53 protein-coding genes and 1 pseudogene (2 of these 54 running past the window's edge) are annotated in these 57,671 nt (G+C 54.6%); 18 read left to right on the forward strand and 36 right to left on the reverse strand.

The genetic code is table 11. From position 1 onward, the window contains the following. Window positions 1-1,141 carry the 5' portion of a sensor domain-containing diguanylate cyclase gene (locus Q5705_11935; GenBank protein ID WLI75310.1) on the reverse strand. 260 nt of this gene lie to the left of the window's left edge, so the window shows 1,141 of its 1,401 coding nt (coding positions 1-1,141); it begins with the start codon at window positions 1,139-1,141; its stop codon lies off the left edge, out of view. Window positions 1,142-1,654: 513 nt separating this feature from the next. Between Q5705_11935 and Q5705_11940 the strand changes: the two genes are divergently transcribed. Beyond that, window positions 1,655-1,936 carry a YjcB family protein gene (locus Q5705_11940; GenBank protein ID WLI75311.1) on the forward strand — a complete coding sequence of 94 codons (282 nt, stop codon included), beginning with the start codon at window positions 1,655-1,657 and terminating at the stop codon, window positions 1,934-1,936. A gap of 37 nt (window positions 1,937-1,973) precedes the next feature. Here Q5705_11940 and Q5705_11945 read toward each other — a convergent pair whose 3' ends face one another. The 4 genes from Q5705_11945 to Q5705_11960 form a co-directional block, all read right to left on the reverse strand. Continuing rightward, window positions 1,974-2,795: an ABC transporter permease subunit gene (locus tag Q5705_11945; GenBank protein WLI75312.1), complete on the reverse strand. Its 822-nt coding sequence runs from the start codon at window positions 2,793-2,795 to the stop codon at window positions 1,974-1,976. Then, on the reverse strand, window positions 2,792-3,625 hold the full coding sequence (locus Q5705_11950; GenBank protein WLI75313.1) for a sugar ABC transporter permease: 834 nt from the start codon (window positions 3,623-3,625) through the stop codon (window positions 2,792-2,794). Before Q5705_11950 ends, Q5705_11945 begins: the two co-directional genes overlap by 4 nt. Before the next feature lie 60 nt (window positions 3,626-3,685). Beyond that, window positions 3,686-4,780, reverse strand: a complete 1,095-nt coding sequence (locus Q5705_11955; protein WLI79021.1) for an extracellular solute-binding protein — start codon at window positions 4,778-4,780, stop codon at window positions 3,686-3,688. An 87-nt stretch (window positions 4,781-4,867) separates the two neighbouring features. Further along, the gene (locus Q5705_11960) at window positions 4,868-5,854 is read right to left on the reverse strand and encodes an ABC transporter ATP-binding protein (protein WLI75314.1); all 987 of its coding nucleotides are present in this window, start codon (window positions 5,852-5,854) and stop codon (window positions 4,868-4,870) included. Window positions 5,855-6,007: 153 nt separating this feature from the next. Here Q5705_11960 and Q5705_11965 point away from each other — a divergent pair. The 3 genes and pseudogenes from Q5705_11965 to Q5705_11975 all read left to right on the forward strand — a co-directional run bounded on the left by Q5705_11965 (window position 6,008) and on the right by Q5705_11975 (window position 8,094). Further along, window positions 6,008-6,223 (forward strand): annotated as a pseudogene (locus Q5705_11965) (MBL fold metallo-hydrolase). An 88-nt stretch (window positions 6,224-6,311) separates the two neighbouring features. Beyond that, the gene (locus tag Q5705_11970; GenBank protein WLI75315.1) at window positions 6,312-7,313 is read left to right on the forward strand and encodes a LacI family DNA-binding transcriptional regulator; all 1,002 of its coding nucleotides are present in this window, start codon (window positions 6,312-6,314) and stop codon (window positions 7,311-7,313) included. A 10-nt stretch (window positions 7,314-7,323) separates the two neighbouring features. Continuing rightward, complete coding sequence (locus tag Q5705_11975) at window positions 7,324-8,094, forward strand: inositol monophosphatase (GenBank protein WLI75316.1); 771 nt, start codon at window positions 7,324-7,326, stop codon at window positions 8,092-8,094. Window positions 8,095-8,141: 47 nt separating this feature from the next. On the opposite strand, the gene Q5705_11980 is transcribed toward Q5705_11975, so the two are convergent. The 7 genes from Q5705_11980 to Q5705_12010 form a co-directional block, all read right to left on the reverse strand. Beyond that, on the reverse strand, window positions 8,142-9,734 hold the full coding sequence (locus Q5705_11980) for a glycosyl hydrolase family 18 protein (protein WLI75317.1): 1,593 nt from the start codon (window positions 9,732-9,734) through the stop codon (window positions 8,142-8,144). Window positions 9,735-10,033: 299 nt separating this feature from the next. Further along, the gene (locus Q5705_11985) at window positions 10,034-10,663 is read right to left on the reverse strand and encodes an aspartate/glutamate racemase family protein (protein ID WLI75318.1); all 630 of its coding nucleotides are present in this window, start codon (window positions 10,661-10,663) and stop codon (window positions 10,034-10,036) included. Window positions 10,664-10,669: 6 nt separating this feature from the next. Further along, window positions 10,670-11,362 carry a dipeptidase PepE gene (gene pepE / locus Q5705_11990; GenBank protein WLI75319.1) on the reverse strand — a complete coding sequence of 231 codons (693 nt, stop codon included), beginning with the start codon at window positions 11,360-11,362 and terminating at the stop codon, window positions 10,670-10,672. Between the two features lie 12 nt (window positions 11,363-11,374). Next, window positions 11,375-12,055: an AroM family protein gene (locus Q5705_11995; protein ID WLI75320.1), complete on the reverse strand. Its 681-nt coding sequence runs from the start codon at window positions 12,053-12,055 to the stop codon at window positions 11,375-11,377. A 1-nt stretch (window position 12,056) separates the two neighbouring features. Next, a complete protein-coding gene (locus tag Q5705_12000) occupies window positions 12,057-12,995 on the reverse strand; it encodes a DUF1177 domain-containing protein (GenBank protein ID WLI75321.1) in 939 nt (312 codons plus the stop codon). Window positions 12,996-13,019: 24 nt separating this feature from the next. After that, on the reverse strand, window positions 13,020-14,561 hold the full coding sequence (locus Q5705_12005) for an OPT/YSL family transporter (GenBank protein WLI79022.1): 1,542 nt from the start codon (window positions 14,559-14,561) through the stop codon (window positions 13,020-13,022). A gap of 115 nt (window positions 14,562-14,676) precedes the next feature. Continuing rightward, entirely contained in the window at window positions 14,677-15,441 is a 765-nt protein-coding gene (locus Q5705_12010; GenBank protein ID WLI75322.1) for an IclR family transcriptional regulator, read from the reverse strand. 376 nt (window positions 15,442-15,817) lie between these two features. Here Q5705_12010 and Q5705_12015 point away from each other — a divergent pair, with 376 nt between their 5' ends. From Q5705_12015 to Q5705_12030, 4 genes are all read left to right on the forward strand, one after another. Continuing rightward, complete coding sequence (locus tag Q5705_12015) at window positions 15,818-16,513, forward strand: amino acid ABC transporter permease (GenBank protein ID WLI75323.1); 696 nt, start codon at window positions 15,818-15,820, stop codon at window positions 16,511-16,513. Continuing rightward, window positions 16,491-17,261 carry an amino acid ABC transporter ATP-binding protein gene (locus Q5705_12020; GenBank protein WLI75324.1) on the forward strand — a complete coding sequence of 257 codons (771 nt, stop codon included), beginning with the start codon at window positions 16,491-16,493 and terminating at the stop codon, window positions 17,259-17,261. Before Q5705_12015 ends, Q5705_12020 begins: the two co-directional genes overlap by 23 nt. Before the next feature lie 22 nt (window positions 17,262-17,283). Continuing rightward, window positions 17,284-18,057, forward strand: a complete 774-nt coding sequence (locus tag Q5705_12025) for an amino acid ABC transporter substrate-binding protein (GenBank protein WLI75325.1) — start codon at window positions 17,284-17,286, stop codon at window positions 18,055-18,057. Window positions 18,058-18,237: 180 nt separating this feature from the next. After that, a complete protein-coding gene (locus Q5705_12030) occupies window positions 18,238-18,780 on the forward strand; it encodes a chorismate mutase (protein WLI75326.1) in 543 nt (180 codons plus the stop codon). A 49-nt stretch (window positions 18,781-18,829) separates the two neighbouring features. On the opposite strand, the gene ssb1 is transcribed toward Q5705_12030, so the two are convergent. After that, on the reverse strand, window positions 18,830-19,360 hold the full coding sequence (gene ssb1, locus Q5705_12035; GenBank protein WLI75327.1) for a single-stranded DNA-binding protein SSB1: 531 nt from the start codon (window positions 19,358-19,360) through the stop codon (window positions 18,830-18,832). A gap of 257 nt (window positions 19,361-19,617) precedes the next feature. On the opposite strand from ssb1, the gene uvrA reads away from it, so the two are divergent. Further along, a complete protein-coding gene (gene uvrA, locus Q5705_12040) occupies window positions 19,618-22,443 on the forward strand; it encodes an excinuclease ABC subunit UvrA (GenBank protein ID WLI75328.1) in 2,826 nt (941 codons plus the stop codon). Here the strand turns inward: uvrA and Q5705_12045 are convergent, their stop codons facing one another. The 6 genes from Q5705_12045 to dnaB form a co-directional block, all read right to left on the reverse strand. Beyond that, window positions 22,444-22,797 (reverse strand): MmcQ/YjbR family DNA-binding protein, encoded by a 354-nt coding sequence (locus Q5705_12045; protein ID WLI75329.1) that lies wholly within the window; start codon window positions 22,795-22,797, stop codon window positions 22,444-22,446. 3 nt (window positions 22,798-22,800) lie between these two features. Further along, on the reverse strand, window positions 22,801-23,217 hold the full coding sequence (locus tag Q5705_12050; GenBank protein ID WLI75330.1) for a secondary thiamine-phosphate synthase enzyme YjbQ: 417 nt from the start codon (window positions 23,215-23,217) through the stop codon (window positions 22,801-22,803). A gap of 99 nt (window positions 23,218-23,316) precedes the next feature. Next, window positions 23,317-24,027 carry an acid phosphatase AphA gene (gene aphA / locus Q5705_12055; protein ID WLI75331.1) on the reverse strand — a complete coding sequence of 237 codons (711 nt, stop codon included), beginning with the start codon at window positions 24,025-24,027 and terminating at the stop codon, window positions 23,317-23,319. Window positions 24,028-24,224: 197 nt separating this feature from the next. Next, window positions 24,225-25,418, reverse strand: coding sequence for an aromatic amino acid transaminase (gene tyrB, locus Q5705_12060; protein WLI75332.1), 1,194 nt, complete (start codon window positions 25,416-25,418; stop codon window positions 24,225-24,227). A gap of 104 nt (window positions 25,419-25,522) precedes the next feature. Then, a complete protein-coding gene (alr, locus tag Q5705_12065) occupies window positions 25,523-26,602 on the reverse strand; it encodes an alanine racemase (protein WLI75333.1) in 1,080 nt (359 codons plus the stop codon). A 145-nt stretch (window positions 26,603-26,747) separates the two neighbouring features. Then, the gene (gene dnaB, locus Q5705_12070) at window positions 26,748-28,154 is read right to left on the reverse strand and encodes a replicative DNA helicase (GenBank protein WLI75334.1); all 1,407 of its coding nucleotides are present in this window, start codon (window positions 28,152-28,154) and stop codon (window positions 26,748-26,750) included. Between the two features lie 63 nt (window positions 28,155-28,217). On the opposite strand from dnaB, the gene Q5705_12075 reads away from it, so the two are divergent. Continuing rightward, window positions 28,218-29,201 (forward strand): quinone oxidoreductase, encoded by a 984-nt coding sequence (locus Q5705_12075; protein ID WLI75335.1) that lies wholly within the window; start codon window positions 28,218-28,220, stop codon window positions 29,199-29,201. Between the two features lie 228 nt (window positions 29,202-29,429). On the opposite strand, the gene dusA is transcribed toward Q5705_12075, so the two are convergent. Together dusA and traF are read right to left on the reverse strand one after the other, a co-directional pair. Further along, the gene (gene dusA, locus Q5705_12080; protein WLI75336.1) at window positions 29,430-30,428 is read right to left on the reverse strand and encodes a tRNA dihydrouridine(20/20a) synthase DusA; all 999 of its coding nucleotides are present in this window, start codon (window positions 30,426-30,428) and stop codon (window positions 29,430-29,432) included. Window positions 30,429-30,510: 82 nt separating this feature from the next. Beyond that, entirely contained in the window at window positions 30,511-31,827 is a 1,317-nt protein-coding gene (gene traF, locus Q5705_12085; protein ID WLI75337.1) for a conjugal transfer protein TraF, read from the reverse strand. 282 nt (window positions 31,828-32,109) lie between these two features. Between traF and zur the strand changes: the two genes are divergently transcribed. Further along, window positions 32,110-32,625 (forward strand): zinc uptake transcriptional repressor Zur, encoded by a 516-nt coding sequence (gene zur, locus Q5705_12090; protein WLI75338.1) that lies wholly within the window; start codon window positions 32,110-32,112, stop codon window positions 32,623-32,625. A gap of 590 nt (window positions 32,626-33,215) precedes the next feature. Here the strand turns inward: zur and Q5705_12095 are convergent. The 4 genes from Q5705_12095 to Q5705_12110 form a co-directional block, all read right to left on the reverse strand. After that, entirely contained in the window at window positions 33,216-33,425 is a 210-nt protein-coding gene (locus Q5705_12095) for a CsbD family protein (protein WLI75339.1), read from the reverse strand. Window positions 33,426-33,568: 143 nt separating this feature from the next. After that, window positions 33,569-34,903 carry an MATE family efflux transporter DinF gene (gene dinF / locus Q5705_12100; protein WLI75340.1) on the reverse strand — a complete coding sequence of 445 codons (1,335 nt, stop codon included), beginning with the start codon at window positions 34,901-34,903 and terminating at the stop codon, window positions 33,569-33,571. Window positions 34,904-34,978: 75 nt separating this feature from the next. Then, window positions 34,979-35,593, reverse strand: a complete 615-nt coding sequence (lexA, locus tag Q5705_12105) for a transcriptional repressor LexA (GenBank protein ID WLI75341.1) — start codon at window positions 35,591-35,593, stop codon at window positions 34,979-34,981. A gap of 108 nt (window positions 35,594-35,701) precedes the next feature. Then, window positions 35,702-36,070: a diacylglycerol kinase gene (locus Q5705_12110; GenBank protein ID WLI75342.1), complete on the reverse strand. Its 369-nt coding sequence runs from the start codon at window positions 36,068-36,070 to the stop codon at window positions 35,702-35,704. 129 nt (window positions 36,071-36,199) lie between these two features. Between Q5705_12110 and plsB the strand changes: the two genes are divergently transcribed. Then, entirely contained in the window at window positions 36,200-38,623 is a 2,424-nt protein-coding gene (gene plsB / locus Q5705_12115) for a glycerol-3-phosphate 1-O-acyltransferase PlsB (protein WLI75343.1), read from the forward strand. A 47-nt stretch (window positions 38,624-38,670) separates the two neighbouring features. Here plsB and ubiA read toward each other — a convergent pair whose 3' ends face one another. The 5 genes from ubiA to malK all read right to left on the reverse strand — a co-directional run bounded on the left by ubiA (window position 38,671) and on the right by malK (window position 43,812). After that, on the reverse strand, window positions 38,671-39,540 hold the full coding sequence (gene ubiA / locus Q5705_12120) for a 4-hydroxybenzoate octaprenyltransferase (GenBank protein ID WLI75344.1): 870 nt from the start codon (window positions 39,538-39,540) through the stop codon (window positions 38,671-38,673). Between the two features lie 12 nt (window positions 39,541-39,552). After that, on the reverse strand, window positions 39,553-40,050 hold the full coding sequence (gene ubiC / locus Q5705_12125; protein ID WLI75345.1) for a chorismate lyase: 498 nt from the start codon (window positions 40,048-40,050) through the stop codon (window positions 39,553-39,555). Window positions 40,051-40,232: 182 nt separating this feature from the next. Beyond that, window positions 40,233-41,171, reverse strand: coding sequence for a maltose operon protein MalM (gene malM, locus Q5705_12130; GenBank protein WLI75346.1), 939 nt, complete (start codon window positions 41,169-41,171; stop codon window positions 40,233-40,235). A 105-nt stretch (window positions 41,172-41,276) separates the two neighbouring features. Then, the gene (locus Q5705_12135; GenBank protein WLI75347.1) at window positions 41,277-42,620 is read right to left on the reverse strand and encodes a maltoporin; all 1,344 of its coding nucleotides are present in this window, start codon (window positions 42,618-42,620) and stop codon (window positions 41,277-41,279) included. Between the two features lie 82 nt (window positions 42,621-42,702). Beyond that, window positions 42,703-43,812 carry a maltose/maltodextrin ABC transporter ATP-binding protein MalK gene (gene malK, locus Q5705_12140; protein WLI75348.1) on the reverse strand — a complete coding sequence of 370 codons (1,110 nt, stop codon included), beginning with the start codon at window positions 43,810-43,812 and terminating at the stop codon, window positions 42,703-42,705. A 369-nt stretch (window positions 43,813-44,181) separates the two neighbouring features. On the opposite strand from malK, the gene malE reads away from it, so the two are divergent. The 3 genes from malE (at window position 44,182) to malG (ending at window position 48,011) form a co-directional block, all read left to right on the forward strand. Continuing rightward, complete coding sequence (gene malE / locus Q5705_12145; GenBank protein WLI75349.1) at window positions 44,182-45,372, forward strand: maltose/maltodextrin ABC transporter substrate-binding protein MalE; 1,191 nt, start codon at window positions 44,182-44,184, stop codon at window positions 45,370-45,372. 189 nt (window positions 45,373-45,561) lie between these two features. Then, complete coding sequence (malF, locus tag Q5705_12150; protein WLI75350.1) at window positions 45,562-47,106, forward strand: maltose ABC transporter permease MalF; 1,545 nt, start codon at window positions 45,562-45,564, stop codon at window positions 47,104-47,106. A 14-nt stretch (window positions 47,107-47,120) separates the two neighbouring features. Next, window positions 47,121-48,011: a maltose ABC transporter permease MalG gene (malG, locus tag Q5705_12155; GenBank protein WLI75351.1), complete on the forward strand. Its 891-nt coding sequence runs from the start codon at window positions 47,121-47,123 to the stop codon at window positions 48,009-48,011. Window positions 48,012-48,226: 215 nt separating this feature from the next. Here the strand turns inward: malG and psiE are convergent, their stop codons facing one another. From psiE to pgi, 6 genes are all read right to left on the reverse strand, one after another. After that, window positions 48,227-48,637: a phosphate-starvation-inducible protein PsiE gene (gene psiE, locus Q5705_12160; protein WLI75352.1), complete on the reverse strand. Its 411-nt coding sequence runs from the start codon at window positions 48,635-48,637 to the stop codon at window positions 48,227-48,229. Between the two features lie 168 nt (window positions 48,638-48,805). Continuing rightward, window positions 48,806-50,902 carry a YjbH domain-containing protein gene (locus Q5705_12165; protein ID WLI75353.1) on the reverse strand — a complete coding sequence of 699 codons (2,097 nt, stop codon included), beginning with the start codon at window positions 50,900-50,902 and terminating at the stop codon, window positions 48,806-48,808. A gap of 2 nt (window positions 50,903-50,904) precedes the next feature. Beyond that, the gene (locus Q5705_12170) at window positions 50,905-51,642 is read right to left on the reverse strand and encodes a capsule biosynthesis GfcC family protein (GenBank protein WLI75354.1); all 738 of its coding nucleotides are present in this window, start codon (window positions 51,640-51,642) and stop codon (window positions 50,905-50,907) included. Continuing rightward, window positions 51,639-52,277 carry a YjbF family lipoprotein gene (locus Q5705_12175; protein ID WLI75355.1) on the reverse strand — a complete coding sequence of 213 codons (639 nt, stop codon included), beginning with the start codon at window positions 52,275-52,277 and terminating at the stop codon, window positions 51,639-51,641. Before Q5705_12175 ends, Q5705_12170 begins: the two co-directional genes overlap by 4 nt. A 64-nt stretch (window positions 52,278-52,341) precedes the next feature. Further along, entirely contained in the window at window positions 52,342-52,584 is a 243-nt protein-coding gene (yjbE, locus tag Q5705_12180; protein ID WLI75356.1) for an exopolysaccharide production protein YjbE, read from the reverse strand. 444 nt (window positions 52,585-53,028) lie between these two features. Continuing rightward, complete coding sequence (gene pgi, locus Q5705_12185; GenBank protein ID WLI75357.1) at window positions 53,029-54,678, reverse strand: glucose-6-phosphate isomerase; 1,650 nt, start codon at window positions 54,676-54,678, stop codon at window positions 53,029-53,031. 313 nt (window positions 54,679-54,991) lie between these two features. Between pgi and lysC the strand changes: the two genes are divergently transcribed. From lysC to Q5705_12200, 3 genes are all read left to right on the forward strand, one after another. Further along, on the forward strand, window positions 54,992-56,341 hold the full coding sequence (gene lysC, locus Q5705_12190) for a lysine-sensitive aspartokinase 3 (GenBank protein WLI75358.1): 1,350 nt from the start codon (window positions 54,992-54,994) through the stop codon (window positions 56,339-56,341). A gap of 102 nt (window positions 56,342-56,443) precedes the next feature. Further along, complete coding sequence (panS, locus tag Q5705_12195) at window positions 56,444-57,385, forward strand: ketopantoate/pantoate/pantothenate transporter PanS (GenBank protein WLI75359.1); 942 nt, start codon at window positions 56,444-56,446, stop codon at window positions 57,383-57,385. 149 nt (window positions 57,386-57,534) lie between these two features. Beyond that, window positions 57,535-57,671 carry the 5' portion of a DUF3811 domain-containing protein gene (locus Q5705_12200; protein WLI75360.1) on the forward strand. It continues 136 nt past the right edge of the window, so 137 of the gene's 273 nt are visible here — the first part of the coding sequence; it begins with the start codon at window positions 57,535-57,537; the stop codon falls past the right edge of the window.

A 57,671-nucleotide genomic window follows, 5' to 3' on the forward strand; every position in this document is an offset into this window, starting at 1 on the left:
CGAGACGACCAAAAATCCATGACGGATCGCTGTGTTCACGGATCTGTTCGCAAAAATGAATAAGCGCGGCGTCACCGGTTAAATGACCCCAGCGGTCATTGATACTTTTAAAGTGATCGAGATCCAGCATCAGCAGGCTGAAGTGGCTGCGCGGATCGTCGGGCTGACACGCCACCAGCGCCTCTTTTAATTTACGCAGCAAAGAGAAGCGGTTATAGCAGCCGGTAAGATCGTCAATGGTGGCCTTCATTTCCAGTTGCCGCTCGACCTTTTTACGCTCGGTGATATCCAGGCCAATACTGAGAACCGAGTGGTCAGGCAGCAGAATATTTGACCACAGCACCGTCAATGTTTGTCCATCACGGCGTATCGGATGCCATTCATGCATATCGACGGCAGGCGACGTATTCACCGCAGCACGCACTTTCTGCCGCACTTCCGGGTCGGGGAAAAACAGCGCTAAGGGATCGGCCTGCTGGTTAAGCTCTTTCATACTCCAGCCAAATAAACGCTCGCATTCGCCATTCCATAAAACACAGCGGTTAGACTTATCGAAACAATTCATTAATACCGGAGCGCGATCGAACAGTGCTTTATATTGCGAGACAATGCGCTGCATCTCTTTTGCTGTGCGCTCACTGGCAATAATTTCTGCGAGATAATCTTTTAATTTTTCCACCAGAATAATGGTCACACGCTTAATTATTGATAAAGATGGCAGCGTTTGTGAAAAAGCCAAAAAGAAATAACCGTCAAGGCTGGGATCTTTATAATTCAGCTTGCACAAAATACCGCTTTGTAGTTTATGCGCGGCAATTTCATTATCCGGGAATAATAGCGTCCCCACGTGTCGCCGCCAGCAGATAACGCGCCAGGCACGATGATGGCGGCGAAGCTGTGAGTGTTCAAGCAGGGTTTGCACTTCCTGAAGTGTGCAGCCAGGCGCACCGGCGCTGGCTATCTGCCATTCGCCGTTCTGCCTGACCACCACCCATGCGAGGCGTGCCCCGAGCGCGGTAATGACCGTATGCAATATCTCTTCTGTTGAACGCTGCGCCGTGAGCCACGGCATCAGTTTGGCCAGAAGAGTGAGCGCCACTGCGCCGTCACCCGGAGGTACGGCTGAATGTTGTTTTTTCATTTTTTTTCATTCGCAGGTTAAAAAACGCCAGACCGACCCGCAATGATAAAGTCAGGAAGAAATAAGCAGTCGCCAGAAATGCATTAATCGCAAAGGTACTCGGATAAATCATCGCGTGTACAACAAACGTTACGCGAAAAATATATCGATTAAGATCAGAACCCTGAGTCATCATTCACAGGTTTATTAATTTGTCTTAATCAGCATAATATATGATATGAAAACTGTAAATGTTGTGGCAATTAGGATGCTAAATATCACCCGAATTTATTACCCCATTCAGATTTCACTTAAGTGCAAATATAAAATATATCCTTAATAAATTATGGCTATATCTGGCAGGCGATAAGGTCTGTTTTTGTACTGGTGAATAAAACAACAAATGTGATACAGTTCACAAATTCCGAACACGCGGAACACTTTTCCCTTGTAGTGCTAACCCTGCGGACATCCGCGTCAACGCTTTGCGCACGCCTCTGTTCGCCCGGTTTCGATTCTTTTGAGGATAGTTTCATGGCAACCCTTACCACCAGCGTCGTGCTGTTTCGCTGGCAGTTATTGAGCGCATTATTGATGTTTATGGCCAGTACGCTGAACATTCGCTTTCGTCGTGCTGATTATATCGGCCTTGCGGTGATCAGCAGCGGCATGGGATTAGTCGCGGCATGCTGGTTTGCCACCGGTCTGCTGGGCATTACGGTGATGGATTTCTCCCACATCTGGCAAAACATGGTTGCCGTGATGGAAGAAATTTCCCGCAAAGCACCGCCGGAATGGCCGGTGGTAATTACCTGATAAATAACGCGCTCGGGTTGTTTGCAACATCAAAGGCTTATTTTCCCAACTTTGCCAGCATCTCCGGGCGCATGAATTTCTGAATCACCAGCATAAACAACACAGATGGCACCAGCAGAATCAGCGTGGTAATCGATGACACCTGATAATTCCCCGACATGCTGGCGGTATAAAGCAAAATGGGCAATGTTGTGATGTCCGGCGCGCCGACAAAAAAGGTGGCGGTAAACTCATCCAGCGATTCCAGAAACACAAAGATGCTGGCGGCAATCAACCCCGGTGCGGCCTGCGGCAGGATGATATGAAAAAAGGTGTAGACCGGCCCGGCGCCAAGATTGCGCGACGCTCTTGCCAGCAGCGGATCGAGTGAAGAAAACGCCGCAACGCTTATCCAGACTGAATACATCAAGCCATGCACGCTGTGCACCAGCACCACACCGGCAACCGTACCGTTTAATCCCCACTGATAAAATAGCCGCGCGACATTCATATATATCGTCAGGTTGGGAAACGCCTGCGGGATCAAAAAAAGCAGCATAAAGAACGTACGCCACGGCATAGAACGCTGCGCGAGCGCGTAACCTGCCGGCACCGAAATCAGCAAGCAGACCAGCACCGACAGCAGCGCAATCACCACGCTTATCGACAATGATCCTGAAATATCGCTGTACGGGCTAAATACCTGGCCCCAGTATTTCAGTCCCCACTGGCTCGGCAACGTATGCGGAAAAAACCAGCTTTCCGCTACCGTCCAGAGCAGCAAATTAAGCAGCGGGCCAAACAGCGCCAGCATAAGAAAAGTCAGCAATAGCGTTTGCAAAATAAAGCTGCCGCGCACTTTTTGTCGCCACCTGTTCATCCCTGCGCTCCTTTCGCCTGCAAACTGTGGCGCAAATAGAACCACGACAACAGCGCGCAAATCAGGTACGAAATCACCCCCATCGCGTTTGCTACTGGGTAATCACCGTAGGAATTGACGCGAAACGCCATATCCACGGTCATCATCGTCGGCGTGCCAGTACCAATCATCAGCGGCACAGAGAGCACGGACATCATGGTCACGGTTGAGAGCACCATCGCCACGCCAATGGTGGGCAGTACCTGCGGCAAAATAATGTCGAACAGAATGCGCAGGCGCGACGCACCGAGGTTTTTCGCCGCCAGAATATGCGCCCTTTCCACCGCCGACATCGCACCGCAAATCAACAGGGTTGAGAACGCCATCTGTTTCCAGACAAAAGTAATAATGATCCCGCTCCAGCCGAGGAATGACGTGGTTTCCGTCGGCGTAAAAATCCCGGCGGCCACCAGCACATTATTCATCAGGCCATTTTTAGCCAGGAAGGTGCGCATCATCTGCGCGGTGACAATAAAGGGAATAAATAGCGGCAAACGGTATAAAAACGCAAGCGCCCTGACGATGCCTTGCCAGGGCGAGAGCACAATAATGGCCGAAATACTTATCGACAGCAGCGCGAGAATCACTAGCGAAACCAGCACAATAATCAGCGTGAACACCATGTCGTTGGAATAGAGCGCGAACACTTTCGCAAAGTGCGTCAGCGTCAAAGTGTGCGTGTCGCGGGTAAACGCCGAGACCAGCGAAAAGCCCAGCGGCCAGAGGAAAAACAGCGCTATCATCAGCGTCGCCGGGCCAACCAGCAGAAGGGATTTTATCGTGTGTCGCATGGGAAACCTGAGTTATCACAACGAAAAAGCCCGGAGCAACACCCCGGGCGCGGGCGTCAGTCAGTTCGATACCTGGCTTTCATAGCCCTCTTTGATATCGGTAAAGTATTGATTAATCGGGAAGCTTTTGCCGTTCTTCGCTAAATCCTCCGGCGAGATTTCAGCAAACAATTTCTGCCAGGTGGCCTGATCCAGCTTGTCTTTGACGTATTTCGCGTCGATGCCCGGATACCAGTTAAATTGCTTCACAATGCCCTGTGCCTGCACCTCCGGGCTGGTCGCCAGCGTGATAAATTCCTTCGCCAGTTTGGCCTGCGCCGCGTGGGCTGGCACGACGTAGTACATCGGTTGCCCCGGCATCCCCGGCGAAATTAACGCCAGCTTGATTGATGGCGGCAATTTGCCCTGATCTTTCCAGCTATAGAACATATCAACCCACACCGGCCCCATGGTGATTTCACCCCGGCTTAGCATATCGAGCGTGCCGGCATTGCCTGGCGTAAACGTGACATTCTGGTTGAACGCTTTCAGTTTGGCGTACACCTGATCCCACCCTTTCTCGACGCTTTTATCGTACGGCAATGCTGACAAACGCTCTGCGTCCGTGCCGTAGGCGTACATCCAGCCGACAACAAAACTGACGCCGGACATGCCGTTTTTAATGCCGTTATAGCCAAATGCTTTCGGGTTTTTCGCCGACCATTGCACCAGCTCGTCGTAGGATTTCGGCGGCGTTTTAATAAGATCGCTGTTATACGCGATGGCCGTCTGGCTTAAAAACATCGGCATCACGTAACCCTCAACGTTGACGCCAAGGGCGTTTTTCGCGTTATCGGCGCTGACCATTGAACCGGTAGTGATCCCCTGGCGATACGTCTCCAGCAGCCCTTTTTCCACCAGTTGGCCGCCTGCGGCCTGGTGCACCACCGCAACGTCGATATCCCAGCTTTTCGCACCACTTTCCTGCTGTGCGGTGAGCTTTTCGAGGATTTTATTCGACCCGGCATCGCCCGGCCCAGTCCCGACTACCTGTACTTTTACCCCCGGGTGCGCGGCTTCAAACTTCGGTCCCAGCCAGGTTTTGACGTAATCCACCATGTTCTGATCGCCCGCCGTCGCGACATTGAGTACCGTTTCGGCGTGCGCAGTTTGCATCCCATAACCCACCGTGAAGGCGGCTATTACAGCGAGTTTCGTTTTTACGGACATGTTCTATCCCCTGTAAAAATAACGTTGGTTGGCTTACAAAGTTGTCTCAAACACATGCAGCGCAGGTTCAGGCACGTGCAGTTTCACCGGCGTTCGGGCAGGCCAGAACTGGGGTGAATCCGCAAGCAGGAGCTGCCCGGCGCAACGCACGCTATGGCGATAGTGATGACCAAGAAATGCGCTCTCTTCGACAATCCCTTCCAGCACCAAACCCTGCGGTTCCGGTTGTGCCAGCAGGCGGTGTATGCGCACATCCGAACTGCGAAAATAGAGCGTTTTGCCACCGTCATCCGTACGCGTAATGCAGTTATCCGCGCCCATAAAATCGGCGACAAAGGGGGTGGCCGGGCGGTGATAAATATCCTCCGGTGTGCCGATTTGCTCGATACGGCCGTTATTGAGCACCGCCACGCGATCCGCCATCACCAGCGCTTCTTGCTGATCGTGGGTCACAATCAGCGAGGTAAAGCCGAGCTTTTTTTGCAGCGCTTTGATTTCATGGCGCACGTTCAGGCGCACTTTGGCATCCAGGTTCGACAGCGGCTCATCCAGCACCAACACATCGGGTTCAATCGCCAGCGCACGTGCCAGCGCGACACGTTGCCGCTGGCCGCCGGAAAGCGCGGTGACTTTTATATCCCCATAACTTTCAAGGTTGACGATTTTTAATAATTCCTGCACTCGTTGTTGAATCGCCTCTTTTTTCCAGCGACGTACTTTTAAGCCGTAACCGATATTTTGTGCGACGGTAAAATGCGGCCAGAGAGCATAACTCTGGAATACCATGGTAATATTTCGCTGTTCCGGCGTGCTGTGAGTAATATCCCGACCCGCGATCGCAATCGTGCCGGATCGCACTGGAATAAAACCGCATAATGCGTTGAGTAATGTGGTTTTTCCGCAGCCAGACGGCCCCAGCAGCGCAATCATTTCGCCCTTTTCGACCGCGATTTGAATATCGTGCAGCACGATATTATCGCCATAGCCAATTTTCAGCTTTTCAATATGCAAATAACTCACGTGCGATCCTTTCTTCGGCATTTATTTACAGGGATGAACACGTGTTCATTTATTTGTAAAAAATTTGCAACTTTGTACCGACATGATGTGAGCCTACTTTGTCGCCTGTTTGTGACAATTTAATTAAGTCAGCATGTTTTTTGGTGAGGCGAAATGAAAATAGATGTTCTGGGTTGCGGCAGCGCCTTCTCGTTGCAGCAAAATACCTCGGCTATCCGCATTATCGACGCTGAAAATCGCCAGTGGCTGATTGACTGCGGCCCGACAATCCCACGCGCGCTGTGGCAGCGCGGCCTCGACGTTAATGACATTGATGCGATCTACTTCAGCCATGTTCACCCGGATCACTGCACCGGGCTTACGGCACTGGCGCAGGCTTGCGCTCTGTATCCGGGGCTGTTTCTTAGCCAGGATGGACGTTTTTTTGATCTGCGAAAGAGCGAGATTGCCCCCAACCATGCCTAAACAGACAGTCACCGCCGAAGACGTGGCGAAACGGGCGGGCGTCTCCCGCGCCGTGGTGTCACGGGCGTTGAGCAACAACGGGAGTATCTCGCCAACAACCAAAGAGAAAGTACTGCGTGCCGCGCAGGAACTGGGCTACCAGGTCAATTTTCTCGCCCAGGGGCTAAACCGCCAGCGCAGCCATTTGATTGGCGTGATTGTGGCGCGGATTGGCGATCCGTTTCGCAGTAGCCTGCTCGAAGGCTTGCTGCATGAAATTCAACGGCGCGGCTACCAGGCGCTGGTGACGGAAATTACCGGCGAGCAGGATCTGGTGACCACGCTGCGCCGTTTTACCCAGTTTCGCGTTTCCGGGGTGGTCGTCACCTCCGGCAAACCGCCGGAAGCCATTGTTAACGAATGCGTCAGCCAGCAAATTCCGGTGGTTGGCATTAACCGGGATCCGGATATTCCGCGGGTAGATTTTGTCTGCTCCGATAACAGTGCCGGTGCCCACCTTGCCGCCGACCAGCTTTTTCGCGCTGGCTGTCGCCACTTCGGCTGGCTTAATAATTGTGATTCCACCTGGGCGGGCAGAATGCGCGGCGATGCTTTTTATCAGGCGTTACGGGCGTACGGCGTCACGGCTGTCAGGGCGTTCATGGCAAATGAAGAGGGTTACACCGGCGGTTTTCAGACCGCGCTCGCCTGCGAAGGCGATCTACCCGATGGAATTTTTTGCGCCAACGCGCAGCTGGCCTGCGGCTTTCTCGACGGCATGCGCCAGCGCGGCAAATTCGCGCCGCAAGACTTCCAGTTGATTGGCTTTGATAACACGCCGCAAAGCGGTCAGTTCAGCTACCAGCTCACCACGCTGCATCAGGATGTGGCGGAAATCTCACGCCGGGCGCTGACGCGCCTGCTGGAGCGGGCCAAAAATCCGTTACAGCCTTCCCGCGTCGAGTGGGTTAAGGTTGATCTTATTCACCGACAAACATCGCCACGTATTGGCTAAGAGTTCATCTATGACAGAAGCGTTTACCCAGGCACTTTGCACATTGATTCGTCGTCTTGGTCAGGAGGCGAAACAGCTTCGTGATAACGGGCTGACCATTGAACAGAAAGGCCGCCAGGATTTCGTCTCACAGGCAGATGTGTATGTAGAAACCCAGTTGCGCGAATGGTTGAAGGCGCAGCGTCCACAGGATGGCCTGCTCGGCGAAGAACGTGGCCTGGAACCCGGCAGTGATGGCGTCTGGGTGATTGACCCGATTGATGGCACCACCAATTTTATTCTTGGAATGGATTACTGGTGCATTTCGGTTGCGTATGTCAGTGGCAACGTCATTCAGATGGGGATTATCTACGCACCGGACAGGAACGAGTTTTTCTTTGCCGAAGCGGGCAAAGGGGCATTCTTAAACGATCGCCGCTTAATGATTGCTGACCCGTCCCCAGACGCCATTGTGCTTGGCGTTGGCCGCTCAAGTCGCAGCGCACCGCGCGAATACACCCAGGCGATTGAAACCTTGCTGGAGCATGGCGTTGAACACCGCCGTTTCGGTGCGGGCGCGCTAATGCTGGCCCATGTTGCCGCAGGGCTGGTGCACGGCTATTTCGAAGCGCACCTGCACAGTTGGGATGCGCTGGCCGGTCTGGTGTTGATCAAAGAAGCGGGTGGCTTGCACAACGATTTTCTCGCCAACGACGGCTTAACGCGCGGCAATACCGCCTGGGCAGCCAGCCCGGCGGTGTGGCGGCAGTTGCAACCGCTGTTATTGCCTGAAGATCGGTAATCAATGCCCCCGGCAAGCGGGGGCAATAATCAGATATATCACGTGGTTTATTTAACGACTTTATCCCAGGCCATCTGCCAGGCGCTGCCGGTTGCCGGTGCATACGCGCTGGCAAGGCCGCCACACCAGGCGGTGTAAGGATGTGGCTTACACTGGTACAGCTTGCCATCGGTCGCCACCACAATATCGCCCGCTTTATAGGCAAAACCTGCCTGATATTTCGGCCAGCTCTGCTCATCTTCTTCGTCGCTATGGTCCGTGGTGGTAACGTTCAGCACCGCCGATAAAGCCGATTTGTTCCCTGCTCCATCCACCGCATTTACGCTGTAAGCGTATTTGGTGTTGGCGGTCAGATCTTCATCGGTAAAGGTATTTCCGCTGGCATCGGCAATTTTTTGCTGGTTACGGAACACTTCATAATTTTTCACGCCGGAGGCGGCATCGGTAGAGGCTTTCCAGGTGAGATGCACGCTGGTCGCCGTAGCCTTGCCATGTAAATCCGCCGGTACGCTCGGCGCGGTGGTGTCTTTTTCCGGTGTTTCGATCACGCTGCCATCGTGAATCAGTTTGGTGTAGGCCTTACGGAACTGGCCGGCAAACGGAACATGATTCACGTTTTCACCTTCATCCCAGTTAATAGACCAGGTCATTAACCCTCTGAGCGGTAATCCCTCTTTTTCCATATCCGCAAAGACGCGGTACACATCTTCTGGCGTTTTCACAAACCCGGTTGCGGCGGCCGCACCGTTACTCGGCAGGCCAATCACCAGTTTGCTGGACGGAATTTTCACCGCAACAAGACCATGCTTATCAGTAATAATTTCCTTACTGAAATGGTAAAGGAACTCATATTTTTTGCTGTCATCATTCTGCGCGTAATTCACCCACCAGCCGTCTTTGCTGGTGTCATCCGGCTGGAAGCCAATACCAAATGCGCCCTGGTTATAAAATTGCGGGGCGATAAAATCGTAATAACCGGTAAGGTTATTAATATAATTTTGATATTGCGGATTCGCTTTGGTCAGATAAGGAATTTCAGGGGCCATACTGATAATAAAATGCTTACCCTGCTGCTGATAATGATCGCGAACCATTTTCAGTGCCGCAGGAATAACCTTTTCATTATCGGCTTTTTTAATCGCACTCTGTTCAAGATCGATATCCAGACCGTCAAAACCATATAAATCAACCAGTCGGATAATTTCGTCGGCAAAATGCTGGGTATCGCCGTTCGCTTCATGCAGCTCAATATGCGCATCCGCACCGCCGAGGGATAACAATACCGCCTGCCCGCGCTCATTCAGCGCAGCGATTTCCGCACGGAAGCTTTGATCGGTGCCGTAATAGGGCACAAATGTGGGCATACTTTTGCCATCAGCCGATTTCATAAACGATGCCATGACAACGTTATACTCTTTTGGCGTATCTTTTAATGCCAGTTTTAAAGGGTAACCTTGTTCATAATCGCCGGAGAAACCCTGATCCCAGTTATGCCAATAACCGACCAGTAATTTTTTACCTTCAATGGATGGCATTGTATCCGCATAATCGGTGTTTGCAAAAACATGGCTACTCAAACTCATCATGCCGATTAACGCCAGCGAAGAGCAGATCTTATTCATTTTAAATAGGCTTTTCATTATAATCCCTTAATTACGATGCAATGAGACGTGAACGATAAATATCGTTTGCAGAGTACAAACGTCGGAAAATATATTACCGTTTATTGCATCAATTTCATTAGCCAAATGCTAAGAATAATCTTTTCTTAATGAAGGCAATTGGTAAGCAATAAAGAAACGTCCTGATTACAACGGCTTTAAATTAGTTCTCTTTAAAGCGCGTACTTTATTAAATCAGGTAATTTTTCTTTATCTATTTTTATAAAATAGCGGGTTAATTGCAGAATAATTACGGCCCGCAAGCGGGCCGGGCAGTATTATGCCAACTGACTGGCAAACAAACCGGCGGCACTGACGGCATCAATGGCGGTTTTGCCTAATTTTGTGCGAATGGCATCGGCCAGGGCGATAGTAGAAAGGCCGGTGCAGGAGAACGCAATGATTTCCGCCCCCTCCCGGTAAAGCATATCGGCGCAGGCCAGCGCGCTGGCTCGTCCCTCTGGCGTGAGGAGATCGGTCGTTTTCGTCACCCCTTCCGGTCGCGCGTAGCGGACATCTTCGCCGAGCAACGCGCGAAACGGTGCAGGCGCGGCGGCGCCAATGCCCATCACCGCCACCGGGCGTTTGAGCATCGCGGCAATGCTGGCGGATGCGCTTCCCGCACTGACGACCGGCACCGAAACCGCAGCACGCAGTTGCGCCAGGCCAGGATCGGCAGCGCAGCTCAGAAACAGCATGCTACAGCCCTGCTCTTGCAACGCTTTGCCCAGCGCCACGATTTTAGGTATCGCCAGCGCTTCGCTTTGCGCATCAAAAATGCCGTTACGCTGATCCTCAATGCAGCGGCTGATTGACGCAATGCCGTACTCTTGCTGGATCAGCCGCCCGTGCTCTTGCACAAAATGCGCATCGTCATGGGTTAATACACGAATAATGCCTAACATCATGCCCCCTCAGTAAAAGCGGTGGTCGGCAGCCAGCGGGATCGCCGCTTCATTGGCTTTAAACAGCAATGCCGTTTTCTTGCCGCCCAACTGCGCGTGGCCGTTTTGCACGGAAATCCAGCTCCCTTCCGGTAAGCCGATGACTTCAAGCTTCGGATCGACCACCAGCAGTTCGCGGATCCGCTGCTCGCGGGTTTCGCCCTGATGCCCGGCAGGCAGCGCGTTGGTAAAGTGCGGGTTGATTTGTAACGGCACCAGATTGAGTGCATCCAGCCCACCCGGATCGACAATCGGCATGTCATTGGTGGTACGAATGGTTGGGCAGGCCAGGTTCGCCCCGGCGCTCCAGCCAACGTACAGTGCACCATTACTCACCGCCTGGCGGATCGGTTCGATCAAGCCGCGTTCACGGCAGCTCTTCAGCAGATGAAAGGTATTGCCACCGCCGATCATCACACTATCCGCAGCGGCAATCGCGGCTGCTGCATCATCAACGGTGTGAATACCGGTGATCGAAAGATCCAGCTCCGCCAGCGCCCGCCGGACTTTATCGGTGTAGGCATCATAGCTTTGCGTGACGCCCGCAAAAGGGATAAATACCACCTTGCGACGCCCGCCGAGCTGCGCTTTCAGCAGCGGCAGCGCATAGTGCAGATAATCGCTGCCCGGCAGCACCGAATTACTCAGCAACAACAGGTTCATGTTCGTCTCCTTCTAGAGCAGATTGCGCAGCAGATCGGCCAGCAGCTTATTCGACAGCACCACCGGCAGCGCGACATGGCGCGCACAGATCGCCTGATGCCAGCCGGTGTAACCCATACAGTCGGTCAGGATCACTTCTGCGCCCTGCGCCTCCAGCGAACGGGCCGCAGCGGCGATTTCTGCTTCGCTGGCCGTGTAAGGCGAGGCCACGGCAAAAACCGGGGTCTGTTTTGCGCCGCGCCATTTTTCCAGTTCGCTGGCGATTTGGGATTCCAGCGGCACGAGGATCCCGGCGCGGCGCTTGCCGACCAGCGCATTCAGCGTCGGCGGCAGGATCTGATCCGGCTCAAGAAGCCAGGCTTTCTGGCTGCGTAAGCCGTGAAACTCACCGGTGCACAGAATGGCGATGATCTCGCAGCCTTGCGCTTCCAGCCAGTCGATTTTCTGCTGGAGCGCTTCGCCCACGGCCGGTTTGCCCATGACCACGGCGCGGCCATCGAGCAAACGCGAAGTGAGCAGCGCATCGCCCGGCTGCGGGGCAAAACGCGCCGCGATTTCTGCATCATCCAGCCCGTCGAGTACCCCGGCATGCAGGCAGCTCACCTGCGCCGGTAATGCCGCCTCAAGGATCGGCGTGATGTCGCTGCGCGGTGCCTGGCCGATGGTCAGCGTACCGATTTTGCGGATTGCCATTTCACACCCCCGGCTGGCGTTTTTGCAGATGCGCCAGCGAGCCATACAGAGAGAGCAAACGCTGGTACTCCGCGTTATCAAAGAACTGGCAGGTACCGCGAGTGAACTCTTTCGCCACTTCTACCGCAAATTTGCAGGCCAGCGCGATATCCGTTTCGTGGCTCGCGCCGGTGCCACAGCCCGGCACGACGCTGACGGCGGTGATCGCCACACCGACTACCGGAGCCGCAGTGGCAATCGACGGTTGCAGGATGCTGTTGAGATGGTAAACCCCGTTGCCATAAGGCGTAATGTCCTGGGTGGTAATCGGGAAAGTCACCGGCAATTGACCGGTAGTCATTTCCATTACCCGCAACAGATCGTCTGCAACACGCAGGATATAGCCCTCTTTTACCGTCGGCGAAATGGCAAACCCCTTGTGGTTGATGATGCGGTTGCCTTTGGTGGTATCGATTGAGAGCACCGCATCCATCTCGTCGGAGACTTCCTGCTCGTTCATATCTTCGGTTTCCACCGGCGAATCCATAAAATCGACCGGCTCATGCGGGCGGGTTGGCGCATCCGGGCAGATATGGGTGGTGACAATCACATCGCCTGGCAACGTGTCGCCCTGGCGCTGCATTTCAGCCAGTTTAAGCGCGCTGGCAACGGCCGCAACGGCACCGTCAGCATCGGATACCAGGCCAATACGCCCCAGTCGCGCGCCAATACCGCCCAGTCGCCCGACGATGCCAAGCGTCGGCGCTGTGCCACCACTGCGTTTCCCTTCCGTACCCGGAATCACGATTTTCACGAAGTCGGTGCTGCCTTTCGGGCCGCTTACCGCTTTCACGCTTACCTCAATGTTGCGATAGCCCGCCAGCAGGGTTTTCACCTTTTCGCCGCTGGCATACGCGCTGTCGAGTAACTCAAAGACCTGTAGTGTTTGTTGTAAGCTCATAATATTTTCTCTGATGTTGCGTGATTACTTTTTGCCGCCCGGCAGGACGGAATTAAAGAAGCTGAACAGGGCGTCCCCGGCGATCAGACCCGCCGCCAGCACCTCGATTTTGTTACGCATCGGCTCGCCGCCCGCCCGCAGGACAACGGCGCGAATGGTGATACCAATCATCACCGCCCAGCCTGCAAGCGGGTTATTAATTAACAGCCCCGTTGCCACCATCACCCCCATCTGGCGACCCGGCCCGCCAAGCAACTGGATGATGGCACCCGGAATGGCCCACATCAGCAGGGATTTAGCGATATCAAGCGAAACCCCGGCGTTGATGGCGGCGACATAGACTTTCGCCACCGGCGGCACCAGCCCCTGCGAGAAGTAGTCGCGGAAGATAAACAGCACCACCGGCATGGCAACGACAAAGGCCAGCATGGCGGCAATCAGCTGTTGGCGGCGGCCTTCCAGTTCGAAACGGCTATGTTCGCCTTTACCGCGCAGGATCCAGCCAGCTTTCAGGTCGTACCCCATATCGGCAAACGCCGGGCCGGTGGCGGCGGAAAAGCCACACAGCATCGCCAGCGCTTCCGGCGGGAAGCCAATCAAAATACCGATAAGTAACGTGATGAGCGCCACGGCGAACGCCGGGAACCAGCCAGAGTGCATCGCGGCGAGGCCGACAATCATTTCGTGCAGGAAAGCGGCAAACGCGGCATACAGCATAAAAGCAATCAGCCACGGTAAAGAGAGATGGGCATACAGGCCGCTGCCAAGGGCGATGAGCGCGGAAAGCACAACAAAGCCGAGCGCACCTAAGCGAATGGTTTTGCCAATCTGCTCATTTTGCGCCAGCGGCAGTGCGTCACCGTCGGCGGAAGGTTGTGCTGTCGCTTCAGGCGCCTTTTTGCCAATCAGGCGCGCAATCTGGAATAAGGCAACGACGCCCGCGCCCGCCATCACGCCGTGGGGTATATAGAGTTTGTTGATATCAATGCCGAACAGCGATTCGGAATAGCCGCGCAGCAGGAAACCGATGCCAAGCATACCGAGCGCCCAGATATTGCCGATAAACGCCGTACCCAGCGCGGCCATCGGAAATTTAAACCATGAGCCTACCGCGCCAATCACAATGCCGGTGCCGAGCAGCGCCGCCTGTTTGCCGCCCTGATCCCCGGCTTTAATCGACTCCGCCGCCGCAATGCCCGGCGGCCATGCGCCTTCTGCCGGAAAAATGCGGGTGTTGAACAAACGATAGAGCAACCAGGCATCAAGCAGCATCGCCAGCGACACGCCGATAAACATCGGCATCACCATTTCGTTATGACCAAATAACCACGGAATGGAGATCGGCAGCAGCAGCGAGTTCGCCGCGCCAAAGGTGGCGGCAGACGTCGCGCTCTGCGCCAGGTTCTGGATATGAATCGATCGAAAACGGGCAAAACACTGAAGCGGAATGCGGGCGATGATCATCGCCGCCATTGCGCCAATGATCGCCGTGTTCGGCGTCACGCCAAGGGTGGTGAGGAGCTGTACGCCAATAACAGCGCCAAAGATGCTTAATACCAATAGCATTAACAAAGTGGCCGGTGCAAAAGCACGTGGATGGCTCTCGTGCTTTTCCGGCTGCGTTTCACAAGGGACGGTCTGACTCACGGTTATTCTCCTGGTATTGGCAAAAGGAAAAAAATCAAAGTGGACTGCTCACCTGCGTGTCGCCGGTTTTCCCGGCGATGGCGATGGCGGCCTCTTTCAGTAATGTCGCTATCCGTTGCAACTCTTCAGGGGTGGCAAGCTGTTGTGGGAAAGAGAGGCAGAACGCCACGGCTTCATGGGTGGCCGGGTCGCCGACCGCGCAGCTCACGGAAGCCGTATCGGCGACGGATTCGTTAACCGCTGTCGCATAACCCGCGTCCCGGGTTCGCGCAACAGCGGCAACAAGTTGGCTGACATCCTGTGGGCTACCAGTGAGTTGTGAAACCACCAGCGGGCTGGCGAAGAAATCATGCAATTGGGTATCGGTAAAACGCGCCAGCAGCGCCCGGCCAGTGGAGGTTCCCCAGGCGGGAGAGCGCGAGCCAGGCCAGGTGACGACCGGTAACGCCTGGCGGCCGTGGATCACCCGCAGCACCAGGATCTCCTGGTTATCCAGCATCGAGATATAGCCGGTATAACCGGTGCGTTCGCAAAGGCTGCGCAGCGCGGCATCGACGTGGTCGTTAAGCGTGAGCTGGCGGTTCACCAGGTGCGAGGCCGACATAATTAACGGGCCTGGCAAAAAGGTGCCGTGCACATTGTCTTTTTCGAGATAGCCGTAAGATTCAAGCTGGCTCATCACACGTGAAGCGGTGCTTTTTGGCATACCAAGCTGCTGAATAACATCGCTGATGCGGATCGCCCCCTGGCGCTCCACCATCAATTTCAGGATGCTGGCGGTGGTTTCTAATATGGACATAGCAAGTCTCATTTAATGGGACTACGGTTTCACTAAATGGAACTGCAAGAAAAATGCCAATACGTAATTGACTGAATTGTCTGAATTCGCATCAAAGCGATCATTTTTTACGCACTTTATTGGTGCCCACATTTGGTGCAGTAAAGATTAAAAAACACCCAAATGGTGCAAAGAGGGGGAATTCGCAGCGTGTGACTTGTAGCGAAAAGGCATGCCTTAGTACATTTCGGCCTAACGTTATGCGGATATATTCGTTTTCGCGTTGAGCGCAAAGCATATAATCCGCGTTAATACAGCATCAGAATTATTAACTGAGCTAATAATTTTTTCATTCTGCCAGCGCTTTCTGGCAGCATGTTTTCCCGGAAGGTGCGTAGTGCCAACATGGTTACCCTTAGCGATTGATTCGTTCTGGCCGATGCTATCCGCAGGGCTAAAATTCACCATCCCATTAACGCTTATCTCCTTTATTCTCGGGCTGTCGCTCGGGTTTATTGTCGCGCTGTTGCGGTTGTATGGGCCGGCGTTTTTAAAACCGGTCGTCCGGTTTTATGTCTGGCTGATTCGTGGCACACCTCTGCTGGTACAGTTGTTTTTAATCTTTTACGCGCTGCCCAGCGCCGGGATTACGATTGATGCGTTTCCGGCGGCGGTGATTGGTTTTACGGTCAATATTGGCGCGTATACCTCGGAAGTGATTCGCGCCACGCTGCTCGCCGTGCCGAAAAGCCAGTGGGAAGCAGCACATTCCATCAGCATGACCTGGGCGCAGGCGCTGCGCCGGATAATCCTGCCGCAGGCCGCGCGCATCGCCGTGCCGCCGTTATCCAATACCTTTATCTCACTGGTGAAAGATACCTCGCTGGCCTCGGTCATTACCGTGCCGGAGATGTTTCTCGCCGCGCAACAAATTGCGGCCACGACTTACGAACCGTTAATTTTGTATAGCGAAGCTGCGGTGATTTATCTGTTCTTCAGTTCTGTCTTATCTCACTTGCAGGAGAAGCTGGAACGGAAATTTGCGGGCACGACAAGTAAGGAGAAGGTCAGTGATAACGCTCTCCAGCATTGATAAACGTTTTGACGACAACCGTGTCCTGCGGGATATCAATTTAACAATTGAAGAAGGCACGGTGACCACGTTAATCGGCCCTTCCGGCAGCGGTAAAAGCACGCTATTGCGCTGTATTAACCTGCTGGAAATTCCGCAATCGGGTGAATTAACTATCGGTACTGAGCGCATCACGTTTACGCCGAATGGGCGCATTAAGGGCCATGATATCCGCCGCATTAGCCGCCAGACGGGGATGGTGTTTCAAAACTTTGCGCTGTTTCCGCATATGACCGCTCTCGACAACATCACTGAAGGGCTTGTGACGGTGCATAAATGGGATCGCAACCACGCCCGCAAGCGCGGTGAAGCGCTGCTGGAGAAAGTCGGCATGTTGCACAAGCGCCATGCGCTGCCCAATACGCTTTCTGGCGGCCAGCAACAGCGTGTGGCGATTGCCCGCGCGCTTGCGCCCTCTCCCGCCGTGTTGTTGTGTGATGAGCCAACCTCGGCCCTCGACCCGGAGTTGTCCGGCGAAGTGGTGGCGGTCCTGCGCCAACTCGCGCAGGAAGGGACCACCATGATTATGGCCACGCACGATTTGCGCTTAGCGGCGAATATTGCCAGCCAGGTGGTGTTCCTCGAAGCCGGGGAAATCGTCGAAGCCGGGAGCGCCAGACAACTTTTTTTGGATGCGAAGAAACCCCGGACCGCGGAGTTTATCGCCTCTTTAAGCACTGCGCTCCCGGATATCGGGGCGAATCAATAACACTCATTACGGGGTAACACACATGAAGGCACTCGCAACACTCATTATTGCCGGGGTTATGCAGCTTGGTTTTGCTCACGCGGCGCTGGCACAGGATGACCTGGCAAAAATTCAGTCCGCAGGCGTGCTGAAAATCGGCACCGAAGGCACTTATCCGCCGTTCACCTTCCATAACGCCTCCGGCAAACTGGAAGGGTTTGATGTCGAAATCGGCCAGGAGGTTGCTAAGCGTTTGAAAGTCAACGCACAGTTCGTTGAAGGCAAATGGGATGGGCTAATTGCGGGTATCGATGCGAAGCGTTATGACGCGGTGATTAACCAGGTCGGCATTACGCCGGAACGCCAGAAGAAATATGACTTCTCCGAGCCGTACATCGCATCAAAAGCGGTGCTGATTGTGAACAGCAAAAACAGCGACATTACGCGTTTCGAAGATTTGAAAGGCAAGAAATCTGCCCATTCGCTGACCAGTAACTTTGCGCAGATCGCCCGTAATTACGGCGCGGAGATCGTGCCGACCGACGGCTTCAATCAGTCTGTAGATTTGGTGGTCCAGGGGCGTGCTGACGCGACCATCAACGACAACCTGTCGTTCCTCGATTTCAAAAAACACAAGCCTGACGCACCGGTGAAAATTGTCGCGACGCAGTCCGATGCAGATAAATCCGGCGTGCTTATCCGCAAAGGCAACCCGGAACTGAAAGCAGCGATTGATAAAGCGCTGGAAGAGATCAAAGCTGACGGCACTTACGAACGCATTTCACAGAAATACTTCGGGGCAGATGTGTCGAAATAAGATGTTAATGATGTAACAAAACGAAACCGTAATTTCACTTCGGAATTACGGTTTTTTCGTATAATCACGCGGCTGTAAGATTAGATGTGCACTCTTTTCGCGTACTTACGTGCTTTGATGGTTCGGACATGCCAGAGAAGCATGAGGTGACTTGCCACATTTAACGTCTTCGGAGTGATTATGGATTACAAGCTTTATACCGCCGTGTTGATTCTCGCTGCTGCGAGTGTGTCCGCCACGGCGGCTGCAACAGCCGATAATTCCCCTGGAAAGCTGGTGAATGAACGTTTGTCCTGGATGAAAGATGTCGCCGGGTATAAAGCACAGCATCACCAGGCCATTGAGGATCTGAACCAAGAAAAGAAGGTGCTGGAGAGCGCGACTGCGGATGCTGAGTCGCTGGGGTTAAAAGGCGAGAGCGTAAAGCCCTTTATCCAGGCGCAAATGGACGCCGCAAAGGCTATTCAGTACCGATATCGTGCCGACTGGCTGGCCGCGCCGGAACCCGACTGGCAGCCTCGCCCGCTTCCTGAAGCGCGGGCGCAAATCGGCCAACTCAGCGACCGTATTCTGCAAAGTGTGGCGGCACGGTTAACGTCCGGGCAGCCTCTGACGGAACAAGACCGAGAGACGTTTATGAAAGCCGTGCAGCAGAAGAATTTACATGAGCAGGATAAGCAGCGGATCTGGGAGACGATGAAAGGGATTGCGTTGAAGGATTAAGTAAAAACCCCGCCGGAAAGCGGGGTTTTACGTTTTCTGTTAGCGAAACTCAGAACGGGATATCGTCGTCGAAGTCCATCGGCGGTTCGTTAGACGGTGCCGGTGCGGATTGCTGCTGCGGACGAGACTGCGCGCCGCCGCTGAACTGGTTGTTATTGCCGCCCTGCGGCTGCTGAGGCTGACCCCAACCGCCCTGTTGCTGGCCGCCGCCAGCCGGTGCGCCGCCGCCCTGGCGACCGCCCAACATCTGCATGGTACCGCCAACGTTCACCACCACTTCGGTGGTGTATTTTTCCTGACCGGACTGATCGGTCCATTTGCGGGTACGCAACTGGCCTTCGATATAAACCTGAGAGCCCTTACGCAGATATTCACCGGCCACTTCGGCCAGCTTGCCAAACAGCACAACGCGGTGCCATTCAGTCTGCTCTTTTGTCTCACCGGTCTGCTTATCACGCCAGGATTCGGAAGTAGCCAGCGTAATGTTGGCAACTGCGCCACCACTCGGCATATAGCGTACTTCCGGGTCCTGGCCCAGATTACCGACGAGAATCACCTTGTTTACGCCTCTGCTGGCCATGATCGTGTCTCCTGAAAACGTTTCTTAGTAGTGTAAACACGCGAGTGTACCATTTCCATGTAGCATTTTGATAGCTGCGAAGCGTGTTCCAAAGATCTCTCGCGGACTGCGCATTTTGACATACCTGCGCGGAAGATGCATTCAGATACTGTATATTCATTCAGGTTAAATTGTGTCATAATTAGCCGTTTGTGACCGCCGGTTGTCCTTCAAACACACCAGGCAAAACGTGTTCCTCCGGGTAAAAGGTGAATGGATTGGATAAGATAGAAGTACGGGGCGCGCGCACCCATAATCTCAAAAACATCAACCTCGTCATCCCTCGCGACAAACTGATTGTTGTCACCGGGCTGTCGGGATCGGGCAAATCCTCGTTGGCTTTCGATACGCTCTATGCTGAAGGGCAGCGTCGCTACGTGGAGTCCCTCTCTGCTTATGCCCGTCAGTTTCTGTCGCTGATGGAAAAACCGGACGTTGACCATATTGAAGGTCTGTCGCCCGCTATCTCCATTGAGCAAAAGTCGACCTCGCACAACCCGCGTTCAACCGTTGGCACCATAACCGAGATCCATGATTACCTGCGTCTGCTGTATGCGCGCGTGGGTGAACCGCGTTGCCCGGATCACGGCGTTCCACTGGCGGCACAAACTGTCAGCCAGATGGTGGATAACGTGCTGTCGCAGCCGGAAGGCAAGCGCCTGATGCTGCTGGCACCGGTCATCAAAGAGCGTAAAGGCGAACATACTAAAACCCTGGAAAACCTGGCAAGCCAGGGGTATATCCGCGCTCGTATCGATGGCGAAGTTTGCGATCTGTCCGATCCGCCAAGTCTCGAACTGCAAAAGAAACACACCATTGAAGTGGTGATTGACCGCTTCAAAGTCCGTAACGATCTGGCCCAGCGGCTGGCGGAATCTTTTGAAACCGCGCTGGAACTCTCCGGCGGTACGGCGATCGTTGCCGATATGGACGAGCCTGACACCGAAGAGCTGCTATTCTCGGCGAACTTTGCCTGCCCGATTTGCGGCTACAGCATGCGCGAGCTGGAACCGCGCCTGTTCTCGTTTAACAACCCGGCGGGCGCATGCCCGACCTGTGATGGTCTGGGCGTACAGCAATATTTCGATCCCGATCGCGTCATCCAGAACCCGGAGCTGTCGCTGGCCGGTGGCGCAATCCGCGGCTGGGATCGCCGTAACTTCTACTATTTCCAGATGCTGAAATCGCTGGCCGATCACTACAAATTTGACGTCGAAGCGCCGTGGGAAAGCCTCAACGCTAACGTGCAGAAAGTGATCCTGTTCGGCTCAGGAAAAGAGTCTATTGAGTTCAAATATATGAACGATCGCGGCGACACTTCCGTGCGCCGTCACCCGTTCGAAGGCGTGCTGCACAATATGGAGCGCCGCTACAAAGAGACAGAATCGAGCGCCGTGCGCGAAGAGCTGGCGAAGTTCATCAGCAACCGTCCATGCGCGACCTGTGAAGGAACGCGCCTGCGTCGCGAAGCGCGCCATGTTTTTGTAGAAGATACGCCGCTGCCGACCATTTCCGATATGAGCATCGGCCATGCGATGGACTTCTTCAACAACCTGAAACTTTCCGGTCAGCGCGCAAAAATCGCTGAAAAGGTGCTCAAAGAGATTGGCGATCGTCTGAAATTCCTCGTCAATGTCGGTCTGAACTACCTGACGCTTTCCCGCTCGGCAGAAACCCTTTCCGGCGGCGAAGCGCAGCGTATTCGCCTGGCAAGCCAGATTGGCGCAGGCCTGGTGGGCGTGATGTACGTGCTGGATGAGCCGTCCATCGGTCTGCATCAGCGCGACAACGAGCGCCTGCTGGGTACGCTTGTCCATCTGCGCAATCTCGGTAACACGGTGATTGTCGTTGAGCACGACGAAGATGCCATTCGCGCGGCAGACCACGTGATCGATATCGGCCCTGGCGCGGGCGTGCACGGCGGCCAGGTGGTAGCAGAAGGCCCGCTGGAGGCGATCATGGCGGTGCCGGAATCCCTTACCGGCCAGTACATGAGCGGCAAGCGTAAAATCGAGGTGCCGAAAGCGCGCGTAAAAGCCGATCCGCAAAAAGTGCTGAAACTGACTGGCGCGCGCGGCAACAACCTGAAAGACGTGACGCTGACGCTGCCGGTGGGTCTGTTCACCTGCATCACCGGCGTTTCCGGTTCCGGGAAATCGACGCTGATCAACGACACGCTGTTCCCTATCGCCCAGCGTCAGTTGAACGGTGCGACCATCGCTGAACCTGCGCCATACCGTGAGGTTCACGGGCTGGAGCATTTCGATAAAGTGATTGATATCGACCAAAGCCCGATCGGCCGTACGCCGCGCTCCAACCCGGCAACCTACACCGGCGTCTTTACACCGGTGCGCGAGCTGTTCGCGGGCGTGCCGGAATCCCGTTCACGCGGCTACACGCCGGGGCGTTTTAGCTTTAACGTGCGCGGCGGGCGCTGTGAAGCCTGCCAGGGCGACGGCGTTATCAAAGTCGAAATGCACTTTCTGCCGGACATTTATGTGCCGTGCGACCAGTGCAAAGGCAAGCGCTATAACCGCGAAACGCTGGAGATCAAATACAAAGGCAAGACCATCCACGAAGTGCTGGATATGACTATCGAAGAAGCGCGTGAGTTCTTTGATGCCGTCCCGGCGCTGGCGCGTAAGCTGCAAACGCTGATGGATGTCGGTCTGACCTATATTCGTCTCGGCCAGTCGGCGACGACGCTTTCCGGTGGTGAAGCCCAGCGCGTGAAGCTGGCGCGCGAGCTGTCGAAACGCGGCACCGGGCAGACGCTCTATATTCTCGACGAACCGACCACCGGCCTGCACTTTGCCGATATTCAGCAGTTGCTGGATGTGCTGCATCAGTTGCGGGATCAGGGCAACACTATTGTGGTGATTGAGCACAACCTGGACGTGATTAAAACCGCGGACTGGATTGTCGATCTCGGCCCGGAAGGTGGCAGCGGCGGTGGGGAAATTCTGGTCTCTGGTACGCCGGAAACCGTCGCCGAATGCGAAGCGTCGCACACGGCGCGATTCCTGAAACCGATGCTGAAATAGTCAAACTGAAAGCTGTTGCCGGACATTCTCCGGCAACAGCTCAATTGCCTGCTGGTATGAGACATCGACCAGAGAGTAGATCTGCGAATCCAGCAACGAACCGTCAAGGTAAACCGTGCTCCAGTGCGCTTTGTTTAAATGGCGACTGGGGCGCACATCTTTATGCTGCTCACGCAAAAGCTCCGCCAGCTCCGGGCTGGTTTTCAGCGACGCCGCCGGGCGGCCTTCCACCTCTTTCACCATCGCGAACAGTACATCCGCAACTTTTATTTGCGTGGCTTTCCAGTCGCTGTGAACGCTCTGTTCAGCGCCAGGTTTCGCCATGCAATACTGTAACAACTCCGAAATTGTCATCGTTTATTCCCCTTGTAGTGTCGCGATAATCCTCCGCGAACCGCCGTGGATGCGATGCTCTCCCAGCCAAATCCCCTGCCATGTGCCAAGCAACACGCGCCCGTTCTGCACAGGTAACAGCAGTGAAACGCCAAGGGTTGAGGATTTGATATGCGACGGCATATCATCCGGCCCTTCATAATCATGCTCATACGGTGCGTTGTCCGGCACGGCGTTTAAAAAGTGGCGCTCCATATCGTGGCGCACGGTGGGATCGCAATTTTCATTCAGGGTGAGAGAAGCGGAAGTGTGCTGAAGCAGCAGGTGTAACAAACCGGTTTTTACGCCCGACAGCGCGTGAATTTGCCCGAGAACCTCATCTGTGACCAGATGAAACCCGCGCGATTTTTCGCTAAGCGTAAGCGTTTGTTGATGCCACATTTGCTGCTCCTTTTGGAAAATGAATCCCTGTAAGTGTGCAGCATGTCGCCAAAAGGGGAAACCCGACCGCCCGATTTAGTTTAAAAAAGCGGCAAAACATTAATACTCTGAATCGACAATCACTTCTTCACCCAGCGCGCCCGCCTGCGGCAAAGGCCGGTAAGTCGAATTGGAGGCGCGCAGCACGCGAACAGGCCGGGCTTCGCTTTCGCGAGCGGCGGAGATGTCGCTGTCTGAATCACCGTAAAAAACGCGGATCTGCTTCGCCTTCAGCCATTGGGTTTTCGTGTTCTGGCCTGGCTTGACGCCAGCGAAAATAACCGGGGTCATATTGACGGCAGGAATAAGGAAATCATCCTGGAGGGTTTTCGTTACGGTTTCTGTTTTGGTCGGGCTTCGCCCGGTGATGAAAAACAGCGTATCGCCACGCTTCACGTGCATAGCTATTAACTGGCGTGCCACCTCTTTCGGGATACTGAATTCATCCCAGCCGTTATTCATTTTTTCCCAGAACGCCGGGTTGTGCAGGTAATCGTCACTGTCGGGAGACCAGGTTTTCTTCCCACGCCAGAAGCCGGGGCTGGAGAAAAGCACCGTGTCGTCGATATCAAATCCCACCGCCATTGGCGGGCGCTCAAGCAGTGAGCGTTCGATTTGTGCCACGGAAACCCAGTGAATCGGTGCCTGTTCGGCCAGTTTTGCAACGTTAGTTCCATCAGAGACGGGGCCAGGCGCAGAGGCATACACAGCAACACTACTAATGGCCATCCATAAGCAGGCAGCGCCAAAGGCGCGCGTGAGCTTTCGCATATTTATCCCTAAATTATCAGTTTGTTATATTTTATAAATGGTGCGAATGGTCAAAATCTTACCAGACCATAACCCCAGCGGCGGGTTAAAAAAAGGGATTTCTGTGGAATATCCATAGATTAAGAGAATACAGAGGAAGGTGATCCCCTGCAAAAGCGCAGAGGATCGGGTAATCAATGAACAAGATAAGTAAGTACTTACATAACAGCGGCGAATGCTTGCGCCACACGATGCACGTTACGGCTATTCAGCCCAGCCACGCACATGCGGCCGCTTGAAAGCAGATAAATGCCAAACTCTTCGCGTAAACGATCAACCTGGGCCGCACTCAGGCCGGTGTAGCTAAACATGCCGCGCTGCCTGATCAGGTAATCAAAATTACCACCCGGAATTGCCTCTTTCAGCACGGTGACAAGCTCCTGACGCATCGCCAGAATACGCGTACGCATGGCTTCCACTTCCGCCAGCCACGAGGCTTTTAAACCCGCATCACTCAACACTGCTGCTACCAGTTGCGCACCATAACTCGGCGGGCTGGAGTAGTTGCGGCGCACGGTCGCTTTTAACTGCCCCAGCACGCGGCCTGCGGCTTCGGTATCTTCACAGACCACAGAAAGCCCGCCGATGCGCTCGCCATACAGGGAGAAAATTTTAGAGAACGAGTTGCTGACCAGCGCGGGCAGCCCGGCGTGCGCAACCGCGCGGATGGCGTAAGCATCTTCTTCCATGCCCGCACCGAAACCTTGATACGCAATGTCGAGGAACGGGATCAGGTTACGCGCTTTCAGCACTTCCACCACCTGGTCCCACTGGTCGTTGGTCAGATCCGCGCCGGTCGGGTTATGACAGCAAGGATGCAACAGCACAATGCTCTGCTCCGCGAGGGTGTTCAGTTTTTCCAGAAACGCCGCGAAACGCACGCCGTTGGTGGTGGCGTCGTACCACGGGTAAGTGTTTACTTCGAAACCCGCGCCTTCAAAAATGGCGACATGGTTTTCCCAAGTGGGATCGCTTACCCAGACGCCGGAGTTGGGAAAGTAACGTTTCAGAAAATCGGCGCCGATTTTCAGTGCGCCTGAGCCGCCAAGCGTCTGGATGGTGGCCACGCGTTTTTGCGCCAGCACCGGGTGATCGGCACCAAACAGCAGCGGCGCGATGGTGTGAAGATAGCTGTTCAGCCCTTCCATTGGCAGATAGACCGATGCGCCGTGCTGCTGCGCATTAAGACGCGCTTCGGCTTCGGCAACCGCTTGCAGACGCGGAATAATCCCCTCTTCGTCGTAATAGAGCCCGATACTGAGGTTCACTTTGTCGCTGCGCGGATCTTCTTTGAAGCGCTCCATTAATGAGAGGATCGGGTCGCCGGCATAGGCGTCAACTTTCTGAAACACGCTTGTCTTCTCCAGGTTTACAGTAGGCAGGACCTCCACAATAAACTGGAAGCCGGGGAAGATCGAGAGGAGCAGCGCTTTCCCGCTCAGGAAAGCGCTAAGCATTAATCGATATAGCGAAGCGTCGCCCTTGATGTCAGGCGCGTAATAAGTTCGTAAGCACTCACATTTGTGGCTTGCGCGATGCGCTCGACGGGCAAACCTTCGCCCCACAGCACAACTTCATCGCCCGCTTTGTCCTGCGCATCGGGGCCGAGATCGACACAAATCATGTCCATGGCAACACGACCGACAATCGGCACTTCACGCCCGTTGACCAGCACCGGCGTACCGGACGGCGCAGCGCGCGGGTAGCCATCGCCATAGCCCATCGCCACCACGCCCAAACGAGTGTCGCGCGCGCTTTCCCACGTGCCGCCGTAACCCACCGGATCGCCCGCTTTATGCTCGCGTACGGCAATCAGTTGTGAGGTCAAAGTCATCACCGGCTGGAAGCCAAAATCCGTCCCCCAAGGTTTACTCTCGAGCGGCGAAACGCCGTACAAAATAATGCCGGGACGCACCCAGTCGAAATGGGATTGCGGCCACAGCAGTATTCCGCCCGACGCGGCAATCGACCGCAAGCCAGGCTTGCCATCGGTAAAGGTAGTGAAGAGATCGAGCTGGCGTTCTGTTGCGCCGCATTCCGGCTCATCAGCGCGGGCAAAGTGGCTGGCGATGTTCACCGGCTGGCGCACGTTTTTGCACTGTGACAAGCGGGTATAAAACGCTTGCGCTTCATGAGGATGCACGCCGAGGCGGTGCATGCCGGTGTCGAGTTTCATCCACACATTGACCGGCTCTGTTAGCGTGGCTGTTTCCAGTGCTTCGAGCTGTTCAATGCTGTGAATAACAGTATGGAGCCGGTGTTCAGCGACCAGGGGCAGATCGCTGGCGGCGAAGAAACCTTCCAGTAACAGGATCGGCTGCGTAATGCCGCCTGCGCGCAGTTGCAGGGCTTCTTCAAGACGGGAGACACCGAAAGCATCGGCATCGGGGAGCGTTCGCGCGGTCTCGAGAAGACCGTGTCCATAGGCGTTCGCTTTCACGACCGCAACCAGGCGGCTGGCGGGAGCCAGTTCGCGCAGGCGTTGCAGATTGTGTCGCAGAGCGCGGCGGTTAACTACTACGGTTGCCGCTTGCATTTAAATTCCTTTGTAAATCTGGCTTCAAAATCATTCGTGTTGCAGGAAGGCGACAAGCTCGTGAATCCCCGTGAGCTTAGTAAACTAAGTGACCGGGGTGAGCGAGCGCAGTCAACGCACCTGTAGCGCGAAGGATGAAGAAGATTTATTCGTCGTCATATTGTGGCCCCGCATAATTATCAAAACGCGACCACTGCCCGTTAAATGTCAGACGTACCGTCCCAATCGGGCCGTTACGCTGCTTACCAATAATGATTTCGGCGATGCCTTTTAAGTCACTGTTTTCGTGATAAACCTCATCACGGTAGATAAACATGATTAAGTCGGCATCCTGCTCGATAGAGCCGGATTCACGCAGATCGGAGTTGACCGGGCGTTTATCCGCGCGCTGTTCCAGCGAGCGGTTAAGCTGCGACAGCGCCACCACCGGCACCTGTAACTCTTTCGCCAGTGCCTTCAGCGAGCGGGAAATTTCCGCGATTTCCAGCGTACGGTTGTCCGACAGCGACGGCACGCGCATCAGTTGCAGGTAGTCGATCATGATAAGCCCGATCCCGCCGTGTTCGCGGGCGATACGTCGCGCGCGGGAACGCACTTCTGTCGGCGTCAGGCCGGACGAGTCATCGATATAGATGTTGCGTTTTTCCAGCAGAATGCCCATGGTGCCGGAAATGCGCGCCCAGTCTTCGTCATCCAGCTGGCCGGTACGAATGCGGGTCTGATCCACACGCGACAGCGACGCAAGCGAACGCATCATGATCTGCTCTGAGGGCATTTCAAGACTGAAGATAAGTACTGGCTTATCCTGTAGCATCGCCGCGTTTTCGACGAGGTTCATCGCAAATGTCGTTTTACCCATCGACGGACGAGCAGCGACGATGATCAAATCCGAAGGCTGCAAACCGGCGGTCTTTTTATTGAGGTCATCGTAGCCGGTATTCACGCCGGTCACGCCATCGTGCGGTTGCTGGAATAACAGCTCAATACGCGCCACGGTGGCTTCGAGGACATCGGCGATGTTTTTCGGGCCTTCATCTTTATTCGCGCGGCTTTCGGCAATCTTGAATACCCGCGACTCCGCCAAATCCAGCAGATCTTCGCTGGTGCGCCCTTGCGGATCAAAACCGGCGTTGGCGATTTCATTCGCCACGGAGATCATTTCGCGAACAACGGCGCGTTCACGCACGATATCTGCATAAGCGCTGATGTTCGCCGCACTTGGCGTATTTTTGGACAGCTCAGCCAGGTACGCAAAACCGCCGCAAATATCCAGTTGGCCTTGTTGCTCCAGCGATTCCGCCAGCGTGATCAGGTCGATGGGTTTGCCCATCTCCTGGAGGCGGTGCATTTCCGTAAAAATATGGCGATGCTGGCGGGTATAGAAGTCGTCGGAAACCACGCGCTCGGCGACGTCGTCCCAGCGCTCGTTATCCAGCATTAAACCGCCCAACACCGACTGCTCCGCTTCGATTGAATGCGGAGGAACTTTCATCCCCTCGAGCTTCTGGTCGCGGGGTTCAGCCTGTTTGTTGAAGGGTTTATTTCCTGCCATAGTGAAAGGAGTTATCCGGGTAATGAATGGGTTGAGAGATTATCACAGATCAGGAGAGTGAACATGGCGACGAGAATAGAATTTCACAAGCATGGCGGGCCTGAAGTGTTAAATGCGGTAAAGTTCACCCCCGCTGCCCCCTCTGAAAATGACGTGCAGGTGGAAAATAAAGCCATTGGTATCAACTACATTGATACTTATATTCGCAGCGGGCTCTACCCGCCACCGTCGTTACCAAGCGGGCTGGGTACGGAAGCCGCCGGGGTAGTGAGCAAAGTGGGCAGCGGCGTGACGCGGGTAAAAGTGGGCGATCGCGTGGTGTATGCGCAATCCGGGCTGGGGGCTTACAGTTCGGTGCATAACGTTCCTGCCGACAAAGTTGCCGTTCTGCCGAATGCCATCTCTTTCGAACAGGCTGCCGCCTCGTTCCTCAAAGGATTAACGGTGTTTTATCTGCTGCGCAAAACCTACGAAATCAAACCTGATGAAATCTTCCTGTTTCACGCTGCTGCTGGCGGCGTCGGGCTGATTGCCTGCCAGTGGGCGAAAGCGCTTGGCGCGAAGTTGATCGGGACTGTCGGTTCCGCGCAAAAAGCGCAACGGGCACAGCAGGCGGGCGCCTGGCAGGTGATCAACTACAGCGAAGAGAACGTCGTTGAGCGGGTGAAAGAACTGACCGGCGGTAAAAAAGTGAGCGTGGTCTACGATTCGGTGGGGAAAGATACCTGGGAAACTTCCCTCGATTGCCTGCGCCGTCGCGGGTTGATGGTCAGTTTCGGCAACTCTTCCGGGCCGGTGACCGGCGTGAATCTTGGCATTCTTAACCAGAAAGGTTCGCTCTACGCGACCCGCCCTTCCCTGAATGGCTACGTCACCACCTATGAAGAGCTCCAGGAAGCCAGCAATGAGTTGTTTTCGCTGATCGCCAGTGGGGTCATCAAAGTGGATGTATCAGAAGAGCAGAAGTTCGCGCTGAAAGATGCGCAGCGGGCGCATGAAATGTTAGAGAGCCGCTCCACGCAGGGTTCGAGCCTGCTGATCCCTTAAGCTATCTCCTTGAAAGAATTAGGGCTTCCCGCGGGAAGCCCTTTCTTTTTTAGTTCGGCTGCATTGTAGGGTACAGCTCGATGAATTCGTAACGCCGCGATAGTGACAGATTTGATATCTAAATCCTATTCGGTTCTAAGCAATGTGCCTGGAAATGTCTCCAGGATGTGATGAACCGCTCAATACTTTAGTAACGTCCACAGTTATTGCGTTGATAACGTGGAAGCTTTATCGCTTCGATGCCACCAGATTCAGCGCATGCTCGACCACATTGATATCAGCCCCCGCTTTGTGGGCATTCTCACTCAGGTAACGACGCCATTGACGCGCACCCGGCACGCCCTGGAACAGGCCCAGCATATGGCGCGTAATATGGCCGAGATAAGCGCCCTGGCTCAGTTCGCGCTCAATATAGGGATACATGGCACGCACCACTGCCACCGGATCGGCATCTGCGCTATTCACACCAAAAATTTCACGGTCCACCGACGCCAGCATGCCCGGGTTCTGGTAGGCTTCGCGCCCGACCATTACGCCGTCCATCTGTTCGAGGTGCGCTTTGGCTTCTTCCAGCGTTTTAATGCCGCCGTTGATCGACATCATTAAGTGGGGAAAATCGCGTTTGAGTTGGTAAACGCGCGGGTAATCAAGCGGCGGAATTTCGCGGTTCTCTTTCGGGCTCAGACCGGAAAGCCAGGCTTTACGGGCGTGAATAATGAAGCTTTCGCACTCGCCTTTACCGGCTACGGTGCCAATAAAATCGCAAAGAAATTCGTAGCTGTCCTGCTCGTCAATGCCAATACGCGTTTTTACCGTCACTGGAATGGAAACCACATCGCGCATCGCTTTGATACAGTCTGCCACCAGTTGCGCTTCACCCATCAGGCAGGCACCGAAACGGCCGTTCTGCACGCGATCCGACGGGCAGCCGACGTTGAGGTTGATTTCATCATACCCGCGCGTTTCAGCCAGCTTCGCACAGTGAGCAAGCTGCGCCGGGTCGCTGCCGCCAAGCTGCAATGCCACCGGATGCTCTTCTTCGCTGTAGGCCAGATAATCCCCTTTGCCATGAATAATCGCGCCGGTGGTCACCATTTCGGTATACAGCAGCGTCTGGCGTGACAACAGGCGCAAAAAGTAGCGGCAATGCCGGTCCGTCCAGTCGAGCATGGGGGCAATAGAGAAACGATGAGCAGGAAAAGTTGAGGACGGTTTTTCTGGCAGCATGGCGAATAATTAAGCATCAAGTGAAAAAGGGGCGTAACTATAGCACAGGCAAAACCGGAGGCGCAGCGCCTCCGGTTAATCATCAGAAAGTCATGCTCAGCTGCGCGCCTGCACCCCAGGTTTCATCTTCGCCAACCAGGCCCATCAGATCGATGTGCACACGGTTGAACGGCGCGAAACCAACACCGCCGGTGAAGACGTTTTTGTCATCGCCTTTTACATCTGCGCGGTAACCGGCGCGAACTGCCAGCCAGTTAAGCGGACGCACTTCAGCACCGACACCAACGTATTGCGAGTTTTTCTCGCTTTTAAAGCCTTTAGTCTCGGTTAAATCACCGTCTGCGCTCAGGGTCACCAGATCGTTGTGCCAGGCCGCCCCGGCGGTGACGATCGGGCTAATCTGGTAGGTGTCTTTGTAATTGCGAACTTCCCCGGTTCTGCCGTTACGAATAAGCACTTCCTGGGTATCGATATTACGGGAAACGAGGTTCTGTCCGGTTAAACCGACCGTCACGTTCTTGCCGAAATCTGCGGCCAGGCCAACATCAACGTTAAATCCGGTGTTATCGCGACGATAACGGCTGCTGTTCCAGTCATCGCTGTCGTAGTCGTAAATCGACGCCGTGTAGTTGTAGACCCAGGTTTTTTGCAGTTTCGGCGTGACGCCCACGGAGAGCGGTACTCCGCCGACATCAAACTGGCGAGCCAGCGCGATACCAAAATCGGTTACGATGGCGGCACGACCCGATGCGGTCGAGTTCAGGTTGCGCGTGATCTCATCGCTGCCGTCCGGTGACAATGCTGCGCCCAGCGCCTCGCGCAGCGCAACAGCGTCGCTGTTCTGGATGCTACGCAGATAATCGATATCTTGCTGATCGATATTCGAGCTAACGCGGGCATGAGCGTACGCTTTGGTTACAAAGGCCGCGGACAGCACATCGTTGGGAATACTGACTGCGATCCCGGCTGCGGCTTTCGCCTGAGCCGTTTTGCCGCGGAGATAGACCAGCTCATCGGCCAGATCTTTTGCCGCATTCTGGAATTGGTCTAGTGTGCCAAAGGGGTCGGCAATAATATCTGCCGCGTTAAGATTATCGACAACATCTTTATACTGATCGACTTTGTCATTGATGTAATCAATTTCATCACGCAAATTGTCCTTATCCGAAATTTGCGCCTGAACACTCGGAAGAATAACGGTTATATCGTCTTCCGGCTGTGCTTTTGCCAGCAACGCCGGGTTAATTAATGCTCCACTGCCATAATTTGCGGACGCAACACCCGTCCCCCCCATTGCATCGTTACGCGCTTCCGCCCAGGTATTGGCTGCACCTGCCTGATTTGCCACAAAAAAAGAGACAGCGATAGCGACCACCGAAAGTTTGCATTTTTTTTTCACAGTATGTTTCTCGTAGCCAGATGAGTATTAAAACCTGTTAGTTTTTGCCCAAACAGGAATGCATTATTGCTGTGAATAAAAGGAGAAAAGAGAACTTACTTTGCCGAACGCGTTGTCGCGCACGGCTATTATTTTTTTACAAATGGCACTCATTATTTATAGAAGACGATATCTGTTTCGTGAAGAAAACAGAGAAAAGGAGATTGCGGGCGCCAGTCTCGGCGTTTTGGGCAGGACATGGTAGAGTGTGATCCTTGTGTTTCCACCAACCAGAGAACGCCTATGGATAAGACCACTTCGCAAGAGATGTTAGTGCAGGCTGAAAAGCTGTGCGCACAGCGCAACGTGCGCCTGACTCCGCAGCGTCTGGAAGTTTTACGCTTATTGAGCCTGCAACAAGGGGCCATCAGCGCGTACGATTTGCTTGATCTGCTGCGCGAAAGCGAACCGCAGGCGAAACCGCCCACGGTGTATCGCGCGCTGGATTTTCTGCTGGAGCAAGGCTTTGTGCATAAGGTGGAATCAACAAACAGCTATGTGCTGTGCCATCTTTTTGACCAACCGACGCACACCTCTGCGATGTTTATTTGCGATCGCTGCGGTTCAGTGAAAGAAGAGCAGGCGGAAGGGGTGGAAGATATTATGCACGCGCTGGCAGCGAAGATGGGCTTTGCCCTGCGCCATAACGTGATTGAAGCGCACGGTTTATGCGCGGCCTGTGTGGAAGTGGAATCCTGCCGACATCATGACCATTGCCATCACGATCACAGCCTTCAGATCAAAAAGAAACCGCGTTAATTTTTATCTTTCAGATAGAAATCCCAAAATATTTCGCGTTTTAGCAAGGCGGCAAGCGCACGAATCATGGGGAGCATACATAAGTATGTGACCCATGTGAGTAAGCGCAGCCAACGCAGATAAAACGGGAAAGAGGAAGGGATTGGGGAGCATACACAAGTATGTGACCCATGTGAGTAAGCGCACCCAACGCAGATAAAACGGGAAAGAGGAAGGGATTGGGGAGCATACACAAGTATGTGACCCATGTGAGTAAGCGCAGCCAACGCAGATAAAACGGGAAAGATGAAGGGATTGGGGAGCATACACAAGTATGTGACCCATGTGAGTAAGCGCAGCCAACGCAGATATAACGGGAAAGATTATGGGAATGGCGAGCATACACAAGTATGTGACCCATGTGAGTAAGCGCTGCCAACGCAGATAAAACGGGAAAGATGAAGGGATTGGGGAGCATACATACGTATGTGACCCATGTGAGTAAGCGCAGCCAACGCAGATAAAACGGGAAAGATGAAGGGAGGGAGGTACATCCATGTACCTGGGGGCAGGTAGCCTGTGAGGGTTAACACACTTGAGGGGAGTGTTGGCTACCAGCGGTAATCGTTACGCGTTTCCCAATCCGTAACTTCCTTTTCCGCTTCATCTTTTGCGTAACCGTAACGCTCCTGGATTTTACCTACCAGCTGGTCACGTTTACCTTCAATGACGGTCATATCGTCATCGGTAAGTTTGCCCCATTTTTCTTTAACAGTGCCTTTAAACTGTTTCCAGTTACCGCCGACTTCGTCTTTATTCATCATTGACTCCTTATCGTTCGGTTAAAATGACGTTCTCGCTGTGCTGAACGTATTAATTATTGTAGTTAAGGATCCCGCGTAGTGTTTCATATTCGGAATCTTTAACCGCTTAAACGATAAAAAGCAGTGTAAGCGAGGCGTGATCAGGCGTGATCGCTATGGGCAAACCAGCTCCCTCCCCGCCAGTGATGACGCCATATCAGCGCCAGCGTCAGACCACGCAGCGCCAGGAAAACCGCCAGCGAAAGCCATAAACCGTGGTTGCCAAGCACCGGCACTGTCAACAGCGTCACCGCAAAACCCGCTGCGGCGATCGCCATGCTGTTACGCATCTCGGCAGCGCGCGTCGCACCAACGAACATCCCATCCAGCAAATAACACCATACGCCGACCAGCGGCAGAACGACCTGCCAGATAAGATAGTGCCCGGCAAGCTGTTGCAACTCGGGCAATGAGGTTAACAGCGCAATAATGGCATGGCCCGCCAGCGCGTATACAACGGCGAAAGCCAACGCGACAAACCCGGCCTGGCGGCAGGCAGCGCGCCAAATCTGCAACAACTGGCTGCCATCACGCGCGCCGTAAGCCTGCCCGGAATGCGCTTCAACCGCGTAGGCAAAACCATCCAGTGCATAGGCAGTGAAAGTCAGAAACATCATCAGCACCGCGTTAGCGGCCACCGTTTCGCTACCCAGGCGCGCACCGAGCACCGTTATCGAACCGAAGCAGAGTTGCAGCAGCAGCGAGCGCAACATGATATCGCGGTTGAGCGCCAGCAACCGCCGGATACCCCCACGCCAGGCCGTTTTGAGCATCGCAAAAGAGATCTTTCGCCGGTGTAGCACCTGGTGGACCATAAGCAACCCGAGAGCAAACGTGACGTATTCGGCAATCACCGTGGCAAGCGCTGCGCCCTGCACATTCATATGCAGGCCCATCACCAGCCAGAGATCGAGCACAATGTTGAAGACATTGCCGACCACCAACAATATCACCGGAGCGCGGGCATACTGCACGCCAAGCAACCAGCCGAGCAGCACAAGATTGCCCAGTGAAGCAGGTGCGCTGAGCCAGCGGATATCAAGAAAACGTCGAGCCTGTTCCAGCACAGCATCGCTCCCGCCGGTGATATGCAGCGCGAGAGTAATAAGTGGCGTACGCAACAACGCAATCACGACACCAGCGGCAATCGCCAGCAGTAAGGGCTGCACCAGTGCACGGGCCAGCGCGGGCGCATTTTTCGCACCGAAAGCCTGAGCGGTAAGACCGGTGGTACTCATACGCAGGAACAGCAGCAGCATAAACAGGAAGCTGGTTGCCGTTGCGCCAATCGCGACGCCACCCAGGTAAACCGGGCTATCAAGGTGCCCAATCACAGCAGTATCCACCAGCCCCAGAAGCGGGACGGTAATGTTGGATAAGATCATGGGCAGCGCGAGCCGCCACAGAGCTTTGTCGGATGCGGTCAGCAGCGGCATAGCGTGAGCGTCAGTGGGAGAAAAGAGAGTGACGCTGCGGCAGGTAATAGGATGCCGCAGCAGAGAAAATGGGCGTTACAGCCATTCACCATTACGGATGACGCCAACCGCCAGCCCTTCGATGGTGAAGTTTTGATCGCGCAAGTCGACCACTATCGGGGAAAACTCGCTGTTTTCCGGCAACAGCTCAACGGTGTTGCCCTGCTTTTTCAGGCGCTTGACGGTCACTTCGTCTTCGATACGCGCGACAACCACCTGGCCGTTACGCACATCCTGCGTTTTGTGTACCGCCAGCAGATCGCCGTCCATAATCCCGATGTCTTTCATAGACATACCGCTAACGCGCAGCAGGAAATCTGCGTGCGGTTTAAACAGATTAGGATCGACCTGGTAGTGACTTTCAATATGCTGTTGCGCCAGAAGTGGTTCGCCCGCAGCGACGCGACCAATCAGCGGCAGCCCGACATCGTTTTCTTCTTCCAGCAGCAGGCGAAGCCCGCGAGATGCGCCAGATACGATTTCGATTACCCCCTTGCGCGCCAGCGCTTTAAGGTGTTCTTCGGCTGCATTTGGGGAACGGAACCCCAATTGCTGTGCGATTTCCGCACGCGTCGGTGGCATACCGGTTTGGGTGATACGATCGCGAATAAGATCGAACACCTCTTGCTGCCTGGCCGTTAATGCTTTCATCCCGCCCCCTGGGTGTATATACAGTTATGCTGTGAGTATATACAGTTAACGGCGAATTTGAAACCAAATTTAAGCAAAAAACCAGAGCGTTATCGAATTATGGAAACACTATCGAAAATGCGACCAAAGAAGCGAGATCCAGGTGAACAGCGCCAGTAGAATTGCCATCAGTACCGCCGCCGAGCCCATATCTTTCGCGCGGCCAGAAAGCTCATGGAATTCAGAGCCGATACGATCAACCACCGCTTCGATGGCGCTATTGAGGATTTCAACAATCATCACCAGCGTGACCGAGCCAATAAGCAGGACGCGCGTCATGGTATCAATATCCAAAAAACCAGCAATAATGATTGCCAGAATTACTGCCACCCCTTCCTGTCGAAAGGCGGCTTCATTGATCCATGCAGCGCGAATTCCTTTCCAGGAATATCCCGCGGCTTTAATGATCCGGATTAAACCGGTGGTATTATTGGCCATTAAAAGAACCTTTTTACGTAATAAGCGTCAATGAGTGGGTGAGCGCGCAGCGGTACAACAGAAATTGTGTGCGCTTTCTGATATTCTTGCGGCGCAATGGCACTATTAACCAGAGGCTTTACATCCTTTATGTCCGGCTGGCCACGAATTTACTACAAATTACTGAACTTACCATTAAGCGTGCTGGTAAAAAGTAAATCGATCCCCGCAGAACCTGCACAGGAACTGGGTCTCGATACATCACGTCCTATTATGTACGTGCTGCCTTACAACTCAAAGGCAGACTTATTGACTTTGCGCGCCCAATGTCTGGCACATGAATTGCCCGACCCTATGGAACCATTGGAAATCGACGGCACACTGCTGCCGCGTTACGTGTTTATCCACGGCGGTCCGCGTGTTTTCACTTATTACACGCCGAAAGAAGAGTCGATAAAACTGTTCCACGACTACCTGGATTTGCACCGCAGCCATCCGGATCTGGATGTGCAAATGGTGCCGGTGTCGGTCATGTTTGGCCGCTCACCGGGGCGTGAAAAAGGCGAAATCAACCCGCCTTTGCGTATGCTCAACGGCATCCAAAAGTTCTTTGCTGTCTCCTGGCTTGGCCGCGACAGCTTTGTGCGCTTCTCTCCGCCGGTTTCGCTGCGCCGCATGGCAACCGAGCACGGCACTGATAAAATTATTGCGCAAAAACTGGCACGCGTGGCGCGTATGCACTTCGCCCGCCAGCGTCTGGCCGCCGTTGGCCCGCGTCTGCCGGCACGTCAGGATCTGTTCAATAAGCTGCTGTCGTCCAAAGCGATTGCTCGCGCGGTCGAAGACGAAGCGCGCAGTAAAAAAATCTCCCATGATAAAGCGCAGCAAAACGCTATCGCTCTGATGGAAGAGATTGCCGCTAACTTCTCCTACGAAATGATTCGTCTGACCGACCGTATCCTCGGCTTTACGTGGAACCGTCTCTATCAGGGCATCAACGTACATAATGCAGAGCGCGTGCGGCAGTTGGCCCATGATGGCCACGAAATTGTCTATGTGCCCTGCCACCGCAGCCATATGGACTATTTACTGCTTTCGTATGTGCTCTATCACCAGGGGCTGGTGCCGCCGCACATTGCGGCCGGCATCAATCTGAATTTCTGGCCGGCAGGGCCGATTTTCCGCCGCCTGGGGGCGTTCTTTATTCGCCGTACCTTTAAAGGCAACAAGCTCTATTCCACGGTGTTCCGTGAATATCTGGGCGAGTTGTTCAGCCGCGGTTATTCGGTGGAGTATTTCGTCGAGGGCGGTCGTTCCCGCACCGGACGTTTGCTGGATCCGAAAACCGGTACGCTGTCGATGACCATCCAGGCAATGCTGCGCGGCGGTACGCGCCCCATCACGCTGGTGCCGATTTATATCGGCTATGAGCACGTGATGGAGGTCGGCACTTACGCGAAAGAGCTGCGCGGTGCGACGAAAGAGAAAGAAAGTTTGTGGCAGATGCTGCGCGGCCTGAGCAAGCTGCGCAATCTGGGTCAGGGTTATGTGAACTTCGGTGAGCCTATCCCGCTGGTGAACTACCTTAACCACAACGTGCCGGAGTGGCGCGAATCGATCGATCCGATTGAAGCCATTCGCCCGGCATGGCTGACGCCGACCGTGAACACTATCGCCGCCGACCTGATGGTGCGCATTAATAACGCCGGTGCAGCGAATGCGATGAACCTGTGTTGTACGGCATTATTAGCCTCGCGCCAGCGTTCACTGACTCGCGAGCAACTGACCGAACAGCTTAATTGCTACCTCGATTTGATGCGTAACGTGCCCTACTCCCCGGATTCGACGGCACCGTCCGCCAGCGCGGCGGAGCTCATCAATCACGCGTTGCAGATGAACAAGTTCGAGGTCGAGAAAGACACCATTGGCGATATCATCATTCTGCCGCGCGAGCAGGCGGTACTGATGACCTATTACCGCAACAATATTGCGCACATGTTGATGCTGCCGTCGCTGGTAGCGGCAATTGTGGCTCAGCATCGCACGATCTCCCGAAGTGAGATCCTGCGCCACGTTGAGTTGCTCTATCCGATGTTGAAAGCCGAGCTATTCCTGCGTTGGGAAAAAGCAGAGCTGGCAGAGGTGCTGGAGAACCTGACGCAAGAGTTGCTGCGCCAGGGGCTAATCACCCTGAAAGAGGATCGCCTGAGCATCAATCCGGCGCACTCGCGCACATTGCAATTGCTGGCGGCAGGCGCGCGCGAAACATTGCAGCGTTACGCCATTACCTTCTGGCTACTGAGCGCGAACCCATCGATGAACCGCAGCACGCTGGAGAAAGAGAGCCGCACGCTGGCTCAGCGTTTGTCGGTGCTGCACGGTATTAACGCGCCGGAGTTCTTCGATAAAGCCGTATTCAGTACGCTGGTGCTGACGCTGCGCGATGAAGGTTATATCAGCGATACCGGCGATGCCGATCCATCGCGGACGTTAAGCGTATATCAAATGCTGGCAGAGTTGATGACGTCAGATGTGCGTTTAACGATTGAGAGCGCAACGCAACCAGAAGCGTGATGTTGTATTTCCCCTCTCCCAGAAGGGAGAGGGGAAAATGTGAAATATCAATGCAAATAACTCAACGCCAGCCCTAAAAACAGCACCAGCCCAACGTAGTTGTTGTTCATAAACGCTTTAAAGCAGGCGTCGCGTTCACGTTTCGCTATCAACACCTGCTGGTAAACAAACAGCGCACCCGCCACCAGCACGGTTGTGTAATAGATCCACCCTAACCCGCTCAGCCAGCCGATAGCAGCCATCAGCGCCATCACCGCAACCTGCAAAATGCCGATAATCAGCTTGTCGTAACGACCAAACAAAATCGCCGTCGACTTGATGCCAATCTTCACATCATCATCGCGGTCAACCATCGCGTACTGCGTATCGTAAGCCACCGCCCACAAAATATTGGCGAGGAACATAATCCAGCAGCTCAGCGGCACCGTTTCGCTCACGGCGGCAAACGCCATTGGAATCGACCAGCCAAACGCCGCCCCCAGCACCACCTGCGGCAGATGGGTGTAGCGCTTCATAAACGGGTACACCCAGGCCAGCGCCAGCGCGGCAACCGAGAGCAGAATGGTCATTACATTGAGCGTAAGCACCAGTGCGAACGCCAGCAGCACCAGCACGACAAACAGCGCCCGCGCCTCGTTTTCTGTTACGGCACCGCTGGGCAACGGGCGATTCGCCGTGCGCTTAACGTGACCATCAAATTTACGATCGGCGTAATCATTGACCACGCAACCGGCGGCGCGCATCAGCCATACGCCCGCAACAAACACCAACAAAATCCATAACGGCGGCACACCAGGCGTTGCTACCCACAATGCCCACAATGTTGGCCACAGCAACAACAGCGCACCAATCGGTTTGTCCGTACGCATTAGCCGATGAAAAGCTAATAGCTTAGTCTGCGTGAGACTCCACTCCATTTTGTATTCCTCTTAGTACAGCGGTGACGCGGGTAAAAACAGTTCGGTCAGCATCAGCGGTTTTCCGCCCAGTCGCAGACGAGAACGGCGTCCCCATAACTGCTCATGACGTCCAATTTCAATAAAGTCACGCGTAAGTGTAGAAGAGGTAAAAAGATATCGCCCCAGCGGCGTTTTTCCCAGCTTTTGCAGCGCCAGCTCAGGGCCGCTGAGCGTCGATTCCGGCACCACGGTGCGCCCGGCAAGCCAGGGTACGCCGTCTGCGCAAAGTATGATTTCACGCAGCCAGTAACGCGCTTCATCCGGCAGCAGATCGCGCTCTTGCGCAATCTCATCTGGCGTAACAAAGCCCTCGCGAATTAAGGTGACGGTGATTTTTTTGCCCTGTTGCTCAAAACGTTGGGTCATTGAATCTTCCAGCAACAGCCAGTCCAGCAGTTGCGGCTCCAGCGCGGGAATTGCTTCTAAATAGCGCAGCGCACGCAATTGCGTAAGCGCAGGATGTGACATGCCTTACTCTCCGGTACATAACGTAGCAATAGTGTATCGCAGAACGGGCGGGCGGGTGGCGGGAAAACGTCAGACAGTTTTCATCGATGCAACAGATACGCAACAGCGCGCATCTGCACCGGAAAAAAAGGTGCGTCAGGCGACGCACCAGTTACTGCAAATATCAACATTGCGGGGAGGAATCACCCCTTGCCTTTTACACTGCTGATAAAAGTGGCACGGGCAGTTTTCGACCCGAGACGTTCTGCTTCATTTAGTAATTTCAGAGCCTTATCAATGTCACCTTTGTCAGCGGCTTCCTTAATCGCACGGTTAAAATAGCTCTCCGTATCGTTGAGCATCGGCTCGCTTTTTGCCGCTGGCGCTGGAGCAGGCGCGGCAACCGCAGGTTGCGCACTGTACGTCGGCGCGGCGGTGTTGCCCACCGTTACCGTGCTCGGGGCAGAAGAACCAAACAACGGACCCACCAGCACGCTGGAGCCGCTGCTGTTTTTCACTTTCAGATTCACTACGCCGTCCGCAATATGGCGCGCAATGGGATCGGGGATGTCAGGGATCGCATTGCCCACGCCCTTCGCATAGGCCTTGGCCGGATCAAGCAGCGTGGTGGTTTTCTGCAAATCACTTTCGGTGGTGAACGCAAGGATATAGAGCTTCTGCTGGCCCAATGCCGGGGTCAGTCGCATTACACCTTCCAGCCGGTCGGCGTTTAACACGCCGGGTTCCTGGTAGGTAAAGTAGCTACTGGGGAAAAAGGCCGCAGGCGACATATTCTGATCAAAGACCAGCACGTTCGGCGCAAAAACGCCGGTGTTTTTATTCACATCGCTGGAGAGCGTCAGCGTGAGTTCACCAATATTGGCCGGCACACTAAATGCGGCCACTGGCCCGGTAATGCCCGCGACGTTCAGATGTTGTCCGCCGGTCGCAAGCCGAACCGTCTGGGTTTTGGCTGTGTCGACAGGTGTCCAGGTGAGCTGTTGCAATGCTGATGTCGGAATCGACGGCGCTGCCGCCGTGTTCTGGGGCACGATATTCACATCAGCCAGCGTGATGCCCGGTGCGCTCGCCAGCAAGCCCGCGGAAAGACACAGAGCGATGAGACTTTTTTTCATTTTCATTGTTATCACCTTCAGGATGCAAAACAGCGGTGGCCAGGCAATAGCGCGCTGTTTGTAAGAATCAGAGGGGCTTGCGCCCCTCTTTTGATTATGCGAGTGAAGCCCTTACCACCAGATTTCCATCTGGGCACCGAAGGTCCATTCGTCGCTGTCGCCACGACCGAAGCTCGAGCCGCCCGTACCGTTGCGGGTTGCCAGACCATAGTTGGCGTTAGTGCCTGGGTTACCGCTGGTGTTGTAGCCCCATTTTTCATCCCATTTCGCATAGGTTGCGAATACGCGGATAGCCGGACGAGACCAGATGCTGTCGCCTGCCTGCCACTGTTGCGCGAGGGTGATTTTGTACTGGTTGTTGGTGTCGTTGGTACGCTGAGATTTCACGTTGTCGTAGCCAACTTCCAGCAGGGTGCTCATGATCGGCGTCCATTTGAACATTGGGCGCACGCCCACCGTCCACCATTTGGTGCCGTTGTTGTTATCCCAGTCGATGTCCTGATACATACCGACGTACATCAGATCCCAGCTATCGCCAAGGGAGATTGCACCGTGATCGAGGATACGCAGCAAAGTGCCGTTGTTGTTGGCGTTATAAGGCAAGCTACTGTTGCTATCGATACCGATACCGGAACCTTGCGACAGCCCTTTGCCCTGCGACGTCAGCGCATCGGTCGCATACTGAACAACAAACTTGTTATAGCCTTTCAGCATGCTCTGGACGTGTTCAGCGGTGAACATCCAGCCATCTTTCGTTTCGGTGTCATCGTATAAACGGTAACCGTCACGGGTGTTGGCGCGGCCATAGTCAACGCCAAGCTCTAACGTACCGCCCGGGTTGAGTTCCATCTGCGCTAAACGCACGTCAAACACATCGTTAGCGGTTTTTTCGGTGTAGTCGTAAATGCTGTTGCTGGCGAAGGTAGAAGAACCACCCGCTTCCGTCGAACGGGTCGCGGCGAGAGAGAGTTTACCAAAGCCGAGATCGACGTTTTCCAGACCTGCACCCGGGCCGGAGATATCCCAGTAGTAGAAGTCGATCATGTGTACGTCATGACGCTGATAGAAGCGTTTACCTGCCCAGATGGTGGAGCCTGGCAGCGCGTCAATCAGGTTTTTACCCTGCACGTTGGCTTCACGGAATGCCGGGTCGGTGGCTTCCCAGTCATTTTGCTGTGCGACGGAATAAGCGACGTTCGTGTCGAAATAGAAGCTTTTATCGCCTTCTTTCCACACTTCCTGACCGAGTTTTAATTCTGCATAGGTTTCGCACTCGTTACCGAGACGGTATTTGGAGCCTGCACCGGTTGCCTGGAAGCATTGCTGCTCGCCGCCGCTGCCGGTCCAGCCAATGCCGGAACGCGCGTAACCTTTAAAGTCGACGGCACCCGCCTGAGCAGACAAAATGCCTGCCGTAATGGCGAGAGCCAGGGGGAGTTTGCGCAGAGTAGTCATCGTTCTATCTCCTGAGAGCTTGCTTGCTTTTCTTTGTTGCACTTAGCCCTTAAAAGAGCGGGTGCAGTTTTTTTGGGGTACGCTAAACGCCAGGTTCTTGATGCAACCGACGGCAGGCGGTGCCATCCTCACGGAACAGATGGCAACGCTCCGGCGGTAAGCCGATAGCGAATGTGGCACCCTCTTCTACCAGCACCACGTCGTTCTGGCGGTAAACCAGGTTCTGACGTATTGCCGGGATCTGGATATGAATTTGTGTTTCGTGACCAAGCTGCTCGACGACCTGCACGTCCCCTTCCAGCGTGACATCGGCGATGTTGCTTGGCAGCAGATGCTCCGGGCGAATACCCAACGACATATTCGCGCCGACCTGCACATTGGCGCTGTCCACCGGGAGCCACACCCGCTGGCGGTTGGGCAGCTCAACCTGCACCTGTTCAATGGCTGTGGCGGTCACTTTTACCGGCAGGAAGTTCATCTTCGGCGAACCGATAAACCCGGCGACAAAACGGTCAGCCGGATAGTGATAAAGCTCCAGCGGCTTGCCGACCTGCGCCACGCGCCCGGCGTCCAGCACCACGATTTTGTCGGCCAGCGTCATTGCTTCGACCTGATCGTGGGTGACGTAAATCATCGTGCGGCCCAGGCGCTTGTGCAGGCGGGAGATCTCAATACGCATCTGCACGCGCAGGGCGGCATCCAGGTTGGAGAGCGGTTCATCAAGCAGGAAGACGCGGGGTTCGGCCACCAGCGTGCGGCCAATTGCCACGCGCTGGCGCTGTCCACCGGAGAGCGCTTTTGGTTTACGCTCCAGCAAGTGCGCCAGTTGCAGCACTTCTGCCACCTGCGTCACGCGCGATTTGATCAGATCTTTTTTCGCGCCCGCGAGCTTCAGGCCGAAAGACATGTTTTCCGCCACCGACAAATGCGGATAGAGCGCATAGGACTGGAACACCATGCCGACACCGCGTTCGGCAGGGGGAACATCGTTCATGCGGGTATCGCCAATCAGCAAATCCCCGCTGGTTATCGTTTCCAGCCCGGCAATCATGCGCAGCAGCGTCGACTTACCGCAGCCTGACGGGCCGACAAACACCACGAACTCCCCTTCGTGGATGTCGAGACTGATGTCTTTCGACACCACTACATCGCCCCAGGCTTTCGTTACATTACGCAGCGTTACGCTCGCCATGCCCTTCTCCCTTCGTTACAACCTGTCACCAACAGATACATTCAACGTTGGCTGACTATGGGGCATCGATTCAGCGGGCGAATCCTCCACCCCCCTGTTTTTTATGGGGGAGGAGACGGGAGGATGAGACATTCTGTTCTGCCCCCCCGGCGGGCGGGCGACGGGCATTTTCGTGATGGGCTTTGCAAAAAACGGCGCAATTTTGTGTGCGTTGACACACATAATAAAAATCTATGTAACAGAGATCACACAAATCACCCCAGGGGCGTAGGGTTGGGGATGATGAGAAGCGCTTGCCAAACAAGGAGACTGTTCCCGTCAAACCACCTTGAGCATATCCACGAGCACATCACCTAAAGGACGGGATATATGAAAATCAAAACAGGCGCACGCATCCTCGCATTGTCCGCAGTGGCGACGATGATGTTTTCCGCCTCTGCCCTCGCCAAAATTGAAGAAGGTAAGCTGGTTATCTGGATCAACGGCGACAAAGGCTATAACGGTCTTGCCGAAGTGGGTAAAAAATTCGAGAAAGACACCGGCATCAAAGTGACCGTTGAACACCCGGACAAACTGGAAGAGAAGTTCCCGCAGGTTGCGGCGACCGGCGACGGCCCGGACATTATTTTTTGGGCGCACGACCGTTTCGGCGGCTATGCGCAATCCGGCCTGCTGGCGGAAGTCACCCCGGACAAAGCTTTCCAGGACAAGCTGTTCCCCTTCACCTGGGATGCGGTGCGCTACAACGGCAAGCTGATTGCCTATCCGATTTCTGTGGAATCGCTGTCGCTGATTTATAACAAAGACTTAGTGCCAAACCCGCCAAAAACCTGGGAAGAGATCCCGGCGCTGGACAAAGAATTAAAAGCGAAAGGCAAGAGCGCGTTGATGTTTAACCTGCAAGAGCCGTACTTCACCTGGCCACTGATTGCCGCCGATGGCGGTTACGCCTTCAAGTATGAAAACGGCAAATATGACGTGAAAGATGTTGGCGTCGATAACGCGGGCGCGAAAGCCGGTCTGGGCTTCCTCGTGAAGTTGATTAAAGACAAACATATGAATGCCGACACCGATTATTCGATTGCCGAAGCGGCGTTTAACAAAGGCGAAACCGCGCTGACCATCAACGGGCCGTGGGCGTGGGCCAATATCGACAAGAGCAAGATTAACTACGGCGTTGCGCCGCTGCCGACCTTCAACGGCAAACCGTCTAAACCGTTCGTTGGCGTGCTGAGCGCAGGTATTAACGCTGCCAGCCCGAATAAAGAGCTGGCGAAAGAGTTCCTCGAAAACTATTTGCTGACCGACCAGGGTCTGGAAGAGGTGAACAAAGACAAACCGCTGGGCGCGGTGGCGCTGAAAACCTATCAGGAGCAACTGGCGAAAGATCCGCGCATCGCCGCGACCATGGATAACGCGAAAACCGGCGAAATCATGCCGAACATCCCGCAAATGGCCGCCTTCTGGTACGCCACCCGTACGGCGGTGATCAATGCCGTGAGTGGTCGCCAGACTGTCGACGCCGCGCTGAAAGATGCGCAGGGTCGTATTACTAAGTAAAAACGTGAGTGCCTTATCACATCTGGCGATAAGGATAATTGGACAAGTTGTTCACACTTCAGCATTCACGTTGCATCGCGGCGGCAAGGCTGTGTATCCCCAGGAGTTTACATAAGTAAATGACTGGGGTGCGCAGCCGTAGCCAACAAAGAGGCAGCGTGAAGGATGGAGTGTAAAGAGGAAATCCCCATGGATGTTGTAAGAAAACGCCACTGGTGGCAAAGCTCAAAAGTCGCATGGGCAGCCATCGCGCTAATCGGGCTATTAGTGGCTTACCTTGTCGTCATGATGTATGCCCAGGGGGAATACCTTTTTGCCATCACCACGCTCGTCCTCAGTTCGGCGGGCCTCTATATTTTCGCCAACCGCAAGGCCTACGCCTGGCGGTATGTTTACCCTGGCGTGGCGGGCATGGGCCTGTTTGTTTTGTTCCCGTTGATTTGCACCATCGCCATCGCCTTTACCAACTACAGCAGCACCAACCAATTGACCCAGGAGCGCGCGCAGCAGGTGTTGCTCGATAGGGCTTACCAGGCAGGAAAAGCTTATAACTTCGGGCTTTATCCGTCAGGAGATGCCTGGCAACTGGCGCTGACGGACGGCGAGAGTGGCAAACATTATCTCTCCGACGCCTTCAAGCCCGGCGGCGAACAACAACTGACTTTAAAAGAGGTCGATGCCCTGCCCGCAGGCGAGCGCGCGAACCTGCGTGTGATTACGCAAAACCGCCAGGCGCTGAACCAGCTCACCGCCATTTTGCCGGATGAGAGCAAAGTCGCCATGAGTTCGCTGCGTCAGTTCTCCGGCACGCGTCCGCTGTATCAGGTGGAGCAAGACGGCACGCTACTCAATAACCAGAGCGGCGCAAAATATCGCGCAAATAATGAGATTGGCTTCTTCCAGGCGATTAACGCCGACGGCAGTTGGGGCAGTGAAAAACTGAGCCCCGGTTATACCGTGACCATCGGCTGGGATAACTTCACCCGCGTTTTCACCGATGAAGGCATCCAGAAGCCGTTTATCGCGATTTTTATCTGGACGGTGGTTTTCTCGGTGCTCACCGTCGTGCTCACCGTGGCCGTCGGCATGGTGCTGGCCTGCGTGGTGCAGTGGGAATCACTCAAAGGCAAAGCGATTTATCGTGTGCTGCTGATCCTGCCCTATGCGGTGCCGTCGTTTATCTCGATCCTGATTTTCAAAGGCTTGTTTAACCAGAGCTTCGGTGAGATCAACATGATGTTGAGCGCGCTGTTTGGCATCAAACCGGCCTGGTTTAGCGATCCGACAACTGCCCGGGCGATGATCGTGATCGTCAACACCTGGCTCGGTTATCCCTACATGATGATCCTCTGCATGGGGCTGCTGAAAGCGATCCCTGACGATCTGTATGAGGCATCGGCGATGGACGGCGCAGGGCCGTTGCAAAACTTTTTCCGCATTACTTTCCCGCTGCTGATCAAGCCGCTGACGCCGCTGATGATCGCGAGCTTCGCCTTTAACTTTAATAACTTCGTGCTGATCCAGTTGCTGACCAACGGCGGGCCGGATCGCATCGGCACCACCACGCCAGCGGGCTACACCGACCTGCTGGTGAGCTACACCTACCGCATCGCCTTTGAAGGCGGTGGCGGTCAGGACTTCGGGCTTGCTGCCGCCATCGCCACGCTGATTTTCCTGCTGGTAGGCGCGCTGGCTATCGTCAACCTGAAAGCCACGCGCATGAAATTCGATTAAGGAGGACGAAAATTATGGCAATGGTGCAGGCAAAATCGCAAAAGCTGCGGCTGTTTATCACCCACGCATTACTGCTGGTGTTTATCGCCGCGATTATGTTCCCGCTGCTGATGGTGGTCGCCATTTCCCTGCGCGAAGGTAATTTCGCAACCGGCAGCTTAATTCCCGACACCATTTCGTGGGAGCACTGGCGGCTGGCGCTGGGCTTTAGCGTGGAACACGCCGACGGGCGCGTCACGCCGCCGCCGTTCCCGGTGCTGTTGTGGCTGTGGAACTCGGTGAAGATCGCCGGGATCACCGCCGTGGGGATTGTCGCGCTCTCCACCACCTGCGCGTACGCCTTTGCCCGTATGCGTTTTCGCGGTAAAGCGACGCTGTTGAAAGGGATGCTGATTTTCCAGATGTTCCCGGCGGTGCTGTCGCTGGTGGCGTTGTACGCCTTGTTTGACAGGCTGGGCCAGTACATTCCGTTTATCGGGCTGAATACGCACGGCGGGGTGATCTTCGCCTATCTTGGCGGTATCGCGCTGCATGTCTGGACGATTAAAGGGTATTTCGAAACCATCGACAGTTCGCTGGAAGAAGCCGCGTCGCTGGATGGCGCGACGCCGTGGCAGGCGTTCCGCCTGGTGCTGCTGCCGCTGTCGGTGCCAATCCTGGCTGTGGTGTTTATTCTGTCGTTTATCGCCGCCATTACCGAAGTGCCGGTCGCTTCACTGCTGTTGCGCGACGTGAACAGTTACACCCTGGCGGTCGGGATGCAGCAATATCTCAACCCGCAAAACTATTTGTGGGGCGATTTTGCCGCCGCGGCGGTGCTTTCCGCCATTCCGATTACGCTTGTATTCCTGCTTGCGCAGCGCTGGCTGGTTAACGGCCTGACCGCAGGTGGGGTGAAAGGTTAGATTTCATCGTTGTTTTCGCGCCCTAAATATTTCGGGTTAGAGCAAGGCGGCGACTGCACGAATCCCCGGGAGTTTACTGAAGTAAGTGACTGGGGTGAGTAAAGGAAGCCAACACAGCTATCACCCGAAAGATGACGGGCGTTGCCACTGCACCCTCAACTTGTATTAACCCTAACTTGTGAAGTCGTTGGCGGCCTGAACGGGCCGCCTTTTTTTTATTCCCGTCTTAAGCGCTGCGAATTACACAGCCACAGGGTGATCACCAGCAGCAGGATCGCCGCCGAGTAGATCAACACATCCATTGGCGCCTGATGATCGATGATGATCAACCGCACAATCGCGGTAATACCGATATAGACAAAATAGCGTAGCGGGAAATGCAGACCGGACTGAAAGTACTTCACAATCAGGGCGATAAATTCGAAGTAGAGGAAATAGACCACCAAGCCTTCCACCAGCTCATATTTGCTGGTTTGTACCGGGGAGAACAGCACATCGGCCAGATGCAGCGTCTCTTTCCCCAGGAAAACAATCAGGATCACCCCCAGCGCCAGCAGGCCAAGGCTTAGCACGGTCTGCAAGATGGTCGAAATAAACTCAACGCGCGGACGAGTTAGCGACGTCATAACAGCACCTCATTCTGTAGAAACAGCCTCCTGTATAGCTTAAAAATGTGATCTGGATCTACTTTATTTTGTGTCCGCAAGTGATGGCATTCGTCGGTGAGTTTTTACAGAGAGCAGGCGCAGGCTTTAAAGAAAAACGCCCTTCCCGGGAGGAGAAGGGCGAATGGATTACTGGAAGTTAACCGATTTATCACTGGTCATGCTGTAGAGGTCAAACTTACGACCCAGTTTCTGACCGCCGTCACGCGTCAGCGGTGTCCAGCCGATAGCCGCACGGCTGCGGGTTGCGCCAGAGCTGAACAGATCCAGCGGGACAGAGACATACACCCCTTTGGTGAAATCCCCTTCCCCGTACTCTGCCGCCGACACGTTGGTTTTCGTGGCGTACGCCCCGACAACGACGCCGCTGTCGAAGTGTTTCGCCACTTCCAGCGTCGCTCCTTTATCGCCCGCCAGATACTGACCGACGCTCGCTTTTATCAGCACATCTTCCGCGAACCACGGTGTCCAGTAGGCGGTGAAATGGCCGGTCTTCACGCTGTAATCGGTGAACTTCATCATGTCCTGCGCGCTACGCCAGTCACGCTGTTTCACGTAGTTACCGTCAATGCCGAAAGCCAGGTGGCTGTCGACCGGACGCCACAGCAGTTCCGCACCGGCACCGCCGAACATCGTTTCCAGATAACCGCCATATACCTGACCATAAATGTTATTGCCCAGATACTGAAAGTAGTTCGCCTGTAAGTTGTTGACGTAAATATCATTCTGCACGTATTCACGCACGCGGGTACGCACACGCGGCAGCGAGGAGTCCGTCGGCGGATTGGTGTAATTAAATTTATCGTAGTTATTCGATATGTTGGCAAACAGGCTACCGGTGGTCAGCAGGTGATCCGTTACCCACCAGTCGGCGGTTCCCATTACACCCAGTTGATACATATAGAAGCCTTCCGGCCCGCCGAGTGACTGGTTGAGCACCGGATCGATATGGAAATCGAACGTGGTTTTATCGATATACCAGCCCTGTTCGGTAGTGTCCGGCACAATCGGCGTCACGCGTTTTTGCACCAGTTCGGTGTCGTGTCCCAGCGGCTCGCCTTCAAGGTGGCGTTTCAGGCTGGCGACATCCGTTTCGGTGGTCACTTGCGGCATATGGAGCCGGTTTTCCGTGACGCGAATGGTACGAATGCCATCCGGCAAGTCGTTCATGATAATCCGGTTCGCGCGCGTTACACCTTCCTGCGTATGGCGATATTTCACCTGCTCACCGGTGACGTACAGCGTATCGCCTTTCACCTGAATTTTCGGTTCTGCGAGACCCGCATTGTATTTCAGCAGCGTAAGCTGGTTGGCGACAACGGAATGTTGCAGGATCGCATCTTGCGGCTGCGGCTGATATTTCGGCCGCGCGTTATCGTTATAGGCCGGACGCAAGCTATTGAAGTTGTTACGCAAGGTGAAACCAAACATCACGGTATTGCCGCGCTCGTAACTGAGGTTGATGTCCGCCCAGTCGGCCACACGGTAAATGGCGCCGACGTTGACCTTGCTGCGCTGCGGCAGGCTACCCGCGAAGTCCTGCACGTAGTTGTTGCCTTCATATTCCAGCTTCAAACGCAGCGGGTTCCAGGGCGTTTGATATTCCACGCCGCCAAACAGCGCGCTCGGGCCGTGGAACATCTGGCTGGTATCCGTGGAGCCTGCGGATCGCAGGCTGTTGTCGCGCGAACAAAATTTATCATCATAGGAGCACAGCGGGTTTTTGATATTGCCGCTGGTGCCCAGATAGCCCCAGCCGATGCCGAGGGAGAAATCAAACGGCCCCCAGGCTTTGTTCGCCACGACATATTCGCCATCGAACAGCCCCGTACCGCCAATATCGCGCGCGCCGACAGAGACTTGCGGCAACCAGTAGCTCTCTTGCCAGAGCCGTAATTTCAAATCGAAGGCTTTATCTTTGTAGGTTTGGTTGCCGGAAAACGCCTCGACCGAGCTATATTTGCGCGTTCGCACGTCGGTGTAGCGCAGCGTAGTTTCCAGCCACGGGAAAAGTTGCACCGAGCCGGAGTAGTAGCGGTACTCATTATTGTCGCGGTAGTTCAGGCTCAGCTCACCTTCCGGTGCCATACGCGCGGTCGGTGTTTGCAGCAAACCCACGCCGCCAAAATCCGATTGCGAAGGGCCAATCGGGTCCGGGTAGGATTCTGCGTGACAAGCGGCGCTAATTCCCAGCGCCAACAAGCTAATAACAAACGATTTTTTCATTATTATTCCGGTATCCGATGCGTCAGGGACTGAAGAATGTCAGCATTGAGCTCGTCATACTCGTTGCTCCACAAACCCGGTGCGAAACCGACGAAAATCACGCTGCCGGGCATTGGCTCCACGTGGCGTCGGTTCCAGTAAGCCACCGGTACCTTTTGCGTTTTACCGTTGGGATAAATCACCCACGCGTAGCTGCGTTCGGCGCCGCTCAACAGGCTCATATCGTCGAGGTAACTGACCACATCCCGCTGTGGCGTGAAGGGTTTCTTGCCTGGGCGACTGACGAGACCCAGAACCGTGATGGACGATGGCTGCGGCCCCACCCACAAGGTGTATTCCCCCTGTAGCGGCCGGTTGGCGAGACGATGTGTACGCAAGTAATCGGGATCCAGCTCGACGAGTTGTCTGCCGGTCACGTTCAGCGCCTGCAACTGTTGGCGTAAAGCAGTGATTGCAGCGGCACTGTCACCGCTTTCATCGGCCGCCAGTGCGCTGAGCCGCGCCAGTAGCGCCTGGTGGCGTGCCTGCTGCTCAACGGTTGCCTGACGTTCACTGACCACGGCACCTGGCCACCAGCTATTTGCCAGCCGGGGTTGGCCCACCAGGTCAATCAGGTGCTCAGCGTTGGTTAAGGTTTTGGGTTTGTTGTCACCTGCGGTATAGACATCAACCGTACCGGCAGCCAGCGCCAGCGGAGAAACGAGGCTTGATAGCAGCAGAAGGAGCGCGCGTTTTTTCATTGTTTGCCCGCCTTAATCAGCATCGTTTTCACCGGGAACCAGTCTGCGCCGAGATACTGCTCAGACTGACGTATAACCCCGGCTTCATCCACCCAGTAACGGTTGCGCCAGCTTTTTTGATCGGTGGTGACCTCTTCGTCCAGCACGCGAACCTGCGTTTCGTCACCCGCCAGTTTCACCGTGTCGGTGCCGTTCCAGTGGAACTCGGAGCGGGCATTGGCATAACGCACCTGTTTATGTTCGGTCCAGCCCATCATGCGCGTCCAGCTTGTGCCGTCGATAATTTGGTTCGGTTTCGCCAGCGGATCTGCCGCCAGGTTGTTCACTTCAATCAGGTTATCGCCGCTGAGGTGTGTTTTCACGATGCGGTAATGTTGCGTAACGATGGTGGCCTGATCTTGCGTTACCCATTTCTGCTGACCGTTTTCGGCAAAGGCGAGCACGACAAACAGTTGCGGGCCATTGTTAAGCTGCATGTATTGGCTGGCGTAGGGCATATTCTGGATATCGTCCTCGGTAAGCTGCACGCCTGGCGTGCCAAATATGCTATTCCAGAGTGAATCCCCGAGGCCTTTGATCGGGCCAGAACATGCCTGAAGGAGCAGGCAAATCAAAATGATACCAGGTCGCTTCACGACTCTTCTCCGAAAGGGGCGAAATAACCACACCGAAGTGTGGTTATAGTTAATGCACTCGTTATTACTGAGTACTTGTCGTTGTGGTGGTTGTGGTCCCCGTGTTGGAGCCATCGCCACCACCGGTTGCCGCCAGGGCGACACCGACCGCAGAACCTACGGTGCTGGCGCTCGTTGCTGCGGAGCTACCCGCAGAAACAGAGGTCGCTGCTGACCCTGCCGCTTCACCGATCTGCACCGGTGCTGCAAAAGCAGAAGTCGCCGCAAGAGCGGATATGGCAAAAATGCCATACAGGACTTTTTTCATATCAATTTCCCTTCATTGAATGAATGGAGATTTACCTGAAAAATCTCAGGCGATATGGAGTATACACAACTAAAGCAAATGAATTACGCATCGGGAAATAGCACGAAGCCTTTTAGGAACATTGGCCTACGGCATTTATCTGGAAAGGATTAATTGAAAAAACATGATTAAATTCAAAGAATTAAATAATGACAAAAACTTAACACAATAAGGCTACTCCTAAAATTTATAGCAAGCGCTACGCGGGTCGCCATATTTTTCAGATAAACCTGATGAATGATATTGCCGTCAGCAACTCAGACTATTCGCCTTAATTTAGCCCTAAACAAAATAACGATATTGAAATTACTTATATATCGGCTTTATGCAGCCGATGATATTTCGCCAGAGAAATTGAAAATATCGAACGGTAAAAAAAGCGCCGCCGAAGCGACGCTTTAGACATTAACCGCGCCAGGATTTGTAGCGGTTAATCAGGCCGTTGGTTGAACTGTCGTGGCTGGAGATGGATTTGTCATCGCCCAGCTCAGGCAGAATGCGGTTCGCCAGTTGTTTACCCAGCTCAACGCCCCACTGATCAAACGTAAAGATGTTGAGGATTGCGCCCTGAGTGAAGATTTTGTGCTCATACAGCGCAATCAGCGCGCCCAGGCTAAACGGCGTGATTTCACGCAGCAGGATAGAGTTAGTCGGGCGGTTGCCTTCGAACACTTTGAACGGCACAACGTGTTCCAGCGTGGCCGGATCTTTACCCTGATCGCGATATTCCTGCTCAACCACGTCGCGGGATTTACCGAACGCCAGCGCTTCGGTTTGCGCAAAGAAGTTAGACAGCAGTTTCTGGTGGTGATCGGAAAGCGCGTTATGGGTAATGGCCGGCGCGATGAAATCACACGGCACCATTTTGGTTCCCTGATGGATCAACTGGTAGAAAGCGTGCTGACCGTTAGTGCCCGGCTCACCCCAGATAATCGGGCCAGTCTGGTAATCCACCGCGTCGCCATTACGGTCAACGTATTTACCGTTGGATTCCATGTTGCCCTGCTGGAAGTAAGCAGCAAAACGGTGCATGTACTGGTCGTACGGCAGAATCGCTTCGGTTTCTGCGCCGAAGAAGTTGTTGTACCAGATACCGATCAGCGCCAGCAGCACCGGCAAGTTTTTCGACAGCTCCGTGGTGGAGAAGTGCTTGTCCATGGCGTGCGCGCCGGAAAGCAGCTCGACAAAGTTGTCGAAGCCAACGGAGAGAATGATTGACAGGCCAATCGCGGACCACAAAGAGTAACGGCCGCCGACCCAATCCCAGAACTCAAACATGTTGGCGGTGTCGATACCGAATTCACCAACGGCTTTCGCATTGGTGGAGAGCGCCGCGAAGTGTTTCGCAACGTGTTTTTCATCACCGGCGGTTTTCAGGAACCAGTCGCGCGCGCTGTGGGCGTTGGTCATGGTTTCCTGCGTGGTGAACGTTTTGGACGCCACCAGGAACAGGGTGCTTTCCGGGTTTACTTTTTTCAGCACTTCGGCGATGTGGGTACCATCGACGTTAGAGACAAAGTGCATGTTCAGGTGGTTTTTGTACGGGCGCAGCGCTTCGGTGACCATAAACGGACCAAGGTCAGATCCGCCGATACCAATGTTCACCACGTCGGTAATGGGCTTGCCAGTGTAGCCTTTCCAGCTACCGGAAATGATCGCTTCCGAGAAGGTTTTCATCTTCTCAAGCACAGCATTGACTTCCGGCATCACATCTTTGCCATCCACCAGGATCGGCGTATTGCTACGGTTACGCAGCGCGACATGCAGTACCGCGCGGTCTTCGGTGCGGTTGATTTTTTCACCGGAGAACATGGACTTGATGGCCCCGGCCAGATCGGTCTCTTTGGCCAGCGCCAGCAGGGTATCGAGGGTTTCTTGCGTGATGCGGTTTTTGGAGTAATCCACCAGCATCAGATCGTCAAAGGTCGCAGAGAATTTGGTGAAGCGGTCGGCGTCTTTTGCGAAGAGATCCGCAAGGGTGACATCCTTCATGTCAGCATAGTGTTTCTGTAATGCCTGCCAGGCAGAAGTCTGCGTTGGATTGATGTTTTTCATAGCAATACTCTTCTGATTTGAGAAGTGAGACTGCCGTCGATTGTAGCGCCTGCGAGGGAAAATTGTGATGGTTTTTGTGTCACCGCCCAAGTGAACGCGGGCGAAAAGCGAGTAAAAACCGCCGAAAACAAGCACAACATAAGTCATTTTACTAACAGCAAAAGCGGCATGAAAAATCCGCATAATCCCGGCGTTGACAGCATGCCCGCTCAACCTTTATTTATAAATGCGCTTTTTAGTGAATGTTTTTGCCGTACCAGGCGCGTTTCCTTGTGCCATGGCTGAATACTGGATCCCCTGTCACGAGGTTGTTATGACGAGTTTCGTTGTCGCTAAATTTGGCGGCACCAGCGTTGCCGATTACGAAGCCATGAACCGCAGTGCGGACGTGGTGCTTGCCGACTCCAGCGTCCGTCTGGTTGTCCTTTCCGCCTCCGCTGGCGTCACCAATTTGTTGGTGGCCCTGGCAGAAGGCCTTGAAGCCACAGAGCGCTTCGTTAAGCTCGACGCCATTCGCAAAATTCAGTTCGATATCCTCGAGCGCATGGCCAATCAGGCCGTGATCCGCGAAGAGATCGAGCGTCTGCTGGAAAATATCACCACCCTTGCTGAAGCCGCCTCGCTGGCGACGTCGACCGCCCTGACCGACGAACTGGTCAGCCACGGCGAACTCATGTCAACGCTGCTGTTTGTCGAAGTGCTGCGTGAGCGTAGTGTGCAGGCGCAGTGGTTTGATGTGCGCAAAGTGATGCGCACCAGCGACCGCTTTGGCCGCGCCGAACCGGATGTCGCTGCGCTGGCCGAGCTTGCCACGCAACAACTTGCGCCTCGCATCGACGACGGTTTAGTGATTACTCAAGGTTTTATCGGCAGCGAAGCCAAAGGCCGCACCACTACGCTTGGCCGTGGCGGTAGCGACTATACCGCCGCGCTGCTGGGCGAAGCGCTGCGCGCTGCGCGCGTGGATATCTGGACGGATGTGCCAGGCATTTACACCACCGATCCGCGCATTGTACCGGCGGCGAAACGCATTGATGAGATTGCGTTTGAGGAAGCGGCAGAAATGGCGACCTTCGGCGCAAAAGTGCTGCACCCGGCTACCCTGTTGCCTGCGGTACGCAGTGATATTCCGGTGTTTGTTGGTTCCAGCAAAGATCCCAAAGCGGGTGGCACATTAGTGTGCAACAAAACCAGCAACCCGCCGCTGTTCCGTGCGCTGGCGCTGCGTCGTAAGCAAACACTGCTGACGCTGCACAGCCTGAATATGCTGCATTCGCGCGGCTTTCTGGCAGAACTCTTCGGTATCCTCGCGCGGCATAATATTTCGGTTGATCTGATAACCACCTCCGAAGTGAGCGTGGCGCTGACGCTGGATACCACCGGTTCAACATCGACGGGCGATACCTTGCTGACACAGGCACTGCTGATGGAACTCTCTTCCCTGTGCCGGGTGGAAGTGGAAGAAAATCTGGCGCTGGTGGCGCTGATTGGCAACGATTTGTCGAAAGCCTGCGGCGTGGGCAAAGAGGTGTTCGGCGTGCTCGAACCGTTCAACATCCGCATGATTTGTTACGGTGCCTCCAGCCATAACCTCTGTTTCCTGGTGCCGGGGAAAGAGGCCGAGCAGGTCGTGCAGAAATTGCATCATAATTTGTTTGAATAATATTCCTTAGCACGATAAACAATGTGTATGGCCGGGCTCGAACCCGGCCTTTTTATAAAAAACACAACACGACACAATCGTAAAATCGCAAGGAATCTGTCAATGCTCGCAACCTTCACCCGGCTATTCCCATTATGGGCCGTGCTGCTCTCCGTACTCGCTTACTACTTTCCACCCACGTTTGTCGCTATCGGCCCGTGGGTGACCACACTGCTGATGCTGATTATGTTCGGCATGGGCGTGCACCTGAAAATCGACGACTTTAAACGCGTGCTGTCGCGCCCAGCGCCGGTGGCAGCGGGGATTTTCCTGCACTACCTGGTGATGCCGCTGGCGGCATGGTTACTGGCGCTGATTTTTCACATGCCGCCGGATTTATCTGCGGGCATGGTGCTGGTCGGCAGCGTCGCCAGCGGTACGGCCTCGAATGTGATGATTTATCTGGCAAAAGGCGATGTCGCGCTGTCGGTGACCATTTCGTCTGTCTCCACGCTGGTGGGCGTTGTCGCCACGCCGCTGCTGACGCGGCTGTATGTTGATGCCCATATTCAGGTGGATGTGATGGGTATGCTGGTGAGCATTCTGCAAATTGTGGTGATCCCCATTGCGCTTGGGCTGATTGTCCATCATCTTTTCCCGCGCGTGGTAAAAGCGGTGGAGCCGTATCTGCCCGCGTTCTCGATGGTCTGCATTCTGGCGATTATCAGCGCGGTGGTAGCAGGCTCTGCGGCGTATATCGCCTCTGTCGGCCTGGTGGTCATTGTCGCGGTTATCTTGCATAACAGCATCGGTCTGCTCGGCGGTTACTGGGGCGGGCGTCTGTTCGGGTTTGATGAGTCCACCTGCCGCACGCTGGCAATCGAAGTGGGAATGCAAAACTCAGGGCTGGCTGCGGCGCTGGGTAAAATCTACTTCTCCCCGCTTGCCGCACTTCCCGGCGCGCTCTTCTCCGTATGGCACAACCTTTCCGGCTCGCTGCTGGCGGGTTACTGGTCGGGCAAACCGGTCGATGGCCGTAAAACTGAGACGGTGAAAGAGGGTTAACGACAACGGGATGCCGGACAGCAGATGCGCTGATTCGGCATCCTCAACCGACAGTAATGGTTACAGGCTTGCCAGGTTTGTTATTTCCCCCTGCTCTTTCACGCTGGCATCGCGTACACTCGTTGCACTTCCCCCCAGGAGATTGCCCTATGGCCCTGACCAGACTGACGCAAAAAGAGATGACGGAGAGTGAGCAGCGGGAGCTGAAAACGTTGCTCGATCGCGCCCGCATCGCGCACGGACGCCCGCTGAGCAATTCCGAAGCAAACCATGTGAAGAAAGAGTA

The sequence above is a fragment of the Kosakonia sp. H02 genome (assembly GCA_030704225.1).
In the GTDB taxonomy this organism is placed as follows: Bacteria; Pseudomonadota; Gammaproteobacteria; order Enterobacterales; family Enterobacteriaceae; genus Kosakonia.

Bases quoted from the DNA above. Each gene is read 5' to 3' on its own strand.
- dusA (WLI75336.1), bottom strand. From the start codon at position 30,428: ATGCTGCCAGAAAAACCGTCCTCAACTTTTCCTGCTCATCGTTTCTCT.
- psiE (WLI75352.1), bottom strand. From the start codon at position 48,637: ATGACGTCGCTAACTCGTCCGCGCGTTGAGTTTATTTCGACCATCTTG.
- plsB (WLI75343.1), top strand. From the start codon at position 36,200: ATGTCCGGCTGGCCACGAATTTACTACAAATTACTGAACTTACCATTA.
- pepE (WLI75319.1), bottom strand. From the start codon at position 11,362: ATGAACCTGTTGTTGCTGAGTAATTCGGTGCTGCCGGGCAGCGATTAT.
- Q5705_11985 (WLI75318.1), bottom strand. From the start codon at position 10,663: ATGATGTTAGGCATTATTCGTGTATTAACCCATGACGATGCGCATTTT.
- malM (WLI75346.1), bottom strand. From the start codon at position 41,171: ATGAAAATGAAAAAAAGTCTCATCGCTCTGTGTCTTTCCGCGGGCTTG.
- Q5705_12005 (WLI79022.1), bottom strand. From the start codon at position 14,561: ATGCTATTGGTATTAAGCATCTTTGGCGCTGTTATTGGCGTACAGCTC.
- aphA (WLI75331.1), bottom strand. From the start codon at position 24,027: ATGCGAAAGCTCACGCGCGCCTTTGGCGCTGCCTGCTTATGGATGGCC.
- Q5705_11980 (WLI75317.1), bottom strand. From the start codon at position 9,734: ATGAAAAGCCTATTTAAAATGAATAAGATCTGCTCTTCGCTGGCGTTA.
- Q5705_12075 (WLI75335.1), top strand. From the start codon at position 28,218: ATGGCGACGAGAATAGAATTTCACAAGCATGGCGGGCCTGAAGTGTTA.
- malK (WLI75348.1), bottom strand. From the start codon at position 43,812: ATGGCGAGCGTAACGCTGCGTAATGTAACGAAAGCCTGGGGCGATGTA.
- Q5705_12010 (WLI75322.1), bottom strand. From the start codon at position 15,441: ATGTCCATATTAGAAACCACCGCCAGCATCCTGAAATTGATGGTGGAG.
- pgi (WLI75357.1), bottom strand. From the start codon at position 54,678: ATGAAAAACATCAATCCAACGCAGACTTCTGCCTGGCAGGCATTACAG.
- malG (WLI75351.1), top strand. From the start codon at position 47,121: ATGGCAATGGTGCAGGCAAAATCGCAAAAGCTGCGGCTGTTTATCACC.
- ubiA (WLI75344.1), bottom strand. From the start codon at position 39,540: ATGGAGTGGAGTCTCACGCAGACTAAGCTATTAGCTTTTCATCGGCTA.
- Q5705_11950 (WLI75313.1), bottom strand. From the start codon at position 3,625: ATGCGACACACGATAAAATCCCTTCTGCTGGTTGGCCCGGCGACGCTG.
- lexA (WLI75341.1), bottom strand. From the start codon at position 35,593: ATGAAAGCATTAACGGCCAGGCAGCAAGAGGTGTTCGATCTTATTCGC.
- malF (WLI75350.1), top strand. From the start codon at position 45,562: ATGGATGTTGTAAGAAAACGCCACTGGTGGCAAAGCTCAAAAGTCGCA.
- Q5705_11970 (WLI75315.1), top strand. From the start codon at position 6,312: ATGCCTAAACAGACAGTCACCGCCGAAGACGTGGCGAAACGGGCGGGC.
- Q5705_12110 (WLI75342.1), bottom strand. From the start codon at position 36,070: ATGGCCAATAATACCACCGGTTTAATCCGGATCATTAAAGCCGCGGGA.
- Q5705_11975 (WLI75316.1), top strand. From the start codon at position 7,324: ATGACAGAAGCGTTTACCCAGGCACTTTGCACATTGATTCGTCGTCTT.
- Q5705_12025 (WLI75325.1), top strand. From the start codon at position 17,284: ATGAAGGCACTCGCAACACTCATTATTGCCGGGGTTATGCAGCTTGGT.
- zur (WLI75338.1), top strand. From the start codon at position 32,110: ATGGATAAGACCACTTCGCAAGAGATGTTAGTGCAGGCTGAAAAGCTG.
- Q5705_12095 (WLI75339.1), bottom strand. From the start codon at position 33,425: ATGAATAAAGACGAAGTCGGCGGTAACTGGAAACAGTTTAAAGGCACT.
- Q5705_12165 (WLI75353.1), bottom strand. From the start codon at position 50,902: ATGAAAAAATCGTTTGTTATTAGCTTGTTGGCGCTGGGAATTAGCGCC.
- Q5705_11945 (WLI75312.1), bottom strand. From the start codon at position 2,795: ATGAACAGGTGGCGACAAAAAGTGCGCGGCAGCTTTATTTTGCAAACG.
- Q5705_12050 (WLI75330.1), bottom strand. From the start codon at position 23,217: ATGTGGCATCAACAAACGCTTACGCTTAGCGAAAAATCGCGCGGGTTT.
- ubiC (WLI75345.1), bottom strand. From the start codon at position 40,050: ATGTCACATCCTGCGCTTACGCAATTGCGTGCGCTGCGCTATTTAGAA.
- Q5705_12135 (WLI75347.1), bottom strand. From the start codon at position 42,620: ATGACTACTCTGCGCAAACTCCCCCTGGCTCTCGCCATTACGGCAGGC.
- dinF (WLI75340.1), bottom strand. From the start codon at position 34,903: ATGCCGCTGCTGACCGCATCCGACAAAGCTCTGTGGCGGCTCGCGCTG.
- Q5705_11940 (WLI75311.1), top strand. From the start codon at position 1,655: ATGGCAACCCTTACCACCAGCGTCGTGCTGTTTCGCTGGCAGTTATTG.
- Q5705_11955 (WLI79021.1), bottom strand. From the start codon at position 4,780: ATGCAAACTGCGCACGCCGAAACGGTACTCAATGTCGCGACGGCGGGC.
- yjbE (WLI75356.1), bottom strand. From the start codon at position 52,584: ATGAAAAAAGTCCTGTATGGCATTTTTGCCATATCCGCTCTTGCGGCG.
- Q5705_12170 (WLI75354.1), bottom strand. From the start codon at position 51,642: ATGAAAAAACGCGCGCTCCTTCTGCTGCTATCAAGCCTCGTTTCTCCG.
- dnaB (WLI75334.1), bottom strand. From the start codon at position 28,154: ATGGCAGGAAATAAACCCTTCAACAAACAGGCTGAACCCCGCGACCAG.
- Q5705_12030 (WLI75326.1), top strand. From the start codon at position 18,238: ATGGATTACAAGCTTTATACCGCCGTGTTGATTCTCGCTGCTGCGAGT.
- alr (WLI75333.1), bottom strand. From the start codon at position 26,602: ATGCAAGCGGCAACCGTAGTAGTTAACCGCCGCGCTCTGCGACACAAT.
- ssb1 (WLI75327.1), bottom strand. From the start codon at position 19,360: ATGGCCAGCAGAGGCGTAAACAAGGTGATTCTCGTCGGTAATCTGGGC.
- malE (WLI75349.1), top strand. From the start codon at position 44,182: ATGAAAATCAAAACAGGCGCACGCATCCTCGCATTGTCCGCAGTGGCG.
- Q5705_11995 (WLI75320.1), bottom strand. From the start codon at position 12,055: ATGGCAATCCGCAAAATCGGTACGCTGACCATCGGCCAGGCACCGCGC.
- lysC (WLI75358.1), top strand. From the start codon at position 54,992: ATGACGAGTTTCGTTGTCGCTAAATTTGGCGGCACCAGCGTTGCCGAT.
- panS (WLI75359.1), top strand. From the start codon at position 56,444: ATGCTCGCAACCTTCACCCGGCTATTCCCATTATGGGCCGTGCTGCTC.
- Q5705_12045 (WLI75329.1), bottom strand. From the start codon at position 22,797: ATGACAATTTCGGAGTTGTTACAGTATTGCATGGCGAAACCTGGCGCT.
- Q5705_12000 (WLI75321.1), bottom strand. From the start codon at position 12,995: ATGAGCTTACAACAAACACTACAGGTCTTTGAGTTACTCGACAGCGCG.